A 57499-nucleotide genomic window follows, 5' to 3' on the forward strand; every position below is an offset into this window, starting at 1 on the left:
AATTAATAATTAAATGGGGTCGCAAAATTAAAAATAAGGGTAATGCTTGTATCACAGTTTAAATGTGCAACAGCTTATCCCTACATACCTTCTTTTATCCTTCTCTGATAAAGAGTTATAAAACTTCTTCATTTTAGACTCAATTGAACTCGAATAAAACGTGGGTTTAAAGGTAAAATAGTGTACGGTAATAAAAAAACTGTTGCAAGTTGCTCTGGTGTTTTGGTAAACTCAGCGATCTAGCCTTGTTCTTGATTATATATAATAATTCATCAAGTTATTGATTTTTTATTCCAAAGCATGATTGCCCCAAATTATCGTGACTATGATTAGATTGCGGTCTGGCCATTGAGTTCTTTCGAGAGCAACGGCTACATATTTTTTAGTTGAGAATGTTAATTTTGAACGGTTTCTCCGTTGCGCTCTATTAAATCTTTGCTCTCTAAATTCAGACTTTAAAGCCACTTTGATTATAGGAAACCACAGGAACTTGGCCGAAAGCTGGGGGAGCTTAAGAAATCGCTGGAGACTTCGGAAGCGACTATTGTATTGAATCGGTTGTGGAAAGATGTTAGCCAATCTTGATAATCTGACTTGTCGATGGCTTTGAAGCGTCAGAACTAAGAGTTCTAAGGTGAGTGCTTGACTCTCGCTCAAGTGGATTGGTAATAACTTTTGGTATAATGTCTTTAGTATTTTTTGTGGGGTGGCTCCCAAGGCCACTCGCTTTTTTACGACTTCTCCATTATCTCAAACAATTGCCCCGTCTGGGTTTTCCCTCGGTTGTCACCCTCTCAGCCTGAATTCTTACCTAACGGATAAGTTGCGATCGCTATCCTCAAGATATAATCGCGATCGCAACTTCACGCTCACCCTTTACCTTCCAATCCCCACATATTGGAAACCAGCCGCTTCTAAAGCCTTCTTGTCTAAGAAATTGCGGCCATCAATCATCACCGGATGATTCATCAACTTTGCCATTTTCTCGTAATCTAAATTACGAAACTGTTCCCAGTCAGTCACCAACACCAAAGCATCGCAACCGTCTGCCAACCTTTCCGGGTCAGTTTCTACCAAAACTCCCGACAAACCGTGACGCATCCCCGTTTGAGAAACAATCGGATCGTAAGCTTTAACTTTCGCTCCCAATCGGTTCAAACTCTCGATTAAATTCAGCGCGGGAGCATCTCGCAAATCGTCAGTATCCGGCTTGAAAGTCAAACCCAAAAGTCCGACGGTTTTACCTTTGAGAATCTTCAAAACGTGCTGCAACTTTTCAATAGCAATCAACCGCTGGCGTTCGTTAACTTCCACGGCCGCTTTTAGCAAATGCGCCTCGTAACCGTAATCCTCAGCCGTGTGAACTAAAGCCGAGACATCTTTGGGGAAACAAGAACCGCCCCAACCAATGCCAGCTTGGAGAAACTTGTTGCCAATCCGTGAATCTAAGCCGATACCTCGGGCAACTTGACTAACATCTGCACCGACGCGATCGCAAATATTAGCAACTTCATTAATAAAGCTAATCTTCGTAGCTAAAAAAGCATTAGCTGCGTACTTAATCATCTCCGCTGAACTGATATCAGTCATCACCACAGGAACCTCCGGCAAAGACGGATTTTCTGCAAACTTGCGATCGACAATCGGCCGATATAACTGTAGCATCATATCCATAGCCCGCTGAGAGTTGCTGCCAAGAACAATGCGATCGGGATTAAAAGTATCGAAAACAGCACAGCCCTCCCGCAAAAACTCCGGGTTGCTAACCACATCAAATTGAACACCTGTTTTTGCTGCGACTTCCTCACCAGTAGCGCCCTCACCGCTTTGAGGTTTTTGACGTTCTGCTAAACCGTCTAGTACAATTCTTCGCACCCAATCCCCCGAACCGATGGGCACTGTCGATTTGTTTACGATTACTTTGTAATCGCCGTCGAGGTGAGCTCCAATGCCACGAGCAACCGCTTCCACGTAGCGAGTATCGCTTTCCCCAGTAGGCAATGGAGGCGTCCCCACGGCAATAAACAAAATATCCCCGTGAGCCACTCCTGCTGCTAAATCCGAAGTAAATTCTAGATTGCCAGACGCAGATGCAGAAGACATTAATTCAGACAGTCCAGGTTCAAAAATAGGCGACTGTCCCGACTTCATTAATTTAACTTTTTCTTCGTTGTTGTCTACGCAAATCACGTGGTGGCCGATGTGGGCCAAACAAGTGCCGGTGACTAAGCCAACATATCCTGTACCGATGACGCAAACGTGCATAGAAATCTCCTCAAAGCTAGTAAATAAATCAGGTAGAAATTGGGAATCGAGAATTGGGAATTGGGAATTGGGAATTGGGAATAAGGAAGATTTTTTCCATCCCTCACTCTCCCAGTCTCTACTTGTGGTTTCCCTCGATGCGATCGCGAAAATCCTTTATAGTCAACTCTAAACCTTGATCCAGCGGCACAGTTGGCTCCCACTCCAACCAATTTTTAGCACGAGTAATATCCGGTTGTCGCTGTTTGGGATCGTCTTCCGGCAGCGGTTTAAAGATAATTTCTGCCCCTGGATTAATCGTGTTTTGAATTTTTTGTGCCAGTTCCAATATAGTGTATTCGCCGGGATTCCCCAAATTCATCGGCCCGATTTGGTCGCTATTCATCAAACGAATAAATCCTTCTACCAAATCAGAAACGTAGCAGAAACTCCGTGTTTGGGAACCGTCGCCGTATACTGTCAGCGGTTGATTCCGCAAAGCTTGAGCAATAAAATTGCTGACTACTCTGCCGTCATTTTCCAACATCCGGGGGCCGTAGGTATTGAAGATTCGCACAACTCGAATGTCTACTCCATTTTGACGGTGGTAATCAAAAGATAAGGTTTCAGCTACTCGCTTCCCTTCGTCATAACAACTGCGAATTCCTATACAATTAACGTTGCCGCGATAATCTTCTGTTTGCGGGTGGACATCAGGATCTCCGTACACTTCGGAAGTGGAAGCGAGAAAAAATCTTGCTTTTACCCGTTTTGCCAATCCCAACATATTCATCGTGCCGATGACGTTTGTTTTAATTGTCTTGACAGGGTTGTACTGATAGTGTATCGGGGAAGCGGGACAGGCCAGATGGTAAATCTGATCTACCTCTAACCGAATCGGTTCCGTGATGTCGTGGCGGATCAGCTCAAAATACGGGTTGTCCAGCCATTTGAGGATATTGCGTTTAGTCCCGGTGTAAAAATTATCCAGGCAGACTACCTCGTGTCCTTGGGCCATTAAGCGATCGATTAGGTGGGAACCGAGGAAACCCGCACCGCCTGTGACTAAAATTCTCATTGTGGAAACTGCCGTTCTGTTTAGGGGTAGGACTGGAGTACAAAAATTCAGTCGCTCGAATGAAACTTACTAATAGAATAACAAAATTGCGATCGACAATGTAAATACTTATGCGTCACTTTTATAAAATCTTTAATTAACTTAGCATTTTCAAATAGTTTGAACAAAGTGCTATAATTCGCAAATGTCGGTAGCAATTTTTATTTAAGCTTTAATATTTCCGAAAAAACACTCTTGACATTAGTTCTGTTATTTGTTAATGATTATTGGTTATTTGATGACTTCGGTCTGAGGTTGGGCGATGCCCTAGGGGATAGCTGCGCTTCACGGGCTTATTTGAAAAAACCCGGGTCGATTTATCTGAAAAGCAATATGAGAGAAATTATGTCGATCTAAAAAATTAGGTAATAATTTCAGGAAAACTGTAGTTTTACTCGAACCGTTAGGGCCGCCAATAATGTAAATATTTGGCTAATAGTAATATTAATTTTACAGCTTGTCTCTTAGTCACCCTCTGCTGGGACGAGAGTTTGTGTAGGATTGGTTTCAACCGCCGAATACTCAAAGGGATAACTAACTATTGCTTCCCTCCCAATGACATCTCAACCCAGCGGCGGAATAGTTCAACAGTAATACAGTAGCAACCATCACTTTCTCGAACCACATCGTGGCGTTCGAGAGTTTTTAGTGCTTCCTGTAAAATTGTCTCATCCATCCCTGTTTCTTGACTCAGCCTGTCGAGATTCATTCCTTCTAAGTGAGGTGCTAAGGCTTTTAAAATCTCCTGTTGTCCCGATGCGCCTTGCGCTGCTTGACCCCAAACTCCTGTAAAATAGTAGCGACCTCGGCTGAAGAATTCCGGGTCATTAATGACAGTTGCTACGTCTTCTAGTGTAAACATTGGATCGCGGGGGCGTCCGATTTCAAATACTTGGTCGTTGTAGAGGCGGACTAACAGAAATCCTACCAATTGCGTGAGGTAGGGTTGACCGTGAGTTAGTTCATAAATGCGATCGAGGGCTTCTGGTTTGTAGTCGAGGAGAAAATCATCATCGGGATTCGCTAAAACTTGGCGAGTTGCACCAAGACTCAGGAAACCTACTCGGATGGGGATAATGCTAGCAAAAAAAGGATTGAAATAATCCTGGGTCATTTCATCCAAGGTGTGCAATCCGGCAAAAGCAAAGGCTACTTTAGAACTCATTTGCACCATCCCTCGCAAAAAACCGATAAAATCTTGATTGATGTTCCCAGCGTCTATCAATTCTTCTATTTTTTCAAACTCGTCTAAAGCAACGATCAATCCACTTTCTATATTTGCTATTACTTGTTCGATGTAGCGTCCAAAAGTGAGATAGGGTAAATCGAGTAATTCGCGATCGGCAGGAGGTGCAATTTTGACTGTTTTGGCAATGGCATCGGTGATGAATATTAGCAGTTCGCCGACTCCTTGAGAGCAATCTCCTACGCGCAGCAAATTGACATAAGCTACCTGTACTTTTGAGCATAAGCAGTTGCTAGCATTCAACAAAATCGAAGTTTTTCCCATCCGCCGATGACCGTAGAGAGCCACAGATTGAACCGGATTGCCTTTTACCCACAACTCCTCTAGCTGTCTGATGATGTCTTCGCGGCCCACAAATAGATTGCCTTGGACTGGATCGCCAATTATATAGGGGATCATGACTGGTTCAGTAATCGAAATATCTCCGATTTTCCCGGTCACTTGCAGTAATATTTGTTGCCATTTTTTGGCAGGTTGAATAATTAAATTTCGTTCAGATTGTGGTATAATATCTGGACGATCGAGGATAGTTTCAAGCTCACCTAATGCTCGGTTGAGGGCAAGGGAACGGGCAGAACGAGATACGCTATTCTCGACGACTTGAACATCGGCAATTACCCGCCGTAGAGAAGCAATTGCTTCCCAAGTAGTCTCACGCAGCAGAGGTGGATTTGGGGAAGCAGGCAGCTTCAGGGAAGCAATCTCGGCTAGTTCTGCTGTTTGGTGAAAATCTGTGAGAATCTGCGCTAAGGTAAACATCTCGTCTCCATAAAGCAGATCTCGCACTACAGCGAAAGCTTCTGTAGCTTTGTCTGGTTTTTGCTCGTGGAGATACCAGAAACCAGCAGCAGAGGCACGGGCAGGAGTATTTAAATGAATTTCTGTTTGAAAACGAGCTTGAATTTGTTGTCGCCAAGGTAGGAGGAAAAAAACTTCTACTGCTTCTGACTTGATTACTTGACTTAGAGAAGCTGAGGCAAAACGCACCAACTTCCAATCATAAGGATCTTCTGATAATTGAGCGAGGCGATAGATGAGTTGGTCTTTTGGTGTGTCTGCCAGTACACGATTTACAGCTTTAACAACAGGGATAAACTGAAGGGTAAATAGTAGTAGTTGGTTAATGTTGTGCAATCCTGTTTCCCAATCCCGCCTCAGCCAATTAGCTATTTGAGAAGACAGGTAGGGAAGGGGAAGTGGGGTAATGTGAGGAAATTGTCTATTTAGCTGTTGACGCTGGAGTAAGGTAAACGGTACAGCGAAAAGCCAATTTTCAGGACGTGCGAACGCCACGCCGGACGCCACGCCGAACGCCACGCCCAACGCCACGCCGGACGCCACGCCGGACGCCACGCCCCACGCCACGCCGGACGCCACGCCGAACGCCACGCCGAACGCCACGCCCAACGCCACGTCGAACGCCACGTCCCACGCCACGCCGGACGCCACGCCCGACACCACGCCCAACCACACGCCCGACGCCACGCCCCACGCCACGCCCAAGGCCACGCCCGACGCCACGCCCAAGGCCACGCCCGACGCCACGCCCAACCCCACGCCCAACCCCACGCCCAACCCCACGCCGGACGCCACGCCCGACGCCACGCCCAACCCCACGCCCAACCCCACGCCCAACCCCACGCCGGACGCCACGCCCAACGCCACACCGGACGCCATGCCGGACGCCACGCCCCACGCCACGCCCAACGCCACGCCCAACGCCACGCCGGACCAATGGATAGAAATGCCTATTTCCTCCAAAAATCTACTCAAGCCTACGAGGATAACAATGATTAACATCAAGGCTTGTAGAATTAACTGACACTGGACGGAATTTTGACGCAACCACTCCCACTTTTCTCGCCAGGTTTTGGGGTCTTGTAAATTAGATTCACCCCCAAAAGTAGACTCATACCACCGCAAAGCTTGAGGAAAGAAAAACACCCAATATAACAATCGCAGGTAATCTAAAGGATTCCACAAAGAAAGAGGGCGCTTCAGTTTGGGAGCTAAATCTAACCGAGGAACCGGGCGATCGTTTTGACTCATAAATAGGTGGGGATGAATAAACAGGACTTACGCACGGGTGGTGAGAAACCGGATTTTTTACCGAATCTGCGATTCTCTAACGAAATATTTTCGTAAAAAACCCGGTTTCTGGGCCCCGATGTGTAAGTCCTAGTTGATATAACCAGCATAAGTTTGATAGCACAACTGCATCAATTTCTGAGGATAGCCGCCACTTTCAGCAATTAACTCCGCAATTTCTTCCTCAGTAAAATTCACGGGCTGAGCAACAGGTGTTAACCAGGAAGCCTGGAGGCGACTAACAATAAATTCGCGGCTGGTTTTTTCATCCCATTGCTTCAGAGTTTCCTCATGTCCTTTGAAAGGAGATGTCATATTTGTTCCAGGAAATAGGATATCAAGAGAGGTGCGCGCGGTGATAACTAGACGCAAAGGTGGGTTATATCCCTCAGTCAAACCCCGCAATAAGCTGCGTGTTGGATTAGTAAACCCATCCCATCTCATATTCTCAACTTCATCTAAAAGTAACAGCAGCGGGTTCGATTCTAAAGCCCGTGACAGATTACCTCCTTTCGCTTTCTCGATACCTGCTTTGTGGCATAAATCGCCATAAAAGTCATCTTCATCGCAAACAATTTGCAAATCGATGTAAATGGGTTGGCGTGCATAACGCAGTTGATTTGGTGCTTCTCGGTAAATAGCTTGCAGCAGAGAACTTTTGCCGATCGCGCTTTCGCCAATTACGGCTACATTACTGCCACTATTCAGCGTCTCGAACACCCGCCGAATTTCCCTTTCTCTGCCAAACAAAAATTTCGGATCGTCTATCTTGCCATGCTGGGGAATAAAGGGATTATTGTGGTTGATATTTAGCTGTTCTAATTCTGCTATTGGATTGTCATTTGGTAATAATTTTTGGGGCGATGGCGTTCCATTGGGTTCTAGAATTTCTTGCCAATTCAATCCTAAAGCCTTGCAAATTGCCACAAAATACTGGGGTTTGACACCCTTCTGGGTGAAAAATTTATGAACTGTTTGAATATCGATACCTATCTTTAAATTTTTTTCTTCCCCCATCACAACACGATCGGCTAAGTCTTGGCGACTCCAGCCTTTGTCTGTGAGAGCGGTTTTTGCTTTTTCAATTCCTGCGTCAGATGCTGCGATCGATCGCTCTGCCATAGCTAAGTTACGAACGTTTTAACTATTGTAGCAAGCGATCGTCAACCAAACGCATCCTAAACGCATACCAAACTCATACTAAGTGAAACCTATACACAGGCTGACTTTCAAGCTTTTACCCTTTAAGATTAAAACATATCCAATAAGAAAGTAGCAATCATGAAAGCTAAACCAAATATGACACCTGCTAAACCCAAATTTACTAAAATGACTCGTAAAAACACTCCTCCTCAATCTCCCTCTCCTTTCCAGTACGTCTTCGCCACTGTTATCTTTTTTACCTTACTTTCTGGAGGAGTCTCTTTACGAATTAGTACCGAAGATCGGCCATCTCCCCAACAAGCTCGCATTTTTGAGACTTGCAATAGCACTTGGAATATGGGTGTGGGTGCAATTTTCGGACTTTTAAGTAGTAAGGTAGTTCAAAATAATGATGATGATGATAAGGAGTAATCTCTGATAGTTTATTTGCAAAAGGGCGATCGCCCTTCATGTTTAAAAGTGCGATCGCTCTTTCAAAAACCCTAACTCCTGCTCAGACATTTGACGTGCTACACTCAGAGTATCGTCACAGCCACAAACAGAATGCAAACCATTACCATCACAATTCCAGACGATCGCCTGCACAAGCTCCAAGAAATCGCCAACCGCCTCGGCGTTTCCCTAGAAGCATTACTGCTTGCGGGTGCTGAAAACTTGCTCGCACCACCAGAAACATCCTTCCAAAATGCTATGGAATACGTCCTCAAAAAGAATGCGGAACTTTACCAAAAGCTCGCGTAATGCGCTATCTAACTTTAACAGAAGTCTTAGAACTTTATCGGCGCATTATCGAGCAGTCTGGCGGAGCATTTGGCATCGCTAATTTAGGAGCCTTAGAGTCAGCTTTAGCTCAGCCGCGCATGACGTTTGGCGGGGAGGAACTTTACCCAACTATCGTGGAAAAAGCTTCAGCCCTTGGATTTGCTTTGATTAAAAATCATCCTTTCTTAGATGGTAACTAACGCATCGGTCACGCAGCAATGGAAGTCTTTCTAGTTTTGAATGGCTTTGAGATTTCTGCACCTGTGGAAGAGCAAGAACAAATTATATTACAAGTCACATCAAGCGCGATCGGCCGCGATGAATTTACTGAGTGGCTGCGCTGTCATATTGTTCCTAATTCTATTTGAGAAATTATGACGGAGAACCTCACGTTATATTTGAGCCAGACTTAGGAGAGGCAAATGAATCTAGCCGATGAAATTACAATCAATCAAATTCAACAAGAATTAATTAGCCAAGAAGATGCAAAAAACTGGTTTTTAAGATTCCCAACCGAATACCAGCAGGAAATATTGCAGCGGCTATCCTACATGACCCTCCAAGCAGGGGCGCGAGAAGAAGATGTTTCCCTAGCAATTGCTAAATCAAAACTTCGCCCAACTTACACCCCTTGTGTGTTACTGAGTAGAGGGCGATTAAAAGAACAAATGGCAAAGCTTTTGAAACTGCCGCCCTCAGAATCTATCAAAACCTTTTTCCTGTTAAGGAGTGTATTGGCAATTGCCGATGCGCGCAGGTACTGCAAATCTTGTCAAGATGGCTGTAGCCACTGGTGGCATCGCGATTTGAGCGATCACAAAGTTGTAGATGAAATTCGGCGCGAGTTGCAACAAAGCATTCTTGTTTAAGTTGTAGTAATCTGTGATGCGATCGAGCGCTCGCCACTCACGCTGCAGCCATATTCTGGGCTTCCACAGGGACGGGCTCTCCGGCCAATCCCACAATAAAACTGACTCTTTGTGGAACAGGCATCTTGCCTGTTCTAGATGACTGCAAACAACTACAAAAAACAGACTCTTTGTGGAACAGGCATCTTGCCTGTTCCTGACAAAAGGCCACACAGATTACGAATCTCGATCGAGCTTCAGCACAGCCATAAAAGCCTCCTGCGGCACATCCACAGTACCCACAGACTTCATCCGCTTCTTACCCTTCGCTTGCTTTTGCAGCAACTTCTTCTTCCGCGAAATATCACCGCCGTAACACTTCGCCAACACATCCTTCCGCAAAGCCGGAATGTGTTCCGAAGCAATCACCTTAGCGCCAATTGTCGCTTGAATCGGCACCTTAAACTGGTGGCGAGGAATCAACTCCTTGAGTTTTTCCGTCAACCCGCGACCCACATTATAAGCCTTATCCCGGTGTACGATCATCGCCAAAGCATCAACCGGATCGCCATTAATTAAAATGTCCATTTTCACCAACGGATTTTCGCGATAACCGATGAGGTGATACTCCATGCTCGCATAACCGCGCGATCGCGATTTCATCTGGTCAAAAAAGTCCGTCACCACCTCCGCCAAAGGCAACTCATAAACCAGCGTAGTTCGGCCTTGACTCAAATACTTCATATCCATAAAAATGCCCCGCCGACTTTGAGATAGTTCCATCAGCGCGCCCACATAAGTTTCTGGCGACAGCATTTCTACCCGCACATAAGGTTCCTCAATTTTCTCGCGATACTGAGGATCTGGCAAGTGGCTGGGATTGTCAATTGTTAACACTTCTCCTTTAATTGTTGTGATTTGATAAACCACAGAAGGAGCCGTAACAATCAAATCCAAATTGTATTCTCTCTCCAGTCTTTCTTGCACAATTTCCATGTGCAGCAAACCCAAGAAACCGCAGCGGAAACCAAATCCCATCGCACTCGAAGTTTCTGGTTCGTAAGAAAGCGCCGCATCGTTGAGCTCGAGTTTTTCTAAAGCTTCCCGCAAATCTGGAAATTGGTCAGCATCGATCGGGAACAAGCCGCAAAAAACCATCGGCTTTGCCTCTGTATAACCCGGCCAAGGCTCCGGTGCCGGCTTTTTGACCAAAGTAATCGTATCGCCAACGCGAGCATCAGCTACTGCCTTAATTGCAGCGCCCAGATAACCAACTTCCCCCGCGTGCAGTTCGTCTACTTGAACTTGAGTCGGTGAAAGGATGCCCAATTCATCGATGACATATTCCTTACCCGAAACCATCAACAAAACTCGATCGCCCTTTTTGACACTTCCGTCCATCACCCGGAAATACACAATTACCCCGCGATAAGGATCGTAATAACTATCAAAAATTAGCGCCCGCAGCGGTTTGTCAACAGTATCCTGCGGCGGCGGCACCAATTCGACGATCGACTCCAAAATCTCATCTATACCAATTCCTTCCTTAGCCGAAGCCTCAATCGCCCCGCTACAGTCCAGACCGATAATTTCTTCAATTTCCCCTTTTACCCGTTCCGGTTCTGCCCCCGGCAGGTCAATTTTATTTAAAACTGGAATAATTTCCAAATTATTTCCCAAGGCAAGGTAGACATTTGCCAGGGTTTGTGCTTCCACGCCTTGAGATGCGTCTACCACCAGCAGCGCCCCTTCGCAAGCAGCGAGCGATCGCGACACCTCGTAAGAAAAGTCCACGTGTCCGGGAGTGTCGATCAGATTCAGCACGTACTCCTGACCGTCCTTGGCAGTATAATTCATCCGAGCCGCTTGCAGCTTGATCGTAATGCCGCGTTCGCGTTCGAGATCCATATTGTCTAAAAACTGCTCCTTCATCTCCCGTGCCTGCACAGTCCCAGTCGCCTGCAACAGGCGATCTGCCAAGGTCGATTTTCCGTGGTCGATGTGAGCAATAATCGAAAAATTACGAATGCGAGATACAGGGACGTTAGTCATGTTTTTTATCGAAGAGCTAATCGGCAAAGGATACTTTTTGTTGTATGATTACACAAGCAAGAGTAGAGTGCTTACTTCAACCTCTTACTGGGGATTGAGATGAAACCACAACTGAGGCAAACCTCAAGAGTATCAGTTATTACCCATCAAGTGTCCGACCGAGCCCGGATACCCAAAAGGAAAAAACTTTTCTCTGTCTCATTGTACAGAAAGCTGTTAAGCGGTTGAGGAAAGGTGGGGTGCAAATCAGGGACTGCAAATATCTAGTCCAGTCGCTTGTCATCAAAAGAATTGAAACCTAAGAATTAAAACTAGGATTTTTTAACTATGAGCCAGTCAAGTATACCCTCCCACAGTTCGTCAGAAAAAGTGGAACTATCTATCCATATAGATTCTGAACTGCTAGACCAAATTAAGCACTTGACGAATGACCCCAGCAAAGTCATTGAAACAGCAATCAAGCAGTGGCTCAGAGGCGAGCGCCGCGAAGACGAGCTGGCTCTGAGTTTACGCCGCAACCCCCCAGTCCCGCCGCGTGGTGAATGGAACGACTGAGGTACTCTCGCCCCAGACGGCGCGCGCAAATCTGCAGGCTGTGAAATTTAGAGCGCGCGGGCGATCTCCTGCAGATTTCGTGGCTAAAGCTACAGGTGGTGGGCGAGTGAACTCGGCTAAATCACAACCTCGGAACTATTCCAGGTGAGTGAAAAAATGCGTGAGCCATTCCCGGACTAGAGTTGTTCGCAGCCTCATATTTTGGCGTAATTTTCACACTTGATAGTTAATCGGTGCAGATTCCTAATTTCTCAATCTTAATTTTTATCTTTAAATTACCCAAAAAGGCTGAGAACGAATAGTTTTGAGTTTTGAGTTGAGTTCAGAATTAACGAATTAACATTTTATGAACTCATTAATCACTCAAGAGTCAATAGTATAAGCCTAAAATAATTGCCAATTGTGAGTTTTGATCAATTAATGTCTTAATTAAGAAGCCAACAACTTTTTAAGTGATTAATAACTCACAAATTAACAGTAGAAGCCAAAAACAATGGGGACTCTTGAGTTCTTTATTAAAAACTCAAGAATCCAAAAGCCGAACTACTTTCATCCCCTACTCTGATGGACTCTAACACAGATTTCCGGCGATCGAGCCTCGCCTCTACAGTTTTTTTTCAAGAGTTAGGAGCAGAATTAGTATTTACCCAAGACGCCTCTGGTCGATATCTATCTTTTTACTGGCAAAAAGCCGAGCAGTACAACCTCACAGCAGAACAACTTGTCGATCGCCCCCTCAGCGAAACCCTGCAACCCATCGCCCCAGCGCCTTATCTCGATATCCTGCGGCGGGCGCTCGAAACCCTCGTACCGCAACGGTTCAGCTATCCATTTTGCCACGCCGGACAATATTTTCTCTTCGATTTGACACTCACTCCGGCGATCGACTCAAACGGCAAAGCTACAAAAGTCTTAGTTATGGGAAGGCTGCTGTCTGACAAACCCACAGACAGACGGCCCGACTCCCCAGAATTCATGCTCTATCGAGCTTTGCCATCCCCCTTGGACGCCCGCCAACAAATGTCGCTTCCAGCGAGCCGTATCCCCGGTCGATCGCTCCCTCCGTACTCGGAAATCGATCGTAAAGTCATCTCCCAAATCGCTCAAAACCTGCACAAGACCCTCGATTTAGCCACCATTTGGCAGCAAACTGTTAACAGCTTGGGTCAAGTTTTAAACGCGAGTCGCTGCATCATCTGTTCCTACAAAAAAGACAGCGAAAATCTCGAAACCTCCCCCTTCCTTGCCTCCGAAAATCAGCAAAAATCGACCGCCGCAGCAGCCGAATTACAACAGTCAATAGCTAGCTACCCTTCGCCCCCGCTTTCCCCAACTCAAATCGAAAATCTCCAATCGAAAACTTTTAAAGTAGTAGCTGAATACCGCCAAGAAGCTTACTCTTCTATGCTGGGATTAGAATTGCGCGCAGCCGAACAGCCAGGGTGGATTCAAACTTTAGCCACCTTAAAACCAGTAGCAGTCGATTACGCCTCCCCCGCCACCGATCCCTTCCACCGCCATTCCGTGCTCGTAGCAGCTACCTCCTATGAAGACCAACCCAATGCACTGATATGTTTGCACCGCTGTGGCAGTTCCCCGAAATGGAGTCCAGTCGAACTCGAATTCGCCCGCGAGTTAGTCGCTCAAGTCGGCAGTGCGATCGCCCACGCTACACTTTACCAAGAATTAGAACAGGCCCGCGCCGAAGCCGTGGCTCTTTCCCAACTTAAAAGTCAATTTCTTGCTAATACTTCTCACGAACTCCGCACCCCCCTCAACGGCATCCTCGGCTTTCTAAAACTGCTTATGGACGGCATGGCAGATGACCCCGAAGAAGCGCACCAATTTATCGAAGAAGCTTACCGCTCAGCAGTACATTTGTTCAATGTGATTAACGATATTTTGGATGTCGCTAAAATCGAAGCTGGCAAAATGGAGTTAGACCTCGCTCCCGTCAAACTCGGTGAACTGTTGCAACAAGTTGAGAATTTTACACGGGTTCAAGTCGAGCAAAAGCGATTGCAATTTCAAATCCAAAAACCCCCTGTGGAGGACGAGATTATTGTGTACGGCAACTACCAACGCCTGCTTCAGGTAATCTTGAACCTCACGGGCAATGCGATTAAATTTACCGGGGAAGGAGGAATTCGCATCAGTGCCGAGGTTATTAAGAAAAAGGTGACTGTTCACAACCAGCAGTTCCCCGGAATGGTGAAAATCCGAGTTGCTGATACTGGCATTGGGGTTTCTCTCGACAAGCAGGATAAATTATTTGAGTCGTTTTTTCAGGTAGACGGCGCTCGTACCAGGCAATACGGCGGCACCGGTTTGGGATTGGCTATTTCTCAAAAACTGGTAGAAGCAATGGGGGGTACAGTAAATTTTTACAGTATGGGGGAAGGACTCGGAGCTACTGTTACTTTTACTGTGCCGCTTTATCAAGAACCACTATTTAAAAATTAATCATTCCTTATTCAGCAAGCCCTACATAGAGGATTGCATTTATCACGGCATAAATCGATACTGTGCGAGGACACCGGGCGCAAGCTTCTGGAAACAGGTCTGCTATTAGTTCCCACTGTTCCCACGTCAAGTTGTTAGGATATGCTGCACGTCATTTGCTCACAAAGTGCTGTTATCTACAAATCTCAGCTTAAGCTTTGTGAGCTTTCTTACAATAGCCCCCCACTTTTAAAACATCCTCTAACTTATTCAGCAAGCCCTATCTATGTTCTGACGCGGTTGTTACCGTCAGATCCCACACCCCCTCACCAACAAATGTCGGGCCGAACATCCAGCCCGGCCCGCATTCTCCAAAAGCCCCAAAACGATTCACTTCAACCAGGCAGGATGAGCCATCAAAGCTGCAAAAGGCTGCACTCCCCGCAACTGATTCGACAGCGGCAAATGACCCCTCGGCGCGCTCAAATCCCAAATAAACTCTTGCGGATACCGCGTCCAATTATTCCCTTTCTTCCAGCCAATTAGCGGCCACAACTTATCCCAATTCTTCCCCGAACCGAGCCAAATTTCCCGCTGCACCGAAAAGCCAAATTTGCCTTCGGAATGAACTTTCCACAGCGTATTAATTGTTTGCAAATCCGCCACGGGCAAACTCTCAACTTGCGTAAAATACAGCCACTTTCTCACGGAAGCTGTATCACCCGCCAATTCACAAAGCTTGTCTAAAGTCAAGCGATCGGCTTCTTGAAATTCCTGTAACGCCAATAATTGTTGCAGCGGAGTGTAATCAATGTTAGAGTCCGATCGCAGCGGCACAACCCCAGTCGGAAAATTCGCTTGCAAAAACTCCGTCGCTCTCGGAGAATTAGCACTGTAAAGAATTTGGTAAGCCTTACCCATTACCGCAGTCGGTGCCTCTGACTTGCGCTCTAATAAAAATTCCATCAATACATCCCAACCGGAATCTGCTATTTGTTGTTGCAGCAGTTGCAGTTGAGCTTTTTCCGAACCCGACCTCAACTGAGAGCGGAGTTCGGCTGTATCGGCCGCCGAGTCTAGAGGAGAAGTAGAAATCGAGTCAGTCATGAGAAACTATCAGCTATCAGCTATCAGCTATCAGCTATTAGCTGAAGCCCTGGTTTTCCCCCATTGTACAATGGTACTGACTCGGATTCACTTCTCTGTACTCGGATGCCTGCGCGCCACGCTGCCTAGTTTAGCCGATCGATCGCCCGTACACTTTTCGCCAATGGCAGCAATTGCAAATAAGTCTACCATCTGAACTTTACAATCGATGCCATGTCAAAGAGTTTTTCTTGAACCTAGTCGTCCACGATCGAAACCCATGCAGAGAACGAAGGCGGAAAAAAGTTTATATCATATTCCGAGTCTTCCCACTCTTTGACCCACAGCGGGACGGCGCCGGGGCGAGGAGTTTCAGAAAAGGTGCGTTCTTTGACTTCGATCGAGTGAAATAGCTGTTTTAAAGTATCTCCCCGATCCAAAGCTTCGCTAAGGATGTCGTCCAACTCAGGATCGACCCGTTTGACACGGTTTTTGTCCTCCTCCAGCCACAGAAGTTTCAAAGACTTCAGATCTCTCGGACTGAGGATGCTCTTGTAGTAAACGCGCTTCAGGGTCGCTACAGGCTCCAATGAGCGTTCGATCCGGCGAATTTGCTGAACTCGCAGGTAGTGCCATTCCGCTAAACGCTTGCTTTCCGAAGGCGGGAGGGTGCCCTTGCCCGCTGCGTGTTTGTAGTCGTATTTAATCAAACTGCAAGCCATATTTGCTAGCAGATGAATTAACTGTTTTTCTTTGGGTGTTGCCTGACGCCGTTCCTGGGTTCTTGTCAATACGCGCTGTCTGCGGGTAGTTTCGAGAGTATTTTCCATTGGGTTTTTACGAGATGAAATACGATTGTGCCAGATCCAAATCCCGAACATCAGAAGGTAAGGAAGTTGATAGGCGGGGAAACTCCACCGACAGACTCGCCTTACCTATTTATTTTCCCATCCACCGTTCTCTGAAACTGATCCCCACCCCTGGGATTAGGTAGACTGATCTTGGGATCGAGTTTTAACCGCCTCGATCAGAGGCGGTTGGGACAACAAGCACCACAACTACAACCACAACCGCATCAGAGCGAACCACACAATAGCGCCAATTATTTCCTGCCTTTACGCGTTTTTACCTCTTCTTGCTCCCCATCCTCATTCGTTCCAGTGTAGTTAAAGTCGGGACGACTCTCCCAAGCCGTCAAACGGCTGGCTGATGAATGTTGTGGGGCGATCGCTAAAGCGCTGGTGCTGCCTGCCTGGAAAAAGCCGAAGCCAGCCGAGGCAATTACCCCTAATACTAAGATGCTGTTTTTCATGTTCGATGACCCTGATTTCCGTAGATTGACACTTTTTGGCTAACCCGATCTGTCAGAAATGGGTTGATGCAATAGCCCACTTGTCTTCTGATAAATCTGCCTGCCATAATCAATTCAGACAGGCACACCTGCTTGTGATCGGAACCGCCGGAAGTGACGTGTTACTAATGTCCACGATCATCCATCAACCCGAATTTTTTGGGTAGTGGAGCGAAAGCCATCAGGGCGTCGATCCATCAGGGAGTTATGCCATCAGGGTGCTAATCCATCGGGTAGTTAAGCCATCAGGGCGCATCTTCTACAATTAGCCACCGACTTAACTTTTATAGTTGAGCGAGTGGTTAGCCTGGTACTGACAAAGCCTTTAAGAATTAAACTTTTTGTGGATGCATCCTGAAAAGTTTGTTCTGAGGAATCCCCAAACGCGAAAGCCCGGGGAAAGTCAGCAGCATGGAATTCCATGCAATCTAAGTCAACTAAAAAAACGCAGATTAACGATATCTCCCACTCAAGCAGTCCTCAGCCAAACGCTGGGGTTTTTTATTGGCAGCCATTGCTCAGTCTTTTCCTCCGGCATCCGGCAGGCGGAGCTAAAGGCAGAAGGCTGACGGCGCTGTGGTTAGGAGTTTCCCTGCCCACATCATACCACCGGGTGAATTTTAAAGTATTATTGTAAAAAAAAGTGAAAAAAACGGCGTTTGAGCGTTCTCAATCCGATCGACTGAAAATTTATCTAATTATGTGAACGAGTGTAAAAAATCAAGTGGCGCGCTACGATTGGGCAGATCGTAAGATTTGCGGTGAACGCTTGCAAAGATACGGTAAAGATTGACGAGAAGAAAGCTGAGCTAGTAGACAATAGAGAAAGAGGAAGAAAAATTTTCCACCATAGTAAGGCAAATTCAAAAAAAACCATGCAAATGCAACAGGCAAACTCCAAACCCTGATTGAATAAGTCATTCCCCAATCTAAAATCTAAAATCTAAAATGCTATAAGCGGGCCATAATTGCAATTTGTAACCTTTCGATCGCACAGCATAGGGGTGTAAAATCTTGATGAATTCCCAGATTACAGCAGAAGTCAACTCAACGTACCAATATCAAGTCGGAGGATATTTGCCTGCCGCTGCGCCCACCTATGTCAGGCGCTCGGCAGACAGCGAGCTCTACGAAGGACTCAAAGCCGGAGACTTCTGCTACGTGTTGAGTTCGCCACAAATGGGAAAGTCCAGCCTGCTAGTGCAAACGGCCAAAAGGTTGCAAGCCGAAGGTACAGTTTTTGCCGCCATCAACTTGAGAAGCATCAGCAGCCCAGATATCTCCCCCCAAAAGTGGTATGGCGGCATCATGTACCGCATGGCCAGCAGTTTACACATCACAAACAGGTTTGATGCCATCAAGTGGTGGAACGATCGCGAACTGCTATCGCCGGTGCAGCGATTGGAGATATTTATCGAAAAAGTTTTGCTCAAGTCACTTCAGCAAAATCTGGTAATTTTCATCGATGACATTGACAGCATCAGCAGCCTAAATTTCAGTACCAGCGATTTTTTTGCTTTGATCCGGGCTTGTTACTCCAAGCGGGCAGAGCAACCGGAATACGGTCGCCTGACTTTTGCTGTTATGGGAGTAGCAGCCCCCTCAGAATTGATCCGAGATCCCAGATGTAACCCTTTTAATATTGGACGGCAGATTCATTTAAGTCGATTCCAACTGCACGAAAGTTTGCCGCTAGCAAAAGGATTAGCCCTGAAAGCTTTTCGCCCCCAAAAAGTGCTCCAAGAAATATTAGCTTGGACGGGCGGTCAACCGTTTCTAACTCAAAAACTTTGCCACTTGGTACTTGAATACGGGCCTTTTATTGGCAGAAATTCCGAAGCTAAGCAAGTTGAAAAACTGGTCAAACACAGAATTATTAAAAATTGGGAAGAAGAAGACGAACCCCAACATTTGACAGCAATACGCGATCGCATTTTCCATAGCCACTGCGACCTCACGCGGCTGTTAACGCTGTACCAGCAAGCTTTGCAACCGATCAAGGCAACAAAACCGGGGGAATCGCAGGGAATACCAGCAGAATACTCTCCCGAAAAAATCGAATTGCAACTGTCAGGACTGGTGGTTAAATCTCAGGGTAAATTAATAGTTGCCAACCTAATTTATCAGTCAGTTTTTAATCGATTCTGGGTAGAAAAAGAGCTGGGAAAATTGGCTCCGTACCGCTTGGCGCTAGCAGCATGGCTGGCTTCAGACCGCGAAGATGAATCGCTGTTATTGACAGGGGAAAGTTTGCAGTCAGCTTTGGATTGGGCGGCTAACAAACAATTAAGCCAAGAACACTATTGGTTCTTGAATCCCGATCGAACTTTTGAGGAAAAACCGAAAGTGGTTGTCGCACAAGTTGCAGACAGCAGCGTAGACACAGATGCAGACAGCCGCATCCTCACCCCGCCCTCAGATAGTGTTCCAACAGGCAGCAACGAACAGAGATTGTACGATCACATCGTCTCCTGCGTGGAAACAGAATCCCCCGCACAGGTGATCGAGCGGTTCCGAAAGCTATTTATCGACGGCATGGGCTATCCCGATCGAGAGATTGAAGCAACTTTGTACAGTATAGTCTCCGTCAAGCGATTGGATCAGCACTTTAAATATATCCTCCACCGCTGCTGCTACATCCCGATCAACCGCTGGCAATTGCAATCACACAACCAGTTCGCGATCGCCAAGTTGGTAGCTTTATTTAAGCAGAGTTCTCCCAGATTCGGGACGGAATTTTACATAGTCAAGCGCTTGCAAGAACAAATAGCTTTCTTTACTAAAAGTGAAGAATTCCAGACCCTAGAGCGCTTAGTAAAAGCCTTAGATAGAGAGGCGGAACCGCAGACACAAGATACAGATTATCCTTTGGGCGAATTGATATGTCGGTATCCTTATTTGTACGGGTATTCTCTGCTGAGCAAGGGCAGCATTGAGGAAGACCAACAAACCATTCAAAAACTGGCATTTCAAAGACAGCGACAATTTGAAACACATTTGTCTCAATATCTAAATTATATGGTTGAGCCGAGAAATACAGAAATAGGAATTGTGCAGCGAGCGGCTAATCCCACACTTTTGAATGATGCAGAACTGCACTTAGCGGTCAGGGAATTTGCGGGAAAAGTAGCAGGCGATCGCAGCTACAAAGAAGCGGCTCAATTTTTCCTAAGAGATTCCCGAAAAACTCCATCTTACGCCTCATTTAAAGTGGATTTATATGAATATTTAATATCGTCCGTAGAACCAGAATACGGCGGGCGTCAATTTAATGACCGTTTGTACAAGCAAATCAAAAATACATTGCGAGAAAATGACTCGGTGAAATTCAATAATTCATTGTTAGTTCGGACTTGCCACCAGTTGTTCAACTTCTTAGTAGTTGAAAATTCCCAACATCTCAGCCACTACGTTTTTTACGACTTGGTGTACAACCTCGGCGCCAGCCGGACAATGGGTTTACTACTCAAACTCGTTCTACTTTCGGGCAAAGTTAAACCAGAGTTGGAAAACCGATTTTCTATTTTGTTTAATCACTATGAAGGTAAAGCTTCTAATGAAATTATGTGGTTTGTCAAATCCTTGGAAAATTTCAATGTGGCTTTGGTTGTTAATTTTGGTAAGACGGATTTGTCTTTGGTTAAACAGCAGCTTATTTTGGCTTGAGAATAACAAAATCGCTCGGACAGGGTTATATAATAGTATTAATTAAAAAAAAATCCAGGACAAACAAATGAAAGCCTTTGAAGTCACAGGAACGATCGACGAAAAAGGTCAATTAATTCTCGATCGACCTTTAACACTAGACACTCCGGGCCCCGTGCGAATTATCGTCCTTCTTCCCGAACCTACAGATGAAGCTGAAGAAGACCCCGACGATACTCCAGTTGAAGAAGTAAAAGCTAGTCTCAGAAGAGCGTTGCAGGAAGCTAAAACCGGACAGCGAATACCTCTTTCTCAAATGTGGGAGGGCATCGATGTCGAATGAATCCGAGCTCGTTCAAATCGATTTAACGCCTGAGTATAAGCGAAATTTGCGTGAATTATCCAAAAAATATCGCCAAATCCGGCTAGATACTCAGCCAGTAATTGAACAAATACAGGCTGGCAATTTTATTGGCGATCGCATTCCCGGAATGGGCGAAGATTATATCATCTTAAAAGTCCGGGTGAAAAACAGCAACATCCAAAAAGGAAAAAGTGCAGGGTATCCCATGATTTATCAAGTCGAATCGCCCGTCAGCGTACTGTTGTTAACCATTTACTCAAAATCAGATCGAACAGATATTAGTCTCAACGAAATCCGCAACATCATCGCCGAGTTTGATGAAAACGAATAGCGGTGTATTATTATTAATTTTATGATTAGCTATCTCAAAGGCACAGTCGCCGATATCGCCAAAGGCAGCAACCGCGTCATATTGACTCTCGAAGTCAATCAAATTGGCTATGAAATCCAAATTTTGCCCCGCGTGACCGGTCAATTGCCAGCATCCGGCGAAGTCGCCCAAATTTTTACCCACCAGCAAGTTAAGGAAGACCAAATCGTATTGTACGGTTTTGGCAGCGCTGCAGAACGCGATTTGTTTCGGCAGTTGACGAGTGTCAGCGGTGTGGGTGCTCAACTGGCGATCGCACTTCTCGATACTTTAGGATTGCAAGATTTAGTCCAGGCGATCGTCGGCGGTAACACCCGCATCCTCGCCAAAACACCGGGCGTCGGTACAAAAACCGCAGAACGTCTCGCCCTGGAACTCAAAAGCAAACTCTCGGAATGGAGACAGCAAGCAGGTTTGACAACTTCAGTCGCCGCCGGAGTCCCCCCAGCTATTCAAGAAGAAGTCGAGATGATCCTGCTGGCGATGGGATACACTGCGGCTGAAGTCTTGCAAGCGCTGCAAACCCTCAGTCAAGACAGCACTTTGTCCACCAAAGGTGATGCGGATGATTGGATACGTGAGGCGATCGCCTATTTGAGCCGATAATCCCTTACAACATCCAAAAACCGGGAATAAAAACCAAAATTCGGTCGGGCCAACAAACCCATCCCTGGCAAAAATTTTATCGTTATTATGCTTCCCCTGTGATAACATTGGAGATTGTGACAATCGTACAAAAAAAACTAAAATCAATTCATGGCTCTTACACAACAGCGCAAACAAGAAATCATGGGCGACTTCCAAACCCATGAAACCGATACCGGTTCAGCAGATCTCCAAGTCGCCATGCTGACCGATCGCATCACCAAACTCAGCGCCCACCTGAAAATCAACCAAAAAGACTTCGCCTCCCGGCGCGGTTTGATGATGATGATCAGCCGCCGCAAGCGCCTGCTGGCATACATCCAAAAGCAAAATGTCGATCGCTACAAAGCATTGATTGCCCGTCTAGGCATTCGCGGCTAAACACCCAAGCCAAAATTTGCGACAATATTCTTTAATCTTGGACAAACACCAAGACTTATTGAAAAATGTTCGAGATTTCAGGTCAGAGATAAAATATGTCCTCCGAACCACCCCGCAAGCGCTTGCCCTTTGAACCGGCAACAAATCGTAAAAAAACGCCTAAAAAGGCCCCAGAACCCCAAGCAAGCATAGCCTTAGAGTCGGATTCTGCCGACAAGCAGCCGAAAGCTAACAAAACCGGAAAACAGGCGCAATCCATCCCAGAAGTAGTCAGCCAACGCATGATATCCCGTATAGCGGTATTCTGTGGCATACCGACAATCCTGGGAATTTCCACATTTTTTGTCAGCTATTTGGTAGTCAGCAAGGGCTTGTTTGATCTGCCCAACACAGCAGTATTGCTGGTAAGCATGGGCTGTTTTGGTCTAGGCGTTCTGGGATTAAGCTACGGAGTCCTCTCAGCTTCCTGGGATGAAGAAGTTTCAGGAAGCACTCTGGGGTGGGAAGAATTTAATACCAATTTTGGACGGATGCGAGAAGCGTGGCGCGCCGCGAAGCCAAAAAGTTAGTCATTAGTCATTAGTTATTAGTTATAAGTCATTAGCTAAAAACTAAGCTGTTAACCATCTAGAGTTTGTATTTGGGGAGGGAATAAGAACCCGCCCCACAAAAATGCTAATAATACTGATATAAATAGATTCTCGATCGCCATTGCATCTATTTTTCTCAGTGCATCAGAGTCATCCTCCGTAGTTTAGCCCAACAGAAAAGGCAAAAAAAATATGATTATTGTAATGAAAGCCGGCACTCCAGAAGCCGAGATCGATCGCATCGACGAAGAGCTCCGCACTAGCTGGGGTTTAATACCAGAAAAAATCGTCGGCCGTTACAAAACCGTCATGGGTTTGGTGGGCGACACCGTTGAGCTCGAACCGATGCAACTGCGCGAAATGAGCACGTGGATTGAAGAAGTGCTGCGCGTGGAAAAACCCTACAAACGCGCTTCTCTGGAGTACCGCCAAGGAGAACCCAGCGAAGTAGCGGTTGCTACTCCTTTAGGAACTGTAATGATCGGCTTGCACCACCCGATCGCGATCGTAGCAGGCCCTTGCTCGGTCGAAAACGAAGAAATGATTGTCGAAACGGCAATGCGCGTCAAAGCTGCTGGAGCTCATTTTCTCCGTGGTGGCGCGTACAAACCGAGAACTTCCCCCTACGCTTTCCAAGGCCACGGCGAGAGTGCTTTGGGATTGCTAGCTGCGGCGCGGGAAGCTAGCGGTTTGGGAATTATCACAGAAGTTATGGATGCGGCCGATTTAAGTGCGATCGTGGAAGTAGCGGACGTGATCCAAGTCGGGGCGAGAAATATGCAGAATTTCTCACTGTTGAAGAAAGTCGGAGCTCAAGACAAACCTGTTTTGCTGAAGCGCGGCATTTCCGCCACCATTGAAGAATGGTTGATGGCTGCTGAGTATATCATGGCTTCTGGCAATCCGAACGTGATTTTGTGCGAGCGCGGAATTCGCGGGTATGACAGGCAATATACGCGCAATACGCTAGATTTGTCGGCGGTTCCAGTGTTGCGGACTCTGACTCACTTACCGATTATGGTTGACCCCAGTCACGGCACCGGTTGGGCGCAGTTTGTACCGTCAATGGCGTTTGCTTCGATCGCCTCTGGTACTGATTCGCTGATGATTGAAGTGCACCCGAATCCCAAAAAAGCTTTGTCTGACGGGCCGCAATCTTTAACACCGGATCAGTTCGACAAGTTGATGGAAGAATTGGCGGTGATTGGTAAAGTCATGGGACGTTGGCCGCAGCCCGTGCCAGTTTTGGCGTAGAAACAGGCGAAACGCCTAACCTAAAATGCGATCGCGGTTAAATCCCCGACTTTTTTAAGAAGTCGGGGATTTTGTTATTCGGTTTTTGGAATAGAGACCCAGGGGCGATCGTACTTCTAGGAATCTTGGGAAATTTTGTATAATTGATATTTGAATTAATTAGCGAGAGGGCTGGGAGTCATGGTAGGCATCGGAACCAAACTCACTTTAGCAGAATTTCTAGCTTTGCCCGACGGAGATATATATTGTGAGTTTGTAGATGGTGAAGCAGTTCCTAAAGTGTCTCCAAAATTTTTTCATTCCAGTTTACAGGGAGCTTTGTGTCGCCTGATTCGTGTATGGTGTAAAGGACGCGGGCGAGTGCTTCCAGAATGGGCAATTTTGTTAAAACGTCAGGATAAAGATTGGGCATCTGTTCCCGATTTAACGTACATTTCTTATGAACGTCTGCCGAAAAGTTGGCGGCGAAATGAAGCTTGTCCCGCAATTCCTGAACTGGTGATTGAGATTATATCGCCCGATCAAAGTATGAAGGAATTTGAAGAGAAGGCGAAAGATTATTTGGCGGCGGGCGTTCCGCGAGTTTGGGTGATTGATCCAGAGGCTATTTTAATTAGAAGTTTTTTGACGGATGGTTCTAGTCAAGTTTATACGGATAATACACTAATTTTGGATGAGTTGCTGCCTGGTTTGGAGTTGACGACTAGACAGATTTTTGAAGAAGCGGAATTGATTGATTGATTGAGGGCGATCGTACTCTGTGCAAGAAATCAGTCGTAGGGTGCGTGGCCACGGGAAAACTTTAACTCGCGGCGGTGGGACTATTGATTGTCACGCACCGCACGCGGGCAAAGCATTGAATAATACGCTGTCACCGGAAACGATATCACTTAAACTTCCAGACGGATTTTGACTGTTTTGCCAAAAGCTTTTCTGAAGGCTGATTCAACATCGGGAAGTTTTTGAATTGCCATTAGCAAAAGTGGTGTTGAGGAAACTTTAATCCGGGCTTCGTCATCATGGATAGCAATCAGTTTTCCGTGCTGTCGCATCAGTTCTTTAGCGCTGCGTGCTGATATGTGAAGTAGCACGGTTTTCCATGTTAGGTCTAGTATTCCTTGCATTGCTTCTTCTATTTGTTTGAGGGTGTCGTTTTTTTTAGGTAAAACGCCTGGTAGTTCCAGTTGTGTTGGGTAAGCCTGATTTTTCAAGGTCATGGTTCTTCCTCTCATCTAGCGTTGGTGATTGACTGTGGGACAAGTCAGTTAGTTGGTTTTTGGCTGCCCACATCTTCATAATGCCTGATGCGTCTGGGTTTCACCGCTTGACTTTTGACTCACTTTTGACTCACTTCTGCTACTGCTGCAAAAATGAGTCAAAATTGAAGCTAACAAAAGCTAGTTAGAGGGTAAGCATGAGTATCAGAGCATCCGAAAAAGGACAGAAAAACTTTAAACAGGCAAGAAAGAATAAGGGCTGGAATCAAGATGATCATACTTTGCTTACTAAAGGTGGTGTTTATCGAGCAACCGTGCAGAGGTTGGAACACGGGCAGGCAATTCGGCAAGAAAACTTTGTCGCACTTTTCAAGGCTGTCGGCATAGAAAACTGGGAAGAAATGGTTGATAACAGCCCAACTCAGGCTTCATACATGGAGTTTTCGGTCTATAAACACGATGACTGGGTAGGTCGGGAGACACTAATTGATGAATTGAGCAAAAAGGTGCGCGGGTCTTGTCGCGTTTTACTTCTAGTTGGCATTACAGGAATCGGTAAAACTGCTTTGGCTGAACGTGTCGTAGAAGAATTGCGAGGAGATTGGAGCGAACACAGGGAGAATTTTGAAGATGAGAAAAAAGTTTCAGGTTTTGCCAGCGTCGCGCTGCAATGGCTGGAGAAGTGGGGGGAATCTGTCCCAAAGGACGATCGCAAACCCGAACAATTATTACGGCGGTTAGTTAAACGCCTGCGGGAAAACCGGTATTTAATCCTGATGGATTCTATTGAGTACCTATTGGCAGGAAATAAAGAGGATAATTGGGGTGATTTTGCTGATGAGTGGTGGGGTAAGTTTTTTGTCAGTTTTTTGGCAGAATCAGATTGTCAAAGTCGATTTATTCTTACATCTCAGGATTTGCCGAGTAACTTTGAGACAGCAGAGTGCGATCGCTACAAAAATCTCTGGCATTGCCAACTTTTGAAAGGATTAGAGATACCGGAGCAAATAGCCTTATTTCAAAAAGCTGAACTGGATGGCGATTTTGAATTACCATATACTCCCCTGCGAGTAATTGGGGAAGTTTATGACGGGCATCCTTTGGCTTTGCGGACAATCGCGGGAGAAATTAAAGAGTCTTATGGTAAAAAAGTCAGTGCTTACTGGAAAGAGAATAGCCGTTACATTGAAGAGGTGAAAGAAGCTATTGATGAAGCTCGCAACCAAGGAATAATTAAAGGCGATGAGGATAGGTGGCAGTTAGCATCATACACGAAAGTCTTGCGAAGAAAAGTTGAGGAACGGATTGAGAAAACCTTTGAACGGTTAAGAAATGATGTTTATGATGCCTATCTTTTGCTTTGCACTACCTCAATATATCGCTGCGACGTAAAAGAAAAGTGGTGGCTGATTAATTTAGAAGACGAGGGTTACAGTGAGAAGCAGCAACAGGATGCAATGCAAACTCTGCGCGATCGGTATTTAGTTGAAGATGGAGGAATTGACGATGAAGATAATAGGCTGGTGGGACAACATAATTTGATTCGCAGTGTGGCGATCGCTCACCGATTAATCCTTCCATAAACCTGAAAAAATTGGACAAATTTACTATGCAAAATAACCCAATCCCATCTGGTGAGTTGATTTTGGAAAAGTTAGGTATCAATCCTCATAATCTCCGGACCCAATTTCCAACTCGCGAGCAGCGGCTTCAGTACAGAGCAGTTGTACAGTGGCTAACAGATTATAAACCGAAGTCAGATGCGTCCAATATTGAGAAAGTCCGGGGATATTTGGAAGCGTTCTACCATCTCTGCGTAGTGGAAGACTGGGAAAGAGCTAGTGAAATCCTTTTTACTTCTTTAGATACACAAACACATCAAAATTTACACAATCAATTGGGTAATTGGGGATACTATTTACAACAAATTGAAGTTTATAGCCGGATTTTACATAAGTTAACTGGTATAAATAATTCTACTTTTTTAAATGGTTTGGGCAATGCAAATCAAGCTTTAGGAAAGTATGAAATAGCGATTGAATACCATCACCAAGCCTTGATTATTGCACAGGAAACTCAAGACCGCCGTCTAGAAGGGATAGTTTTGGGAAATCTAGGAAATACTTATTTATCTCAAAGAAAGTTTTCTAAAACAATGAAGTGCTATCAGGATAGTTTAGCTATTGCACGGCAAATCCCAGACCGTCGTATGGAAGGCACGGCACTAACAAATTTGGGTGGTTTTTACCATATCCAGGGTAACTCTACTCAAGCAATACAGTATTTAAAGCAAGGCTTACTCATTGCACAAGAAATTTCAGACCGCCAAATTGAAGGAGCAGCATTAGGAAGTTTAGGTGTGGTTTACCGCTGTCGTAAAGATTATGTTAAAGCTATGCAATTCCAGCAGAAGAGCTTTAATCTTATGCAAGAGATTCAATACAGTAAAGGTGTGGAAAAATCTTTCAGAGATATGGGTGCAGTTTACCGCCGTCTTAAAGATTATACCAATGCGGTTGAGTGTCACGAGCAGCATTTATCACTAGCAAAAGAAATACAAGATCCCTTGGGTCAGAGACGGGCACTCGAAGATTTGGGATGGATTTATTACCTACAAGAGGATTACGATCGAGCCATTAATTTGTACCAGGCAAGTTTGAGCATTGTGCGACAAATAAAAAGCGACATTGAAGGAGAGTTTTTGGTCTTGTTTGGTCTGGGAACAACTTATGTAGCTTCAAAAGATTATGTCAAAGCAATTGAGTGCTATCAGCAGGCTTTACCAATTGTGCGACAGATGGGCAACCAGGGAGAAATAGCTGTATTATTGGGTATTGCAGAAGCTTATAAGGAACTAAAAAGCTATCCTAAAGCTATAGAGTATTATCAGCTAATATTAATTCTTCTAAGTGAAGTCAATAACAGTGAAGCCGAAATTTTTGCTCTGGTTAGTGTGGCAAATATTTACTCTCAGCAAGAAGATTACATAAAAGCAAAAAGTTGTTACGAGCAGATTATATTATTGGCACAAACAACAGGCGCTCGTGACATGGAAATGGTAGCATTGGCTCGTTTAGGCTCTACCAATTTAAAACTAGGATACAAACCACAAGCTATTGAGTTATACGAGCAGACATTACCAATTGCCAAGGAACTTGGGGAATATAAACGAGAGATACTAATACTGATTAAATTGGTTTTTTTGTATTTAGAACAGCAAAGATATTCCCATTTCTTTAAATCTTTAACTCGACTGGTCTTTAAACATTGGTTGGTTCTACCAATATTTATTGGATTATTATTTGCCTTAGCCTTAATAGGAATATTTTATGTTATTCTATCAGTAATAATTTGGGGATTGGCTGCACTTTTCCTCAGCGTAATTGTTACATTTATCTTGTGGCAAGTTTTCAAAACTCTTAAGAAGAGTCAGGATCAAGGTGCATGATACTCAACTTTTCAGTGCGCCCACTGACCTAATTTGTAATTAGCTTTAATTTTACCCCTGTTTTGATTATCCATCAATTACTATCCAGAACTCAAAGACATTCATTAAGTTGCTTCATATCCCCTTGCGGCTGCACTTGCTTGTGCAAACTAATTTTGTCGCCCACTTCATACCCAGAATTAAAACCCGCCGCGCTGCTGACTTGAGAATCTGTTCTCGTTCTAATTTTAACCCCTCGGCCCTCTAGATAATCGGCGATCGCCAGTTGATTTTTCTCAAACATCGATCGCACTACAATCCCTGGAGTCGCCGCCACATCCCCCGAACCCGGAATCCCCGACTCTTCCATCTCCTGTTTTTGTTCCAACAATCTTTGTCTCAACCTTGTCGCGCATCCAACCCGAAAAGCATTCAGATACGCCAACCCCCTGCCGTTTCCTTTGCGGTATTTAGCCCTTTTTTCAATCGCAGAACTCAAATACTCGTACAGATGTTTGCAAACAATCAGGTTTGTAGAAGTTCCCACCAAAAACATACTGCCATTATAAGTGTTTCGCATGGCAGTGCAACCGTTAGCGTCGGCAATTCCCGAAAGCAGCATCATTTTCCAAGTGACAAATTTGGATGTTGTTTCAACTGAGTCTTCGTCAATCTCTTCTTGGTGATTTGGCCCTAAATCCGCGAGGCTGAGATTGTACTGTGCCAGTAAAAGGGAAGCTTTTTCAGCCGCAGCAGTCGATTCGTTTTCATTGGATGAGGTGGCGAGGGCTAAAAGCTTTTTGATTCTTTCGACAATACTTGTGTCTGCCATTTTTCAATCGGTTCTAGGGTGAGACTACGCGGTGGCAAGGATTTGGGAAAATTCCCATTTTAGTATAGCGTGCTGCGAGATTTTTTGAGGATGATTTGATTTATAGAAGAGGATTTTTTTGAACCGCAGAGGGCGCAGAGGGCGCAGAGAGAGAGAAAGAAAGAAGTTCCCAACTGATGCGCGGATTGGTTACTATTCGAGGACTTCCAGGACTGCTTTGGGCAATAATTTATCTTTAAACCAGACTACTTTTGCTGGCACGTCATTTACATTGACTCCGGCTTTTTCTAAATTCAGCCGTTCGGAAATAGCTAAAATCAAGTTATCGCATTCAGACTTCTGTACTTGTGCAAATTTCTTTTGCAAATACTCCGGCCGCCAATAGCCAACTATTTCTAATAAAAACACTCGCCCGTCGGGATGCACTAACCGAAAGTCGGGAATCATCACGCTACCTGGAATCGGAATTAAATCTACTTCTCGCTCTAGTTGCCACTCGGTTTTTGTGGAGTTCCATCTTTCAGCAAATGCGGCTTCTAACATACTATCATAAGGCTTGCCAGGGGGATAGTGGCTGACTAAACCGCAGTCGGAATTTAGGGTGAATTTACCTGTTTTCAAAACGCCACTAAAAGGATCTTTTGTGTGCAGTGTCGAGTGCATACTCCATTTGGTGACGTGCAGCAGTGCGGGCAGCATTTTCGCCAGGGCTAAGCCGTAGCGGGTGCTGGGTTTAAATAAGCTTGTAGGGCCGTCTATTGTTAGTGTAAAACCGTGGTCTGCATCGCCTTCGATGTAAGTCATTAATTGAAATAGTTTCAGATAGCGAAATAAGAGTTTGTATTCTCCTGGATCGTTGCGGTGGGCGGTTAATTGGACTTGACTTGCTCGGTAAAATATGCCTTGAACTTGAGAAAGATTGTATTTGTGAAGCAAGTTTTCGGGTGTTGGTGGATTAAACTCAGTGAGGATTTTGTTTTCGTTTAAATCGGCGTATAAACCTGTAGTGATTTCGTGAGGCAAAACTTCTCTGTTTAACTCTTGGCTGAGTTCACTTGCTACTTTTTCCAGGGTTAATTGGGTGGATTGAGGGCTGGGAGTCGATCGCGCAGACAATGCAAAAACCCGCTGTCTCAACTCTGAGGGTTCTAGGGGACTGATGACTTCCAAGGTGGAGAAACCGCCTTTCAGCAGGTGCGCTAATCCCCGTTTCAGCCGATAATCTGGGCTGTCGCCTTCTAATTCTAGCAAGCGTCCGTCGAGTTCGCCTTGGGTTTTGCCGATCGCACTTTGGAAGCAGTCGATCATTTCGGTGGCTGCATCTAAGTTTTTAGCATCTATCTTGAGGCGGAGAGGAATAATTGATTCTCCGTTTTGGCGGTGACTTAATAAATCAGTGGGTAACATAAGCAGTGAAAAGTTTTACTCAATTCTTCGTTCAACAATCACCAGAACTCCCCTAAGTTTTCCCTCTTCTGTCAAGCTTTGGGTAGTCCGAATTCGCCGATCGGAACTGACAAGATGGATGGTTTCAACAGCCCTCATAAAGCCAGTTGCTTTGTCCCATACTTGAAAAATTATCAAATCATCTCCAACTTCTGTCGCTAGTGTATTGTAGTTGGAAAAAACCGAGTCTAGACCTTCAATTTGCACTTGCCCTTCGCCGACAACATAACCCACAAAATTTTGGGTTTCACTCTGACCATTGGCATAAGTTTGAAGGTTAGTTTGCCTCCACTCGTTGTCAACTATTTTCTGGGTTACTACTGCTGTAAAACGCCTGGTTTCTTTGCAGTCGCCATCGAGTATTGTCCAGTCTCCCTCCCAAACTCCTGTATGTTTGGGGAAAATTTTAAAGTTAGTTAGTTGTGCAGTTTCGCTCATTTTTAGGTAAGGTGAATTAGTTAATATTGAGATTATACACTAATTGGGCAATTTTCAATGTTCCTGGAAATTATCATTGTCTTCTCCCCATTTTGCGGGTGATTCGGCTGCTTTTTTAGTCACCTCCCGGTTGACTCAGTAAATCGATTTGAGATTTGAGATTTGAGATTTGAGATTTTAAATAGACCTAGGAGTGCTTTAATTATCTAACCATCCTTTCGCGAAGACTTCCCATCCCACAACTAAGTTATTTAAGCTTGCTACCAGGGAATTTCATCATTGTCTTCTCCCCATTTTGCGGGTGACTCGGCTGCTTTTTTGGTTGTCTCTCGGTTGACTCCGTAAATGGGTGTCGGTTTGACAGTTTCTAATTTCTGATATTCTGGCTTTGGCGGTTCTATTTGTGTTTGTGGTTGGGGTTTGTGAGGCTGCATTCCTCCTCGGCGGCGTTGAGAAGTTCTTTCTTCGCTGGTGTCTTCCGTAACGACTTCATACAGAATTGCTAACTTATTTGCATCGCTGCTTTTGCGGAGAACTCGACCCAATCGCTGAATGTATTCGCGTTCGCTGCCGGTGCCAGATAATATGATAGCAATTCTGGCGTCGGGAACGTCCACTCCTTCATTGAGGACGTGGGAGGCGACGAGGGTTTTGTATTCGCCGCTGCGAAAGCGATCGAGGATTTCGTGGCGTTCTTTGACGGGGGTTTGGTGGGTAATTGTGGGGATGAGAAATTCTTGGGAAATTCGGTAAACTGTGGCGTTGTCTCCGGTGAAAATTAGGGTGCGCTGGGGAGAGTGTTCTGCTAGTATTTGGGCTAAAATTCGCAGTTTTCCTTCGGTACAAAGGGCGATTTCTTTAGCTTGGCGGTGGGCTAGCATGGCGCGCCGTCCTAGGGGCGATCGCGCGCTTGCCATGATAAACTGTTTCCAACCATCGAGGCTGGATATTTTGATGTTAGACTGTTTTAAGAAGTCGTTGCGAATGTTGATTAATTCGCCGTAGCGGTCGGTTTCTTCTTTTGACAGTTTTACCATGATTTGAACAATTTTATGGTCGGCTAAAGCATCGCCTGCCAAATCTTCGGGTCTTTTGCTAAATACTGTGGGGCCGATGAGGAAATGTAAATCGCTGTGGCGGCCATCTGTGCGATCGGGTGTAGCTGTCAGTCCCAGTCGAAAAGGCGCGATCGCATATTCGGAAATTACTCGATAAAAGTCCGTTGGCAAATGGTGGCATTCGTCAAAAACCAGCAAACCATATTTATTGCCCAAAGTTTCTGCATGAATACTTGCACTGTCGTAGGTTGCCACTAAAATTGGCGTTTTGTCCCGCGAACCTCCGCCCAACAATCCGATTTCGATATCGGGAAAAGCTGCCTTTAAATTAGCATACCACTGGTGCATTAAATCGAGAGTTGGTACTACAATTAATGTACTGCGACCAGTGACTTGCATGGCTAATTGTGCCAGATAAGTTTTGCCGGAAGCAGTGGGGAGGACAACTACTCCTTGGCTTCCTGCTTCCTGCCAAGCTACGAGGGCCTGTTCTTGATGTGGGTAAGGCTGCATTTCCACGCTGGGTACGAGTTCGAGTAGTTCGTAGGCCCTAGCTTCGTCGGTAAAGTAAATGCACTCGGCTTGGAGGCATTCTACCAGCGGGCGGTAGTGAATTGCTCGAATGCGGTATTTTTCCACGCGATCGTCCCATGTCGCAAAGTCCACCCAGTCTCTGCCTTTGGGCGGCGGGTGCAGCAATAGAGTTCCGCGATCGAATGTTAAGGTAGGTGTGCGTGGCATTTGTTTAGATAGGGGGGCGAGTTATGCCTGTTAAATTATAAGTGACAGATCAAATATATTGACTCTTCTTGAAATTATCTGCGTTACTCTGTGTTAATCAGCCCTACATCTGCGGTCGATCTATCAATCAAAAAATTATGTAATTCAAGTCTAAAGTGAGGAAATTGCGATCGCACTGGATAAAAATTCAACAAATATTCTCCTAGCCGGATTGCCGGATTGCCAAATCTAAAATCTACAAGAGTATTGTCCCGCTGGGGATGGTTTTTAGGTTAGATTCGATCTACGTATGCCTGAGATTAGAGGTTATAGATGGAAATAGGCGTCCCCAAGGAAATCAAGGATTTAGAGTTTCGAGTCGGGCTTAGCCCCACAAGTGTCCGGGCTTGTTCGGACAAAGGCCACACAGTTTTCGTCGAAACGAATGCTGGTGCTGGGGCCGGTTTCGCGGACGAGGACTACGTTCAAGCAGGGGCTAAGATTGTCTTAAAGGCTTCCGATGTCTGGAAGCGCGAACTAATTGTTAAAGTTAAAGAACCGCTGCCTGCTGAGTATCCGCTGATGCAAAAAGAGCAGTTGCTGTTTACATATTTGCACTTGGCGGCCGATCGCACATTAACCGAGCATTTAATCAGCAGCGGAGTCCAGGCCATCGCCTACGAAACCGTCGAACTCCCGGACAGAAAATTGCCACTGCTGACGCCGATGAGCATTATTGCAGGGCGTTTGGCCGTGCAGTTCGGAGCTCGGTTTCTGGAACGGCAGCAAGGTGGCCGGGGCATACTTTTGGGTGGCGTACCAGGGGTAAGACCGGGTAAAGTAGTGATTTTGGGCGGCGGCATCGTTGGCACAGAAGCAGCGCGAATTGCTGTAGGAATGGGCGCCAGAGTGCAGATTTTAGACGTAAATGTCGATCGCCTAGCCTATTTAGAAACTCTGTTCGGTTCCAGAGTAGAATACCTCTACAGCAGTCCTTTGCAAATTGAAGCAGTTGTGCCCGATGCTGATTTGTTAATCGGTGCGGTTTTGGTCTTAGGTAAAAAAGCTCCGGTGCTGGTTTCTCGCGAATTTGTTGCCAAGATGCACCCCGGTTCTGTGATTGTTGACGTAGCCGTTGACCAAGGCGGCTGCGTGGAAACTTTGCGGGCGACTTCTCACACAAATCCTACTTATGTTGAGGAAGGAGTTGTGCATTACGGTGTGCCAAATATGCCCGGTGCCGTGCCTTGGACTGCGACTCAAGCTTTGAATAACAGCACTTTGCCTTATGTTTTGCAGTTGGCAAATCACGGGATTAAAGCTTTGGAAATGAATCCGAGTTTGGCGAAGGGATTGAACGTGCAGAATCACCGCTTGGTGCATCCGGCCGTGCGCGAGGTTTTCGCAGATTTGGCTGATTAGATTCCCATTTTTTCAGCAAATCCCGTAGGGTGCGTCAGATCAAAGCTTGGGGATTATTAATAACCGGACGCGATCTGATGCACCGTACTCAACTACACAGCGTTTTGCGATGTTTGGCTAACAGTAAATCCTCGAAACTAACGCATTTCTCAGCCCGAACAGTAATTTGTGCCAAATATTACTCGCAGCCCCGAAAAAAAATAAATTCCCCAAAACACTTGACAGATTCGCGGAGGTATGGCAGAGTAGTAATTCGTGACCGATGCGGAACTGGCGGAATTGGTAGACGCGCATGATTCAGGTTCATGTGGTGCAAGCCTTCCGGGTTCAAGTCCCGGGTTCCGCATTCCAAAGGCAGAAGGAAGTTTGGGGTTAACCCGATACAGGCAATAACCCCATTCGCTCTGCTGAATAAAACAATGCTGACAAGTATTCAAAACCCCCTAGTTAAAGAAATTCGCAAGCTCCACAGCTCGAAGGGACGCAGGGAACAACAATTATTTTTACTCGAAGGGACGCACTTGCTCGAAGAAGCTTGCGCGGCAAAATACCCGCTAGCAACGGTTTGCTGCACTCCCGAATGGCTGGATCAGCACGGGGAACTTTGGCAGCAAGTTGGTAATTTAGCCGATCGCACAGAATTAGTAAGTGCAAAAGTGTTAGAGTCGATCGCCACTACAGTCCAACCCGACGGCATTGTCGCCACCGCACCCCGCACCGCAACAGAGCCCGCAAAATTGTCAACTTTAGGAATAGCCCTAGAAACAATCCAAGATCCCGGCAACTTGGGGGCGATCGTCCGCACGGCTGCGGCTGCTAATGCTGACGGTTTGCTGCTGAGCGCAGACAGCGCCGATTTAGACCATCCCAAAGTGCTGCGCGCCTCGGCAGGAGCTTGGTTTAAGCTGCCAATGGCAGTCAGTCCAGATTTAACCGCCGAAGTCTCGGCCTATAAAAATCGAGGAATGCAAATTTTAGCAACCGTCGCCGGGGCCAGTTTAAGTTATTGGGAAGTAGATTTGCGAGTGCCGACTCTGATAGTTTTGGGGAACGAAGGCTCTGGTTTGTCGGAAGAATTGAGGAGTTTGGCCGATCGACAAATCCAAATTCCCCTGAGTCGTGGCGTAGAATCTTTAAATGTGTCGATCGCCGCAGCCCTCATCTTGTACGAAGCTCAACGGCAAAGAAGTCAATCGATTTTAGATTTTAGATTTTAGATTAAAGAATTGAAGCATTGATCCCACGGATAAATTCGGGGGCAAGTTTATCGGATACAGGTTTTTTATTTCTGGACGGATGAATCCGGGGGCTTGTATCCTGGATGCTTTCGGTCATTAGTTATTAGTCATTAGTTATGAGTCATTATCTGTTGGGGCGGGTTCATCAATATCTGTAACTTCATATTCAGGGCAGCCACGGGGGGCTGCCCCTACAAGATAATGAAACAGCCCTGCCCCTCTACCAATCTCCCCCTCTGAGGTGTGGCGGCTTTTGTTTATATTGATGCAAACTGTAAAGCCAGGAAAGCGGGTACTCTCGTATCAACTGTTCAGGCTGGCATGAAATAAATATGAAGAAGTGTAGCCAATTGCTCTCACAAATGTTAAGATTCTTAACATAACGTAGTATTGTGCACGCCCCAACCAAAACCTAACCTGAGACGGTGCTGACTGGGAGTAGTAGCTAGCTACCATAAAATTAAGCCTCTTTAAATGGAAGGAAAGCGCAAGTCCCCGCCCGCTTTCCTTCCCAGCTAAAGCTAGGGGTTTGCGACTACCGCAAACCTTTAGAGGCACAGATCCTCAGCGGGAAAAGCTCATGAAAACTCTTAAGTCCTCAGATACAGATTCTGTTCGCGCTTACTTGCGGGAAATCGGCCGCGTTCCCTTGTTGACCCATGAGCAAGAAATACTCTATGGGAAACAGGTACAGCGCTCAACCGCACTGCATCAGGAGAAAAATATTTTAGCCGAAGAGTTAGGCCGCGACCCGACGGCGGCTGAATGGGCACAGGCAGTTGGGCTGTCTGAGGCACAGTTGCAGCGGACGATCGAAAACGGGGAAAGGGCAAAGCGCCAAATGGTGGAAGCCAATCTCCGCCTGGTAGTGTCTGTTGCCAAGAAATATATCAAGCGCAACGTAGATTTACTGGATCTAATTCAGGAAGGCACGATCGGGATGCAGCGGGGAGTAGAAAAATTTGACCCCACTAAGGGCTACAGATTTTCTACTTATGCTTATTGGTGGATTCGTCAGGCAATTACTCGGGCGATCGCCGAAAAAGGCCGCACCATCCGCTTGCCGATCCACATCACCGAAAAGCTCAACAAAATTAAAAAGGCCCAGCGCCAACTTGCTCAACAGCTTGGTCGCGCGGCCACGGCTGCTGAATTGGCATCCGAGTTAGAATTGACTCCCAAACAGATTCGCGAATATCTCGATCGCGCCCGCCTGCCACTTTCCCTGGACTTGCGCGTGGGAGACAATCAAGATACAGAGTTGGGCGATTTGTTGGAAGATACGGGTACTACCCCGGAAGATTTTGCCCTGCAATCTTCCCTGCGGACTGACTTAGATAACCTGATGGCGGAACTGACTCAGCAACAGCGAGAAGTGATCGCCTTGCGGTTTGGTTTAGAAGACGGGCAAACCTTAACTTTGGCAAAAATAGGTGATCGTCTCAACATCAGTCGGGAACGAGTGCGGCAAATAGAACGGGAAGCTTTGACCAAACTCCGCAAGCGCAAGCAAGATATCAACGATTATCTAGCCAGCTAGCTAGATTGGGGATTGGCGATCGGGTCCCCCCCCACTTGCAATCCCCAATCTAAAATCGTAAAAACCGCCGCTTTTAATTCGGTTGTGCCCACTTGGTTGCTATGACTGTCCTGCTACATTAGTAATTACTTAGTAATAAAGATCAGCAGCGATCAGATAAGGGTTATTTAATTTAACCGCCCGCGTCTAACATAACAAGCTGTGTCTGAAACGGAGGTACTCGTGAGCAACTCATCTAACAAATCCCCAGAATTCTTTGAAGAAGACGGAGAAAATGCCAACTTATTATGGCAATACGTGCAGTCAATGGCTCCCGACACAGTTTCTCAGTTGTCTAAGCCGACTTCTCACGAAGTGTTTCAAGTAATGGAGCGAAATATTGTTGGACTATTGGGGAATTTGCCTTCGGAACACTTCGGGGTCACAGTGACTACCAGTCGCGAACATTTGGGTAGATTGCTCGCCTCAGCTATGATTAGCGGTTATTTTCTCAAAAATGCCGAACAGCGAATGACTTTTGAAAAGTCCATACAAGCCAGTGAGAGACATGGCTCGGAAGATTAGTAGATTGTTAACATTTAAGTGAGCCAAGTGTCAAGCCCCCCCTCGCAAGATGGGGGCTTAATATTTTAGATTTTAGATTTTAGATTTTAGATTTTAGATTTTAGATTTTAGATTTTAGGTTTTGATTGTTGATTATTGATTTGAGATAGTTGATTTGAGATAGTTGATTCAATAATAACTGAATAATTATTGATATTATTCTTAAATTCCCCATTCCCCATTCCCCATTCATAATTAATATGTCTGTTTCTCCTGTTGCCCACAAAGTTATCGGCGTTGCTGCAATCTGGAACGATCGCCAACAAATTTTGATTGACAAGCGCCGACAACATGGACTGCACGGGGGTTTCTGGGAGTTTCCGGGCGGAAAAATAGAGCCTGGGGAAACAATCGAAGCTTGCATAGCAAGGGAAATTATGGAGGAGTTGGGGATTGTCGTAGAAGTTGGCGATCGCTTGATTACAATTGACCACGACTACACTAAATTTACAGTTAGACTATACGTGCACCACTGCCGCCACGTCAGCGGGGAACCGCAAACGATCGAATGCGAGGAAATTCGCTGGGTGACACTCGATGAAATTGACCAATTTACTTTTCCCAAAGCAAACGAACAGATTATTGCTGCACTGCGTTCAAGTTGAACTGTATACCAGAAGTAGAAGCAAGAAGCCATCTTCCACAAGGGTTTTAGGAATTAAGAACATCCTAACCGTCGGGCGCGGTTGCTGTAATATCAAATTCGGTTGCTACTGACAACTGACAACTGACAACTGACAACTGACAACTGACAGCTAACTTTTATTTTTGGACAGGCAGAGTAAAGTGAAAACAACTGCCTCTATCGGGTACAGAGTCTACCCAAATTTGACCGTAGTGGGCGCGGATGATGCCTTGACACAGAGACAGTCCAATGCCGTAACCGTCTGTTGATTTATCTCGCTGCAAGCGAAAGCTGTCTTCAAAAATGCTCGCGCAATCTTCTTCAGGAATTCCCGGCCCGCTGTTGCAAATGCTGACTTGAACTTTGTAAGCGGTGCGGTGGAGAATGGAAAGATTAACAGTTCCTCGGTCTGGGGTGTACTTGCTGGCGTTGTCAAGCAGGTTGACTATGACTTGTTTGATGCGATCGGGATCGGCATAAACCAAGGGCAAATCTGCGGGAATGTCTGTTTCTAAGTTCAGACTTTTCGCCTGAAATTTGTCTTGAAACTGCAAGATTACATCTTGACAAATCGCCCCCAGTTCGATTCTTTTTGGTTCAATGTGGAGTTGAGCATTTGTACCCCGGGCTGCTTGCAGGATATCTGTAATCATACGATCGACAATTTGGATTTGGCGGCGGGCTTGTTTCATCAAATGAGCCGCCAGACTCGGTGTCAAACGCGACTTTTCCCCCTCTTTCACCTTCTGACTTGACTCCAAAGTCTCCAAAGCCAAAGATGCTGCCGTTAAGGGATTACGCAAGTCGTGAGCTAGCATCGCAATAATCCGGTCTTTCAACTGCAACTGCTCTTGCAGGTGTTCTTTTTCCTGTTTGAGGCGAAAAACTTCATCAGAAAGCTGCACAAGTTCGGCGGCGCAAGCAACGGAATAGAGTGGTTTTGGGTTAGTCAGGCTTTCAGCAAGTGCTGGGGCCGACTGTTGCTGAGCTGCGTATTCCTCTACAGAACGCTTCCAGCGGGGCCACCAGTGTTCTAGTTGGGCGATTAAATTGCTGCCGGCGAGAGTTTGTCGCGGATCGGGATGAATTTTGAGCAGCGAGGGAGTGGCTACAAGTTTAAAGTGTTCGGCTAAATCGGGCTGTTCTCCTACGTCGATGATTTGAAGCTCAAAGTCGCAGTCTGCTTTCAAATCCTTTAGGGACTTGCGGATGTGTCTGGTCTGTTCCCGGGAAGAGGAACGCTTGTCTACAAACAGCAAAAGCTGTAAAAGCGGTGCGGAATGTACCGGCTGTTCGGGAGAACAGTCAGTGCCGCTGGTGCCGGGTGTGGGATGGACGCTGTTGAGCTTTTCGATCGGGTGAAAATAATTGAGCATTGCCGAGCCGAGTTATTTCACTTCTACTTTAATTTAATACTTACTTTAGATTTATGCTATTGTCCGATAATTTCATTACAGGCGGGCAGATGATATTTTTGAGATGGAAGAAAAATGAGTCGCTGCGGGTGGTGGTTCAAGTGGCGGCCGCCTTTTTTGTGCTGTGCCTGTTGCTGACGCTGCACCGCTACTACAGCTTTTACGCTACTTACGACCAAGGCATTTTCAATCAACTTTTTTGGAACGGCACTCGGGGTCACTTGTTTGAGAGTTCCCTCTCTTCAGCTTTGTCCACTAATGTAGTTCACCAAAATCAGCTCCCGGAAGTATCTTACTATCGGTTGGGGCAGCATTTCACCCCGGCGCTGATGTTGTGGCTGCCAATTTACTCGCTGTTTCCCTCGCCCGTCACTTTGACTGTGTTGCAGGTGACTTTAATTACGGCGGCTGGAGGAGTGCTCTATGCTCTCGCCCGACACTATCTGGAACCAAGGCTGTCGGCGACAATTGTTGTGAGCTATTACTGCGCTAACGCGGTCATCGGCCCGACTTTGGGCAATTTTCACGATATTTGTCAAATGCCGCTGTATGTCTTTGGCTTGCTGCTGGCGATGGAGAAGCGCTGGTGGCCGCTGTTTGGGATTCTGGCAACTTTAATTTTGGCCGTGCGAGAAGATGGGGGAGTTGTTTTATTTGGCGTCGGAGTTTACCTGATTTTGAGCCGGCGCTACCCTCGGACTGGTTTGGCTGTCTGCATACTCAGTTTTGGTTATATGATCGTCCTGACCAATCTGATTATGCCTTTGTTTTCTGCTGATATATCCCAGCGGTTTATGATGGAGCGCTTTGGTCAATATGCTGATGGAGATGAAGCTTCTACTCTAGAAATTATTTGGGGAATGGTGAGCAATCCGTGGCGGTTGGTGGCTCAGTTATTTACGCCGTTTTTTGGTAAGATTAGATACCTGCTTGGCCAGTGGTTGCCATTAGCTTTGGTTCCTGCTTTCGCGCCTGCGTCTTGGATGATAGCTGGATTTCCGCTGCTGAAGCTATTTTTAGCGAAAGGAGAGTCGGTGCTGGCGATTAATATTCGCTATGCGATGACTGTGGTTCCAGGGCTTTTTTATGGGGCGATTCTGTGGTGGGCCCAGCGTCAAAAGGAAGAAGATAGAATGGTGAAAGAGGAAAGAATGTTTTTGCGTTTTCCTTCTGCTTTATTTCCTCTGCCTTCTTCTTCAAATTTTCGCCGCTTTTGGGGGTTTTGCATCTGTTTGTCGCTATTTTTTACCTTCACTTCTAACCCAAATCGGACTTTTTCTTTGATTTTGCCCGATGCGATCGATCCTTGGGTGCAGGTTCCTCTCGTCAGACAATGGCAGCACGTTTTGCAAGTGCGGCCGCTATTGGCTCAAATTCCTGCGGATGCTAGCGTGGCAGCGACGAATACTATTGTGCCGATTTTGTCAAGTAGGCGGGAAATTCTCAGGTTTCCGATGTTTGAACTCCGCAATGATGCGGGGAAGGCAGTGAAGATGCAATATGTAATTGCCGATTTGTGGCAGTTACAGCAGTATCAGGCTGCGTTTCGCGGGGAACGGGGACAGTTGCGGGAGATCGTACCGGCGATCGATCGAATGTCCAAATCTGGAGAGTACGGAATTGTTGGCTTTGAAGACGGCGCGATTTTGATGCGTCAGGGTGCTGTTTCTAATTCTGCATCTGCTGCTGCTTGGACCCGTTTTCGGCGCGAATTGGAGCCGATTTTGAAGAAACGGTAAGCGGGTAGTTACGATCGCCATTGCTTCCCTCAGTGGCTCAAATCTTGAGGAAACCTGTTTTTTTCAGGTAATGGCGATCGAGCAGTTTCATGCAAAAACTAGGTTTAGGCATGATTTTCTGTCTTTGTTGCTGCCAAAAGTCAGGCATTGGGCATCAACTTACGCTCAACTTAAATTTAAGGGTGATAATTATACAATAAATCTGTTAATCCTAAACATTAAGTTATATAAATTATTTGGAGGGAGAAAGATGAAAATTTTGGTTTTGGCATGGGAGTTTCCTCCCAGAATTGTAGGCGGTATAGCCCGCCACGTATCGGAACTATATCCAGAATTGGTGAAGCTGGGACACGAAATCCACTTAATTACTGTAGAGTTCGGCCACGCACCGATGTACGAAGTGGTGGAAGGAATACGTGTGCATCGGGTGGTGGTGGGGCACGCTAGGGACTTTTTTCACTGGGTGGCGAACCTCAACCAAAGCATGGGCCACCAAGGCGGGAAACTGATGCTTGAGGAAGGCCCCTTTGATATCATCCACGCTCACGATTGGTTAGTGGGAGATGCGGCGATCGCCCTCAAGCATACCTTTAAAGTACCGCTAATTGCCACCATCCATGCCACCGAATATGGGCGCTTCAACGGTATCCACAATGACGGGCAGCGCTACATTAACGCCAAGGAAAACGACCTCGCTTACAACGCTTGGCGAGTAATTGTTTGTAGTGATTATATGCGGCGGGAAGCCGAACGGGTACTATCGACTCCGTGGAACAAAATAGAGGTAATTCACAACGGAATCCGATCGGATAAAAAGCCCCGGTGGCACGAATTTGACGCGATGGATTTCCGCCGAAGGTTTGCTGCTGATGATGAGAAAATTGTCTATTATGTAGGAAGAATTAGCTATGAAAAAGGCATTGGTGTATTTTTAAATGCGGCACCTAAAGTAATTTGGGAAATGGGGGGTAAAGCGAAAATTGTAATTGTTGGTGGCGGCAATACAGACCATCTCAAACATTTAGCTTGGCATTTAGGAATTTGGAATAAGTGTTATTTTACTGGGTTCATGTTTGAGGAACATCTTGACAAATTTCAGACGGTGGCTGACTGTGCGGTTTTTCCCAGTCTTTACGAACCTTTTGGTATTGTAGCGTTAGAAAGCTTTGCTGCAAGAGTGCCTGTGGTGGTTTCGGATGCGGGCGGACTTCCAGAGGTGGTGCTGCACACTAAAACAGGCGTTGTTACTGAGGCAAACAATCGGGATTCTTTGGCCTGGGGAATTTTGGAGGTGTTGAAAAATCCGGGTTACGCGCAGTGGTTGGTTGACAATGCTTATGAGGATTTGGAACGCCGGTTTAGTTGGCCGAAGTTGGCGATGGAAACCCAGTGGGTTTATGAACGGGTGGTGGAGGAAAGGGCTGAGGTTGATTGGTAAAAATGCTCTTTTTTGACAGTTGACGGTTGACGGTTGACGGTTGACAGTTGACACTGAGTCGAATATCAACTTTTTTGGTGCAAATCTTAAGAATTTGTAACACAATGATAGAGAAACTCGAACTTACTTTGAGTGCACTCGGAAGATTTAAAGGGAATTAGCATCTTGAATATTTTTAGGGACATCGATCCCCAACCCAGACGCAGCTTACTGACTTTATTCACCGCAGGCCTGCTATTCTGGTCGAGTTTGGCTTCGCTACTGCCAACTTTGCCGCTGTATGTTCAATTTGTGGGTGGCACAAAACAGCAAATTGGCTTTGTGATGGGTGCATTTGCGATCGGACTTTTGCTATCGAGGCCGCAGTTGGGTAAAATAGCCGACAGCAGGGGTCGAAAACAAGTTTTGCTTCTAGGTGCGTTAGTCGCTGCGATCGCCCCTTTTGGCTACCTGTTAGCTCAATCTATCCCCTTACTGTTACTTATTCGGATTTTTCACGGCATTAGTATCGCCGCTTTTACTACAGCTTACAGCGCTTTGGTAACAGATTTGTCGCCGCCAGGAAAGCGGGGCGAATTAATCGGTTACATGAGCTTGGTGAATCCTATTGGTTTAGCAGTTGGGCCGGCTATTGGCGGATTTGTGCAAGCTTGGGTTGGTTATACTCCTTTGTTTGCGATGTCGGCGGCTTTCGCTGCAATGGCTATATTTTTTACCTGCAAAGTTGCGGAACCTAATTTTGCAGATTTAACACTCTCGGACTCGCTATCTGAGGACAAAAATAGCCAAAAATACTGGCAAATGCTTTGGAATCCTAGAGTGCGGATTCCGGCTTTAGTGTTATTGGTGGTTGGTTTAGTATTTGGAACTTTGAGCACTTTTATGCCTTTGTTTATCCAAGAAACTAAGGCTAATTTGAATCCTGGATTATTTTATTCTACGGCGGCTATCGCCAGTTTCGGGATACGAGTGGTCACGGGACGGGCTTCGGACAAATACGGTCGCGGCTTGTTTATTTCTGGCGGCTTAATCTGTTATGCCGTATCTATGTTATTGTTGTATTTTGCTAACAACAGCAGTGCTTTTTTAATCGCAGCTTTGGTTGAAGGTTGCGCGGGCGGTACGGTTTTGCCGATGATGGTAACACTGATGTCTGACAGGTGCGAACCTCATGAAAGGGGCCGCTTGTTTTCGCTTTGTATTGGCGGATTTGATTTGGGAATTGCGATTGCTGGCCCGACTTTAGGCTTTGTTGCTGAACAAGTTGGCTACAGAAATATGTTTGGTTTTGCTGCTGGCCTTGCTGGCTTGGCTTTGCTGGTTTTTATTACTCAGTCTAGCAAGGGCTTGTCTAATTCGATGAAATTTGCGATCGGTCGAGGCAAAGATATTTATGCTTTGAATCAGTAAACGTACCAAATTAAAAAAGTTATGAGTTTTAAGTGGTGAGTCGAATTAATTTCTTAATTCACAACTCAAAACTCAAAATTCATAACTTTTAGTAGTGGGCTTGGAGGGATTCGAACCCCCGACCTCATGGTTCGTAGCCATGCACTCTATCCAACTAAGCTACAAGCCCCTGTAGAGTTCAGATTTAATCTAAAATTGATTAAGTTCTTTTCTCACAGAATCTAACAGTAACACCATTACCAAAATAATGCAAGACCTTTCGCAAACTTTTTCTAAATTGCCCGATGTGGCACAGCTAACTCACCTCGACAACAGCGGGGAAGCCCAAATGGTGGACGTTTCGGCGAAGGTGCCGACTGTGCGGCAAGCTGTGGCTGCAGGCCGGGTGCGGATGTTGCCGGAGACTTTTGCCGCGATTGAGGCGGGGAATGCGCCGAAGGGTGATGTGTTGGGCACTGCAAGGCTGGCTGGAATTATGGCGGCGAAACAGACTGCACATTTGATTCCTCTGTGTCACCCTCTGCCGCTGAGTAGCGTGGAGGTGCAGGTGATGCCGGATGCTGGGTTGCCGGGGTATCAAATTCGGGCGACGGTGAAAATTAAGGCGGAAACAGGGGTGGAAATGGAGGCGCTGACGGCGGTTTCGGTGGCGGCGCTGACTTTGTATGATATGGCGAAAGGATTGGAAAAGTCGATCGCCATTGAATCGATTCGCCTGGTGAGTAAAAGTGGCGGCAAGTCTGGAGACTATGAAAATGTAGAGGCATAAGTTTCCTGCCGAAAGAGGGATGCAGCATTCAAAAAGCTGCACTTATGATTAAAATAGGCACAGAACTACTAATATCAAGTGAAAAACTATGCCTCCTCGTTGGCCCCGCAAACCCGATCGCAATGATCCAGAGTACCGCCGCTTAGATGACCGGATGAATTTTGCTATCCACGTCGGTCTTTTTTCTGCTACCAATTCTGGTTTGTGGTTTGTTCACAATTTGCAAAAGGCTGATTGGCCTTGGGCAATTTCGGTAACGGGTGGATGGGCTCTAGTAGTTTTGGCCCACGCGATTTACCATTTTGCGATCGCCGATTATTCGCCCCTCACCAAAGATTCTGGCTGAAGGCAGTTGGCGACGATTTGTTAAGTCTTTTGATTGATAACAAATAACTTTCGGCTTTTTTGATATGGCTAATACTACACAGGCGATCGAATCCTTAGCAGCCGAAATCGGCGAAAATGTCTACATTGACATTGCCAAGTGGCATTTGTATCTCAATGATGCTCACCTGCATACCGTTGTTGCCCAACAGCTTTATTCCATGCTGGAAGATGGCAATTTAGATGCTGACAAAGTTGGACAAGTTTTGCAAGGAATTCCAGTCAAGTTGGGTGGCGGCAAGCGGGAAGTGCCACTGGCTGATTTAATTCCGATGCAGTGTCAAGTTCAATTGATGGATGTTCTTGAGGAATTTCAACGGAAAATGTAAAGTAAAGGGCGGGTTTTGTACGCAGATTGTGGGCGTTGTGTCTGGTATTTCGCCCTTAACCCGCCCCGACAATTTTATTTGCGAAAACGCCCCCGAATACGATCGACAAACATATCAACTTCCGGCAACTTCATCTGACTGACAAACACGGCAAAAACCCCTAACCCTACAAAACTTGCCACACTCAACTGCACTAATTGAATTACCAAACCTTCAGTACCCAAAACTCTTTGACAGCCTTGCAGAGTAGCCAAGGTAACGAAAGCAGTTAGACAACTGCCAGAAGTTAACCCCAGAAAAGGTAAACCCCACTGCCCCCAAGGCAGACCACCCAGCTTTTTATCTAAAAAGTACAAAAGCATAATCATCGAAAGAAGATTCACTCCCACCGTCGCCAAAACTAATCCGGGCGCGCCAAAGGCTCCTACCAACAAATAATCCAAAAGAGCGTTTAAAAAGATATTGATAATACTGATGCGAAAAGGCGTTTCTCCGTCTCCCAAAGCGTAAAATACCCGTACCACAACGTCGCGTCCTAAGTACACAAACATTCCAATACTGTAAGCCATCAATATCGGCGTGACAAACAGCGAGGCCTCTCGATCAAAAGCATAGCGTTCGTAAACAACGCGGACGATCGGCCCAGCAAGTGTTACCATTAAAGCGCTCAGCGGCAGCATCGTCATGGCTGTCAAAATTAAAGATTGACGAATTCGATCTTTTAATTCCGGCCAATCTCTCGGATCGGTGAGGCGAGAAAATATGGGTAGAAATGGCACTAAAATTACATTAGAAATGATCCCTAAAGGCGTCATAACTAACAAGCCACTGTAACCCAACGCAGAGGCAGCTTGAGGGATGTAGGATGCGAAAAATAGGTCAGTATAGACATTAATTTGCAGCATTCCTGATGATAAGGTCGCAGGAACCATCACCTTAATTACTTCTTGCACTCCCGGCCGTTTAAAATTAAACCGCAAGCGCAACGTTCCCAAGCCGGCGCGCCACTGCGCCACCAGTTGCACCAGCCACTGCAAAACTGCGCCCGCTAAAGTTCCCCAAGCTAACACTAAGCCGCCAATTAGTGCGTATTCTGGTTGAATAATTTTGTCTCCGAGTTGCAGTGCGAGAATCCCTAAACCGCCGACAAGTGCAACGCTAGAAAATAAAGGACTAATCGAAGGCAACCAGTACATATCGGCAGCGTTGAGAGTGCCGAAACCAATGCCGATTAAGCCTGAAAGTAACGCCATCGGCGCCATAATCCGAAATTGCTGGACGGCAATTGCTTTGATTTGTAAACCTTCTGCTGTCCTATTTAATCCCGGTGCCACCAAATCGATCGCTGGATCTGCAAAAATAATTAAAGCGACTGTTACCAACAGCAATATGCCCCCGACTAAGGTGGTGATAGTCTCGACTAAGGGTGCTGCTTCTTTTTTATCCCGGCGAGCTAAAACACTGACTATGGCGCTGTGAAATGGCCCATTAATCCCTCCCAGCAAAATAAATAAGAAACCAGGGATGACGTAGGCGTAGTTGTAGGCATCGACGGCGACACCGACTCCAAAGGCTGCGGCGATCGCAATTTGGCGCACCAATCCAAAGACTTTGCTAATTAGAGTGGCGACTGCGACAATGCCGGCAATCCCTGCGAGGGAACGAGAGGGCTTCTGTAATTGGGACACAAAGGGTTACAAACGCTAGTGCTAAAAGGATTCACTTATTTTAATCGCGAATCGGGAGAATCATATCATGAACTCATAAAACTTCTAGGGGGAATTGCGCTGATACCAATTTTATCGATATTACTGACTTGCGGCAATTTAATAATCGATCGGGACTATGCGTCCTAACTACAAACCGCCCTTTCGTGCTATGATGCGTCAATCTAAAATCTACAATATACAATCTACCCTCTAAAAATGATGAAACAAATGAGTTGAGAAAAGCAGATAAATAACATATAGTTGATAACTTATGATCGATTGTGTTAGCTCCCAGACTTATTTAAGAAGTGCGAACCCAGGTATTCGGTTATAGGTAAAATCTACAATCTACAATCGAGAATCTAAAATCTAAAATCTAAAATCGAATGACTGGCTTAATTTACCAATATCCTCCTCTTTTACCCGGAATTCTCATCAAACGTTACAAGCGATTTTTTGCAGAAATAGAACTAGATTCGGGAGAAATAATCACCGCGCACTGTCCGAATACTGGCCCGATGACTGGTGTTTACATTCCGGGCAATCCAGTGCTAGTATCTCCCAGCGACAATCCCAAACGCAAATTAGCTTATACTTGGGAATTAATTAAAGTTTGCGACACTGTGCCAACTTGGGTGGGAGTTAATACTGGGCTGCCAAATCGAGTAGTTAAATTAGCTTTGGAATTGAAATTGTTTCCAGAGTTGGGCAATTACAGTTTAATTCAACCGGAGGTTGTTTACGGCACTGATAAAAAAAGTAGAGTGGATTTTTGGCTAACGGGTCAGGAAAAACCGATTTTTCTGGAAGTGAAAAATACAACTTGGGTAAAAGAGGAGTTAGCTTTATTTCCCGATACAGTGACGGAGAGGGGACAAAAGCATTTGAGAGAATTGATAGAAGTGGTGCGGCAGGGTTCGAGGGCTGTAATGCTGTATTTTATTAATCGCGGGGATTGTACGGATTTTGCTCCGGGGGATAGTGCCGATCGCCTTTACGGAGAATTGTTCAGACAGGCGATTAGTGAAGGTGTAGAGATTTTGCCCTGTCGCTTTGATGTGACACCGGAAGGCATTCGCTATTTGGGGTTAGCAAAACTGGATCTACTAACCCCTAAATGATTGATTAGTTTAAATTGCCTGCATTTCTCGATCGATCTCGACACTAGCCACGCCCGGTACGCTCTTTAGTCCTTCTAGCTTCGATTGAGAAACTTCTCCAGTAATGATGCCAGTAACAGCTAGCACCTGCTCCACTTTCATTCCCGCCGATTCTAAGGCAGTGACAACCGATTGAATTACCGATATGTTTTGGTCGTCAACAGTCACTATGATGCGCTGTACTTGTTCGTCAGACATATTTAGCATCCTTTGGAGCAAATCCATTGCGGTATTGTAAATTGTCTTCTGTTAAATCCCCGCAGGCTTAAAGTGCTGCGGGGATTTGGATATTCTTCATTACGGAGCTTCTACTAAGCCACTTCCGACACGAGTACATGGTAATGGTAGTGCCATAGCATAGGCAGTCAGCAATTGCCAAAGTTCAGCACCTCGTTTACCAGTCGATTCGGCATACAGGGCCGCGATGCCAGCTACGTGAGGTGTAGCCATGCTAGTGCCATTGTAAGCAGCATAACGCCCTTTATTCATAGGCACTGATGAGTATACTTTCACTCCTGGAGCGGCGATATCGACTTTAGTTCCTTGAATTAGCTCAGAGGTAGCCGAGAAGTCAGCCACTTGGACGCAGTTATCGATCGCTGCAACAGCCATAATCGACGGGCTATTGGCTGGTTGTCCGACGGTTCCTCCGGTTCGTCCGTTATTGCCTGCGGCTGCCACGATCAGACACCCATTTTGCAGTGCTCGGCGGCCGACAGTTTCGTAAGCAGTAGACGGTGTTCGAGTGGTGTTTCCTAAAGACATCGAGATCACTTGACACCCATTGGCGATCGCCCATTCCATCCCAGCCAGAATCCAGGCACCAGCGCCACTACCGGCATTGCTCAACACTTTACCGACATAAATGGTCGATTTGTGAGCGACCCCATATCTGCGACCGTTCTGATCCTTGAACCCGCAGGCTGTCCCGATGCAGTGGGTACCATGACTGTTGCCATCTTGTACGTCCTCCCCTGGTACGAAGGACTGCGATACGATCGATCGGCCTGCGAAGTCGGGATGTTGGAGATCCATCCCCGTATCCAGCACAGCAACTTTCATTCCACTACCAGTCAACAGAGACTTCATCACCTTCGTCGCCTTCAGGCCCCAAGTAAACTCGGTATCATCAGCAAAACATTCTTGTTTCTGGATGTCTGCTACCTCTGTATTAGTGGCTTTGTCGTACAGGTTATCCACCGCATCGCGATAGCCCCGCAGGTAGTCTGCCGACAACCCATCGCCAATCGCGTAGAAGGTGCTCTCCGGCTCGATCGCCAGAATAGCCGAATCCTCTCCCGCTGATGTCATGATGCTGCTTAAACCCCCTTCGTCTAAGGAAACAACGGCAACGCCGAGAGTAGGAAACACCGCTCCCCCTGCTGCTGCAATTTGGCTCAAGTCTAGAGCAGAGTCGGGGAAATCGGCAGCATTTGCCAGTCCTCTGATACCAGTTTGGTCGCTCAGGAGGTCTAATCCTTCTGTCACTGCATCTTCGCGGAAAGTAATAATGTAACGCCCTGTTGTTTCATCGGCTTGGGCAGTTTCTGGGATGGGAAAACTCGGTTGTTCAGACATAAAATACCTCTAATTCAGTGTTAGATAATGCGTTGAGTTGGCAAAGAGATTTATGGAATTCCCAGGCTGTGACTTGTCAAGAAACAGCCCTGTATTTCATCCATGCTTCTAAGGGTTGAATACGAAATAGTCAGCATAGAGCCGAATCAGGCTGTGTTCCCACTCGATGTTGACCCAAATCTTGACTACACCATTTTGTGGGGAAACGTTATGGAGAGTATATCGAGCCTCACCGATCTTCTTTCCAGCCGTGGTATTTGGAGAAACACCTTCGCCGAGCGCAACGAAGACGAGAGAGTTGGGTGTGATTAAGCCCCAATTGAGAGGCAAGATGTGCTGTCCTTTCTTGAATCCCCAGTCATGGCGATAAGCGTAGCCATTACCAAACAATATTGCGGGCGAAGCTCCATCTTGAGGCGCGCCCAGTTGACGAACCTCTTCAAGGTTAGCCTCTTGGCTTTCCTGAATTGTGGGAAGCTCTAGCTGAGAATTCGATACAAAAATTTCTGTGGTAGAAGACATAGTTTGTTTCCTTGTTATTTAACATTAAGGGCAAGTTGTTTCTCGCTATATGCCGAAGCTGAATAACTGCTTTCTATCTCATAATCATCCAAATTTATTTGGCAAGCAATACGACGATCCGCGTATATGATTATGAAGATATTGCAACAACTTACGTAACTGTTACGATTCCTATTAGACTTCTCCAGAAAAGGCAGTCTTGAACAGGCAGGATGCCTGTTCCACAATGATTATTGGAGAGGTATACTTGGATAGATTTGTCAAGTTAAATTTAGAATAAAAATTTAACTTGACAACGCCACTGAGATTTATGCTGTCAAATTCAGCGTAAAATTGTCGTAACTGTTAATATCAAGCAACCGGAAGCCTACATTAGTTGCCTGCGTGCTGCTTGTCCACTCACACCAGTCAAATGCTTGTGGAGGGACAGGTCTTACGTAAGGCCCTGACCAATTTGCTCCGTTATCAGCCTCGGCATAGTAGCAGTAGTAGCGATTCAGACTACGCAAACTACCCCCATATACCACTTTGCATTCGCCAGGATTGAGCCGCCACCAACCTTTTTTTGCCCAATTTCCACCATCTGGGCAGTTGGGACGATAGTACATAATAGCTACCCAAACACCAGATGTATATTTGTTGCAAATTGTGAGCATATTCCACCTCTTACAATAAGTAATTGCCAATGAATACGGTTCTATGTCCCTGTGTTGGAACGGGTAAATTCAGGTAAAACTTCTTTGTTTTCCACAGAGAACATCGATAATGCACGTAGTGTGTGAAGAAATGTTTGATTTTCTATGCCCGGTTTAGCATCAGATTGACCTTCGCGAGCTACCGAATCTTGTTTCATTGCACCGACATCAACAAAATCGACTGTTGCATCTTCTTGGCTTTTTTGAGGTAAAACTTCTTTGTTTTCCACAGAGAACATCGATGATGCGCGTAGCGTGTGAAGCAAGGTTTCATTTTCGATGCCTGGTTTAGCATCAGATTGACCTTCGCGAGCTGCCGAATCCTGTTTCTGAACACCGACATCGACAAAATCGACCGTTGCATCTACATTATTGGTTTCCATTTTTACCTCCGTAGTGGATTTTTGTTGGGCATAGTTTACAGACTCCGTATAGCGTTTTATCTCATATTCCTCAAAATAAACTTTGAGAGCAATACGACGATCCGCGTATAGAATTATGAAGATATTGCAACAACTTACGCAACCGTTAAGTTGTTCTAATTAAACGTAAGACGCGATCGCACTTTAGATTCCCGACTTCTTAAAGAAGTCGGGATCTGGGTATTCTGTTTTTTTAGGAGGGCTTACTTATCAAATGAGGTGCGTTCGGTAACGCACCCTACGACAGAAGATGCTTTAATTAGTCAACTGGATACACTTGAATGATGAGATGATGTCATTCGGGATGTTGGCAGACTCAACCCAGCGGTAGTAGCCGGGACCAAGCACCCAGCTTGCTCCCTCGTAGTGCGAATGCTGGAAGAACTGCCATACTCCAGAGGCAATAACAATGGAAGAGATTCTATCATTCCACCAGTCGCCAACATAGTACCAATTGAGATTAGTGCGTGCGTTCGCCCCTCCAAAGTCAATATGGTCGTAAATAACGATTTCGGGGAGGCGACTAGCGGTTATGGCACTCACTGACGCGGAACGTTTGACTCCCTTGACCAGTTGCATATCACCAATCTTAGACTCCAGATCGACAATGCACCCGTTAAGAGTGGTCAGGTTATGAGGTAGAACAAGCTTTTCCATAGTATCCATGGCAAAATCCTTAATTTAGGTTTGAGTTGTTGTCAATTAGACACCTCCGCCAAACAGCAACTACAGTTAGGCTGTTGGCTTTGTGTATGCTCTAATTCTCTTCAACATAAACTTGGGGAACAATACGACGATCTGCGTATAGGATTATGAAGATATTGCAACAAATTTCCCGTTAAACAACCCCAATTTTTCCATAGCCACCATCACAGCAGCAGTCCGAGTTTGTACGCTTAGTTTCCCGTAAAGATGCTCCAGATGTTTTCGCACTGTTCCTTCACTGCAACCGAGCACTTTAGCGATTCCTGCATTGCTTTTATCTTTGGCAATCCAGAATAAAACCTCCGCCTCGCGTTTGGTGAGTCCTAGCGATTCCAGGGTCGAAATAGAGAATGATTGCAGTTCTTCTTCCTCCAACAGCAAGAGATGTTGCTGGTTGATGGGATCTGGAATCAGACGGACGATCAACTGTATTCCTGCTTGCTGAATGTACAATGGTAAACAGCTAGATGGAATATCGCCGGTGAAGGTGAGTCGCGATATCTGTTGCTTGAACCAATGTTGTAAGAGTTCTGGCAATGAGTGCGGGGCGCGGGATAAAAAATACTGATTCAACAGTTGTTCGGCGCGTTGAGTCATGAATTGCACCTGCCCTGCAATCTCCACAACTATCGCCCCTACCCGATCCAAGATTTGCTTGACTAATACCTTAATGAAATTATCTGACTCTGTGTTAGTGCGATCGCCTAAAGCTTCGAGAGTATAATTTTGGTAGCAATTTTCGTAACTTTTGGCCTCAGCTTTTGCTGCTGGGAATTTATCAATACCTTCAGATGTCAAAATAACTGCGCGCTGACGCTTTGGTGTCTGTGAATTCATGGGAATTATCTCCATTGGCATACAGGGTGAAAATGGCGAAACCAGATACTCATGCGGTGCAGGTATCTAGCTCATTTCACTCTTGTTAAGGTCTACAAATGTAGAAATGCACTCTGATATTTTTTGACAGTCCCTGATATAAGTTGCTTTTCTTAATTAATTACTAACAATAACAGTCACTAGCTGTTAGTTACCAGTCGCATAATCGAGTGACTTGCATAATTTTTAATTTTGTGTTAATGGCAGTATTGGCTATTGTAGAGATTGGCGATCGGCGAAAAAGAAAGTGACAGTCAATCGATTTGAGATTTGAGATTTAAGATTGAAGAAAATGTTGAGTTGATAAATTACCTGTCAATATCAGGCGATGTTTCGCTTACAATACACTTGTAGCATCTAATAAAAAAGAGCGATCGCACTATGGGAATGACTCTGACCGAAAAAATATTAGCCAAAGCATCAGGGCGCACTAAAGTCGAGCCCGGAGAAAATATCTGGGTAGAAACAGACGTGTTGATGACCCACGATGTCTGCGGGCCCGGCACCATCGGCGTTTTCAAACGCGAATTCGGTGAGAATGCGAAAGTCTGGAACCCTGACAAAATCGTCCTCATTCCCGACCACTACATTTTCACCAACGACGAACGCGCTAACCGCAACGTCGATATTCTCCGCGATTTTGCCCAAGAACAAGGGATAAAATACTTTTACGACATCACGGATCGATCGGACTTCAAAGCAAATCCCGACTACAAAGGAGTTTGCCACATCGCCTTAGCACAAGAAGGCCACACCAGACCGGGCGAAGTGCTCTTCGGCACAGATTCCCACACCTGCAATGCCGGCGCTTTCGGACAATTTGCCACCGGTATCGGCAATACAGACGCGGCTTTTATCATGGGAACCGGCAAACTGTTAATCAAAGTTCCGGCAACCATGCGCTTTGTGTTCAACGGTGAACTGCCGGATTATTTGTTAGCAAAAGACCTGATTTTGCAGATTATTGGTGATATTAGCGTGGCCGGTGCTAACTACCGGACAATGGAATTTGCGGGCGATACAGTTGAGCGTTTGACGATGGAAGAACGGATGACGCTGTGCAATATGGTGATTGAAGCTGGTGGTAAAAACGGCACGGTTGCGCCCGACAAAACTACGTTTGATTACGTTACTTCGCGGACTGACAAACCTTTCGATTCATTTTACAGCGATGGGGATGCTAAATTTTATAGCGATCGCACCTACGATGTCAGCAAATTAGAACCAGTCGTCGCCAAACCGCACTCTCCCGACAACCGCGACTTAGCCCGCAACTGCCGCGATGTCAAGATCGATCGAGTTTACATCGGTTCCTGCACCGGCGGCAAAACCTCCGACTTTCTGAATGCGGCCCGCATTCTGAAAGGAAATCAAGTCAAAGTTCCGACTTATTTAGTACCAGCAACTCAGAAAGTTTACGAAGATTTGTTTCTCACAAAATACGATGGTCAAACGCTTTCGGAAATCTTCTTAGCTGCCGGTTGCATCGAACCCGCGGCGCCTTCTTGCGCCGCTTGTTTGGGTGGCCCGAAAGATACTTTCGGGCGGATGAATGAACCTGAAATTTGCGTGTCTACAACTAACCGCAATTTCCCCGGCCGCATGGGGAATAAAGAAGCGCAAGTTTATCTAGCTTCGCCTTATACGGCGGCGGCGTCTGCCCTGACTGGGTATGTCACCGATCCGCGCGAATTCCTGTGTTAGATAGTTGCTTTTACCAGTTGTAGGGTGCGTCAGACTTTCACTCTAGAATTAATCGAGGGTTTCGGATATGACGCACCTTATATTATGTTCGATAGATTAGTCTCGATCGGGGCGGGGCGGGTTTATTGTATTGTCGATTCTAGGCGATTATTGTCGCCCAAGCCGCCCCTACAAGACATGGAATTAGATTGTAACCGATCGATTCATCTTAAATTAAATGAACAAGCTAGGTGAGATTTGAAAATAATCGCCGAGTGCCTTAGCTTGTGCTTTGCTAATGGATCGCTTGCCGTTCACAACTTCAGATACTACGCCGCTAGATCCAATGATACCTACCAAGTCTGCTTGGCGGGTGTCGCTGGATTCCATGATATGTTGCAAAATCTCATGAGGTTCGGATTTGTCTATGGGATAGTTTTCTGTCTCGTAAACTTTTATCAAAGTGACTAATAACTTGTATAAAACTTTCTCCTCTGGAGTGAGGTTTTTAGCAAATGTTAGCCTTTCTGCAACTGCCAGGAGGCGATCGTATTCTTCTTCAGTTTCGATCGCCTTGGGAGCAATTTCTGCGAGCAAGTTGCTGTAAGTCGTTCGGTCAAAAGTAAGGGTCATTTTTCCATTTTTCTTTGTCGTATTCAGAGTGGCTTAGGAAATATTTGTAGAAAACAGTTTGGTTCTCATAGTTAATCCCAACAATCAGGCGATAGTCGTTGCCTTTGATATTAAAGACGGTAAAGTTTCCTACGGCTTCGGCATCCCGATAAATTTTGCGAACATCCTCCAAATTCTGCCATTCCGCTTTGTTGACAGTTTCTTTCCAAATCTCAATTTGGTTTTTGACATCCAGGTATTTAGCAGCATCATTACGGAGGTTGCGGAGCGAAATTAGGTGCATTTGTTTTGACTTTTTTGGTGGTTTTGTCTTGCATCTCTTTCCCTTCCCTAACGTGGCTTATTCCATCACTTTATACAGGACTTACTCACAGATTTTATCTATACCAATCCTGGCAGGAGTCGTAAACTTTTTACCCCACCCCAACCCTCCCATTGGTAAGGGGAGGGAGTGAAAAAATCACAAATGATTTAGGATTGCTATATAGAGCGATCGCTGTCCACCAGAACTCTACAGGTGATCTCAAAGTTCGGTTATGCAGGGTAATACCAAATCCGGGTTAGGCATCCCCTTTATTGTCATTGCGAGGGAAGCAAAGCAATCGCCGAGACGCAAGCGATTGCTTCGCTTCCCTCGCAATGACGGAATATTTATAACAGGGGTGGTAAACTCGGATTTGGTATAAGTCCTGTTTGTATACTTATACTCTCATTTTGAGAGGAAAGTGTCAAGGGTCGATCGGGTAAACATTTTTTAAGCCACGTAGGTGAGTTGTGTTTGTGCAGTACGCACTGTGCACCCTACTTGAATTGACAGGAGATTTACTTTGAAAACACTATTTTTGGCTTGGCAAAGCCCGCGCAGCGGTTCTTGGTTTCCGATTGGTCGATTGACATTTAACGGTAAAGAATACCAGTTCAATTATACAAATGGTGTTTTAGAGGCGAAACTTAAGTGCGGGTTTCTGCCTTTGCCATCTTTCCCGGATTTCAATAATGTTTACACTTCACAGAAACTGTTTTCGTTGTTTTCTAATCGAGTGATGGCGCGATCGCGCCCTGACTACCAGGAATTTGTACAGTGGTTGAATATCCCTGAACACGAACATGACCCAATTGCTTTATTGGCGCGCAGCGGAGGCAAACGGGCAACTGATAAATTTGAGGTGTTCCCTTGTCCCGAACCAGATGAAAATGGACGTTACTTTATCCATTTTTTTGCAGATGGACTGCGATACCTTTCAAAGTCGGCAATTGAACGG

At 45.8% G+C, this 57499-nt stretch carries 56 protein-coding genes, 2 tRNA genes and 1 pseudogene (1 of these 59 cut by a window edge); 33 read left to right on the top strand and 26 right to left on the bottom strand.

All coding sequences use genetic code 11. The annotated features are described in order from the left end of the window. Positions 1–294 precede the first annotated feature (294 nt). From QUA90_RS08320 to QUA90_RS08340, 5 genes and pseudogenes are all read right to left on the bottom strand, one after another. A pseudogene (locus QUA90_RS08320) lies at positions 295–696 on the bottom strand (IS4 family transposase); the annotation flags it as partial. A gap of 180 nt (positions 697–876) precedes the next feature. Continuing rightward, positions 877–2265, bottom strand: coding sequence for a UDP-glucose/GDP-mannose dehydrogenase family protein (locus tag QUA90_RS08325; RefSeq protein WP_333082221.1), 1389 nt, complete (start codon positions 2263–2265; stop codon positions 877–879). 118 nt (positions 2266–2383) lie between these two features. Continuing rightward, on the bottom strand, positions 2384–3322 hold the full coding sequence (locus QUA90_RS08330) for a UDP-glucuronic acid decarboxylase family protein (protein WP_333444879.1): 939 nt from the start codon (positions 3320–3322) through the stop codon (positions 2384–2386). A gap of 577 nt (positions 3323–3899) precedes the next feature. Beyond that, positions 3900–6656: an ATP-binding protein gene (locus tag QUA90_RS08335; RefSeq protein ID WP_333444881.1), complete on the bottom strand. Its 2757-nt coding sequence runs from the start codon at positions 6654–6656 to the stop codon at positions 3900–3902. A gap of 129 nt (positions 6657–6785) precedes the next feature. Further along, positions 6786–7817: an nSTAND1 domain-containing NTPase gene (locus QUA90_RS08340; protein ID WP_333444883.1), complete on the bottom strand. Its 1032-nt coding sequence runs from the start codon at positions 7815–7817 to the stop codon at positions 6786–6788. A 159-nt stretch (positions 7818–7976) separates the two neighbouring features. On the opposite strand from QUA90_RS08340, the gene QUA90_RS08345 reads away from it, so the two are divergent. The 5 genes from QUA90_RS08345 (at position 7977) to QUA90_RS08365 (ending at position 9490) form a co-directional block, all read left to right on the top strand. After that, positions 7977–8270, top strand: a complete 294-nt coding sequence (locus QUA90_RS08345) for a hypothetical protein (RefSeq protein ID WP_333444884.1) — start codon at positions 7977–7979, stop codon at positions 8268–8270. A 132-nt stretch (positions 8271–8402) separates the two neighbouring features. Next, positions 8403–8600 carry a DNA-binding protein gene (locus QUA90_RS08350; protein ID WP_333444886.1) on the top strand — a complete coding sequence of 66 codons (198 nt, stop codon included), beginning with the start codon at positions 8403–8405 and terminating at the stop codon, positions 8598–8600. Further along, positions 8600–8821 carry a Fic family protein gene (locus QUA90_RS08355; RefSeq protein ID WP_333444888.1) on the top strand — a complete coding sequence of 74 codons (222 nt, stop codon included), beginning with the start codon at positions 8600–8602 and terminating at the stop codon, positions 8819–8821. The genes QUA90_RS08350 and QUA90_RS08355 overlap by 1 nt, the downstream gene beginning before the upstream one ends. A gap of 18 nt (positions 8822–8839) precedes the next feature. After that, complete coding sequence (locus QUA90_RS08360) at positions 8840–8989, top strand: hypothetical protein (protein ID WP_333444890.1); 150 nt, start codon at positions 8840–8842, stop codon at positions 8987–8989. Positions 8990–9043: 54 nt separating this feature from the next. Then, entirely contained in the window at positions 9044–9490 is a 447-nt protein-coding gene (locus QUA90_RS08365; RefSeq protein ID WP_333444892.1) for a DUF5958 family protein, read from the top strand. Positions 9491–9706: 216 nt separating this feature from the next. On the opposite strand, the gene lepA is transcribed toward QUA90_RS08365, so the two are convergent. After that, positions 9707–11521: a translation elongation factor 4 gene (gene lepA / locus QUA90_RS08370; protein WP_006632512.1), complete on the bottom strand. Its 1815-nt coding sequence runs from the start codon at positions 11519–11521 to the stop codon at positions 9707–9709. 327 nt (positions 11522–11848) lie between these two features. Here lepA and QUA90_RS08375 point away from each other — a divergent pair, with 327 nt between their 5' ends. Continuing rightward, positions 11849–12076: a type II toxin-antitoxin system CcdA family antitoxin gene (locus tag QUA90_RS08375; RefSeq protein ID WP_015176471.1), complete on the top strand. Its 228-nt coding sequence runs from the start codon at positions 11849–11851 to the stop codon at positions 12074–12076. A gap of 564 nt (positions 12077–12640) precedes the next feature. After that, positions 12641–14539 carry an ATP-binding protein gene (locus QUA90_RS08380; protein WP_333324032.1) on the top strand — a complete coding sequence of 633 codons (1899 nt, stop codon included), beginning with the start codon at positions 12641–12643 and terminating at the stop codon, positions 14537–14539. 369 nt (positions 14540–14908) lie between these two features. On the opposite strand, the gene QUA90_RS08385 is transcribed toward QUA90_RS08380, so the two are convergent. Continuing rightward, positions 14909–15625 carry a GUN4 N-terminal ARM-like repeat domain-containing protein gene (locus QUA90_RS08385; RefSeq protein ID WP_333324034.1) on the bottom strand — a complete coding sequence of 239 codons (717 nt, stop codon included), beginning with the start codon at positions 15623–15625 and terminating at the stop codon, positions 14909–14911. Here QUA90_RS08385 and QUA90_RS08390 point away from each other — a divergent pair. Continuing rightward, entirely contained in the window at positions 15624–15821 is a 198-nt protein-coding gene (locus tag QUA90_RS08390) for a hypothetical protein (RefSeq protein WP_333083152.1), read from the top strand. The two genes, QUA90_RS08385 and QUA90_RS08390, sit on opposite strands and share 2 nt — an antisense overlap. A gap of 40 nt (positions 15822–15861) precedes the next feature. Here the strand turns inward: QUA90_RS08390 and QUA90_RS08395 are convergent, their stop codons facing one another. After that, the gene (locus QUA90_RS08395; RefSeq protein WP_333175374.1) at positions 15862–16434 is read right to left on the bottom strand and encodes a hypothetical protein; all 573 of its coding nucleotides are present in this window, start codon (positions 16432–16434) and stop codon (positions 15862–15864) included. Positions 16435–16706: 272 nt separating this feature from the next. Then, a complete protein-coding gene (locus QUA90_RS08400) occupies positions 16707–16916 on the bottom strand; it encodes a hypothetical protein (RefSeq protein WP_333324037.1) in 210 nt (69 codons plus the stop codon). 1056 nt (positions 16917–17972) lie between these two features. Between QUA90_RS08400 and QUA90_RS08405 the strand changes: the two genes are divergently transcribed. The 8 genes from QUA90_RS08405 to QUA90_RS08440 all read left to right on the top strand — a co-directional run bounded on the left by QUA90_RS08405 (position 17973) and on the right by QUA90_RS08440 (position 24945). Next, complete coding sequence (locus QUA90_RS08405) at positions 17973–20621, top strand: AAA-like domain-containing protein (RefSeq protein ID WP_333444894.1); 2649 nt, start codon at positions 17973–17975, stop codon at positions 20619–20621. A 67-nt stretch (positions 20622–20688) separates the two neighbouring features. Next, positions 20689–20943 (top strand): type II toxin-antitoxin system RelN family antitoxin, encoded by a 255-nt coding sequence (locus QUA90_RS08410; RefSeq protein ID WP_333444896.1) that lies wholly within the window; start codon positions 20689–20691, stop codon positions 20941–20943. Continuing rightward, positions 20933–21295: a type II toxin-antitoxin system RelE/ParE family toxin gene (locus QUA90_RS08415; RefSeq protein ID WP_333324041.1), complete on the top strand. Its 363-nt coding sequence runs from the start codon at positions 20933–20935 to the stop codon at positions 21293–21295. Before QUA90_RS08410 ends, QUA90_RS08415 begins: the two co-directional genes overlap by 11 nt. 21 nt (positions 21296–21316) lie before the next feature. Further along, positions 21317–21940: a Holliday junction branch migration protein RuvA gene (gene ruvA / locus QUA90_RS08420; RefSeq protein WP_333263885.1), complete on the top strand. Its 624-nt coding sequence runs from the start codon at positions 21317–21319 to the stop codon at positions 21938–21940. Positions 21941–22090: 150 nt separating this feature from the next. After that, the gene (rpsO, locus tag QUA90_RS08425) at positions 22091–22360 is read left to right on the top strand and encodes a 30S ribosomal protein S15 (RefSeq protein WP_333205659.1); all 270 of its coding nucleotides are present in this window, start codon (positions 22091–22093) and stop codon (positions 22358–22360) included. Between the two features lie 95 nt (positions 22361–22455). Beyond that, positions 22456–22929: a PAM68 family protein gene (locus QUA90_RS08430; RefSeq protein ID WP_333444898.1), complete on the top strand. Its 474-nt coding sequence runs from the start codon at positions 22456–22458 to the stop codon at positions 22927–22929. 213 nt (positions 22930–23142) lie between these two features. After that, positions 23143–24204, top strand: a complete 1062-nt coding sequence (gene aroF, locus QUA90_RS08435) for a 3-deoxy-7-phosphoheptulonate synthase (protein WP_333296377.1) — start codon at positions 23143–23145, stop codon at positions 24202–24204. 180 nt (positions 24205–24384) lie between these two features. Next, complete coding sequence (locus QUA90_RS08440) at positions 24385–24945, top strand: Uma2 family endonuclease (protein ID WP_333444900.1); 561 nt, start codon at positions 24385–24387, stop codon at positions 24943–24945. Positions 24946–25094: 149 nt separating this feature from the next. Here QUA90_RS08440 and QUA90_RS08445 read toward each other — a convergent pair whose 3' ends face one another. After that, positions 25095–25421 carry a hypothetical protein gene (locus tag QUA90_RS08445; protein ID WP_333444902.1) on the bottom strand — a complete coding sequence of 109 codons (327 nt, stop codon included), beginning with the start codon at positions 25419–25421 and terminating at the stop codon, positions 25095–25097. 197 nt (positions 25422–25618) lie between these two features. Between QUA90_RS08445 and QUA90_RS08450 the strand changes: the two genes are divergently transcribed. After that, positions 25619–27004, top strand: a complete 1386-nt coding sequence (locus QUA90_RS08450) for an ATP-binding protein (RefSeq protein ID WP_333444904.1) — start codon at positions 25619–25621, stop codon at positions 27002–27004. Positions 27005–27015: 11 nt separating this feature from the next. Next, positions 27016–28869, top strand: coding sequence for a tetratricopeptide repeat protein (locus QUA90_RS08455; RefSeq protein ID WP_333444906.1), 1854 nt, complete (start codon positions 27016–27018; stop codon positions 28867–28869). A gap of 91 nt (positions 28870–28960) precedes the next feature. Here the strand turns inward: QUA90_RS08455 and QUA90_RS08460 are convergent, their stop codons facing one another. The 4 genes from QUA90_RS08460 to QUA90_RS08475 all read right to left on the bottom strand — a co-directional run bounded on the left by QUA90_RS08460 (position 28961) and on the right by QUA90_RS08475 (position 33363). Further along, on the bottom strand, positions 28961–29680 hold the full coding sequence (locus QUA90_RS08460) for a DUF2786 domain-containing protein (RefSeq protein ID WP_333444908.1): 720 nt from the start codon (positions 29678–29680) through the stop codon (positions 28961–28963). A gap of 192 nt (positions 29681–29872) precedes the next feature. Further along, a complete protein-coding gene (locus QUA90_RS08465; protein ID WP_333444910.1) occupies positions 29873–31087 on the bottom strand; it encodes a DUF790 family protein in 1215 nt (404 codons plus the stop codon). Positions 31088–31102: 15 nt separating this feature from the next. Next, the gene (locus QUA90_RS08470) at positions 31103–31564 is read right to left on the bottom strand and encodes a DUF3598 family protein (protein WP_333444912.1); all 462 of its coding nucleotides are present in this window, start codon (positions 31562–31564) and stop codon (positions 31103–31105) included. 260 nt (positions 31565–31824) lie between these two features. Continuing rightward, positions 31825–33363 (bottom strand): DEAD/DEAH box helicase family protein, encoded by a 1539-nt coding sequence (locus tag QUA90_RS08475; RefSeq protein ID WP_333444914.1) that lies wholly within the window; start codon positions 33361–33363, stop codon positions 31825–31827. Positions 33364–33675: 312 nt separating this feature from the next. Between QUA90_RS08475 and ald the strand changes: the two genes are divergently transcribed. The 6 genes from ald to mutT all read left to right on the top strand — a co-directional run bounded on the left by ald (position 33676) and on the right by mutT (position 38750). Continuing rightward, positions 33676–34764, top strand: a complete 1089-nt coding sequence (gene ald / locus QUA90_RS08480; RefSeq protein WP_333444916.1) for an alanine dehydrogenase — start codon at positions 33676–33678, stop codon at positions 34762–34764. A gap of 264 nt (positions 34765–35028) precedes the next feature. Then, positions 35029–35110 (top strand) — tRNA-Leu (locus QUA90_RS08485). Positions 35111–35183: 73 nt separating this feature from the next. Continuing rightward, positions 35184–35981, top strand: coding sequence for an RNA methyltransferase (locus QUA90_RS08490; RefSeq protein ID WP_333444918.1), 798 nt, complete (start codon positions 35184–35186; stop codon positions 35979–35981). A gap of 601 nt (positions 35982–36582) precedes the next feature. Next, entirely contained in the window at positions 36583–37542 is a 960-nt protein-coding gene (locus QUA90_RS08495; protein WP_333444920.1) for an RNA polymerase sigma factor, RpoD/SigA family, read from the top strand. Positions 37543–37764: 222 nt separating this feature from the next. Further along, positions 37765–38106, top strand: coding sequence for a DUF760 domain-containing protein (locus QUA90_RS08500; protein WP_194009546.1), 342 nt, complete (start codon positions 37765–37767; stop codon positions 38104–38106). Between the two features lie 239 nt (positions 38107–38345). Continuing rightward, a complete protein-coding gene (mutT, locus tag QUA90_RS08505) occupies positions 38346–38750 on the top strand; it encodes an 8-oxo-dGTP diphosphatase MutT (protein ID WP_333444922.1) in 405 nt (134 codons plus the stop codon). 157 nt (positions 38751–38907) lie between these two features. On the opposite strand, the gene QUA90_RS08510 is transcribed toward mutT, so the two are convergent. Then, on the bottom strand, positions 38908–40146 hold the full coding sequence (locus QUA90_RS08510; protein WP_333444924.1) for a histidine kinase: 1239 nt from the start codon (positions 40144–40146) through the stop codon (positions 38908–38910). A gap of 53 nt (positions 40147–40199) precedes the next feature. Between QUA90_RS08510 and QUA90_RS08515 the strand changes: the two genes are divergently transcribed. From QUA90_RS08515 to QUA90_RS08525, 3 genes are all read left to right on the top strand, one after another. Beyond that, a complete protein-coding gene (locus QUA90_RS08515) occupies positions 40200–41924 on the top strand; it encodes a DUF2079 domain-containing protein (protein ID WP_333444926.1) in 1725 nt (574 codons plus the stop codon). Positions 41925–42174: 250 nt separating this feature from the next. Then, positions 42175–43362: a glycosyltransferase family 4 protein gene (locus tag QUA90_RS08520; RefSeq protein ID WP_333444928.1), complete on the top strand. Its 1188-nt coding sequence runs from the start codon at positions 42175–42177 to the stop codon at positions 43360–43362. Positions 43363–43527: 165 nt separating this feature from the next. Then, positions 43528–44772, top strand: a complete 1245-nt coding sequence (locus tag QUA90_RS08525; RefSeq protein ID WP_333388952.1) for an MFS transporter — start codon at positions 43528–43530, stop codon at positions 44770–44772. A 95-nt stretch (positions 44773–44867) separates the two neighbouring features. On the opposite strand, the gene QUA90_RS08530 is transcribed toward QUA90_RS08525, so the two are convergent. Further along, a tRNA-Arg gene (locus QUA90_RS08530) sits at positions 44868–44941 on the bottom strand. A gap of 78 nt (positions 44942–45019) precedes the next feature. Between QUA90_RS08530 and moaC the strand changes: the two genes are divergently transcribed. From moaC to QUA90_RS08545, 3 genes are all read left to right on the top strand, one after another. Further along, positions 45020–45541: a cyclic pyranopterin monophosphate synthase MoaC gene (gene moaC / locus QUA90_RS08535; protein WP_333077685.1), complete on the top strand. Its 522-nt coding sequence runs from the start codon at positions 45020–45022 to the stop codon at positions 45539–45541. 88 nt (positions 45542–45629) lie between these two features. Further along, complete coding sequence (locus QUA90_RS08540; RefSeq protein ID WP_006633890.1) at positions 45630–45887, top strand: 2TM domain-containing protein; 258 nt, start codon at positions 45630–45632, stop codon at positions 45885–45887. A 64-nt stretch (positions 45888–45951) separates the two neighbouring features. Then, positions 45952–46254, top strand: a complete 303-nt coding sequence (locus QUA90_RS08545) for a DUF3181 family protein (protein ID WP_006633891.1) — start codon at positions 45952–45954, stop codon at positions 46252–46254. A 74-nt stretch (positions 46255–46328) separates the two neighbouring features. On the opposite strand, the gene murJ is transcribed toward QUA90_RS08545, so the two are convergent. Then, the gene (gene murJ / locus QUA90_RS08550) at positions 46329–47942 is read right to left on the bottom strand and encodes a murein biosynthesis integral membrane protein MurJ (protein ID WP_333444930.1); all 1614 of its coding nucleotides are present in this window, start codon (positions 47940–47942) and stop codon (positions 46329–46331) included. Positions 47943–48349: 407 nt separating this feature from the next. Here murJ and sfsA point away from each other — a divergent pair, with 407 nt between their 5' ends. Next, the gene (gene sfsA / locus QUA90_RS08555; protein WP_333388954.1) at positions 48350–49084 is read left to right on the top strand and encodes a DNA/RNA nuclease SfsA; all 735 of its coding nucleotides are present in this window, start codon (positions 48350–48352) and stop codon (positions 49082–49084) included. Positions 49085–49093: 9 nt separating this feature from the next. On the opposite strand, the gene QUA90_RS08560 is transcribed toward sfsA, so the two are convergent. The 7 genes from QUA90_RS08560 to QUA90_RS08590 all read right to left on the bottom strand — a co-directional run bounded on the left by QUA90_RS08560 (position 49094) and on the right by QUA90_RS08590 (position 53882). Beyond that, positions 49094–49321 carry a hypothetical protein gene (locus QUA90_RS08560; protein ID WP_333388955.1) on the bottom strand — a complete coding sequence of 76 codons (228 nt, stop codon included), beginning with the start codon at positions 49319–49321 and terminating at the stop codon, positions 49094–49096. A gap of 99 nt (positions 49322–49420) precedes the next feature. Further along, positions 49421–50701 (bottom strand): S8 family serine peptidase, encoded by a 1281-nt coding sequence (locus tag QUA90_RS08565; RefSeq protein ID WP_333444932.1) that lies wholly within the window; start codon positions 50699–50701, stop codon positions 49421–49423. Positions 50702–50809: 108 nt separating this feature from the next. Continuing rightward, positions 50810–51223, bottom strand: a complete 414-nt coding sequence (locus QUA90_RS08570) for a hypothetical protein (protein ID WP_333309302.1) — start codon at positions 51221–51223, stop codon at positions 50810–50812. A gap of 308 nt (positions 51224–51531) precedes the next feature. Further along, positions 51532–51879 carry a DUF1036 domain-containing protein gene (locus QUA90_RS08575; protein ID WP_333097360.1) on the bottom strand — a complete coding sequence of 116 codons (348 nt, stop codon included), beginning with the start codon at positions 51877–51879 and terminating at the stop codon, positions 51532–51534. Positions 51880–51920: 41 nt separating this feature from the next. Beyond that, a complete protein-coding gene (locus tag QUA90_RS08580; RefSeq protein WP_333309304.1) occupies positions 51921–52301 on the bottom strand; it encodes a hypothetical protein in 381 nt (126 codons plus the stop codon). A 294-nt stretch (positions 52302–52595) separates the two neighbouring features. After that, positions 52596–53006, bottom strand: a complete 411-nt coding sequence (locus QUA90_RS08585) for a beta/gamma crystallin-related protein (RefSeq protein WP_333210210.1) — start codon at positions 53004–53006, stop codon at positions 52596–52598. 144 nt (positions 53007–53150) lie between these two features. Continuing rightward, complete coding sequence (locus QUA90_RS08590; protein ID WP_333444935.1) at positions 53151–53882, bottom strand: LuxR C-terminal-related transcriptional regulator; 732 nt, start codon at positions 53880–53882, stop codon at positions 53151–53153. 420 nt (positions 53883–54302) lie between these two features. Here QUA90_RS08590 and QUA90_RS08595 point away from each other — a divergent pair, with 420 nt between their 5' ends. Beyond that, positions 54303–55625, top strand: coding sequence for a 3-isopropylmalate dehydratase large subunit (locus QUA90_RS08595; protein ID WP_333444937.1), 1323 nt, complete (start codon positions 54303–54305; stop codon positions 55623–55625). 213 nt (positions 55626–55838) lie between these two features. Here the strand turns inward: QUA90_RS08595 and QUA90_RS08600 are convergent, their stop codons facing one another. Beyond that, on the bottom strand, positions 55839–56237 hold the full coding sequence (locus QUA90_RS08600; protein WP_333324094.1) for a transcriptional regulator: 399 nt from the start codon (positions 56235–56237) through the stop codon (positions 55839–55841). Beyond that, positions 56221–56520, bottom strand: a complete 300-nt coding sequence (locus QUA90_RS08605) for a type II toxin-antitoxin system HigB family toxin (RefSeq protein WP_333324097.1) — start codon at positions 56518–56520, stop codon at positions 56221–56223. The genes QUA90_RS08600 and QUA90_RS08605 overlap by 17 nt, the downstream gene beginning before the upstream one ends. A 544-nt stretch (positions 56521–57064) precedes the next feature. Between QUA90_RS08605 and QUA90_RS08610 the strand changes: the two genes are divergently transcribed. After that, on the top strand, positions 57065–57499 hold the 5' portion of the coding sequence (locus QUA90_RS08610) for a DNA-binding protein (protein WP_333324099.1). The gene runs 327 nt beyond the window's last position; 435 of the gene's 762 nt are visible here — the first part of the coding sequence; its start codon is at positions 57065–57067; its stop codon lies beyond the right edge, outside the window.

The sequence above is a fragment of the Microcoleus sp. D3_18_C4 genome, assembly GCF_036702355.1.
GTDB lineage: Bacteria > Cyanobacteriota > Cyanobacteriia > Cyanobacteriales > Microcoleaceae > Microcoleus.

What these genes read in the sequence shown, in the direction of transcription:
- QUA90_RS08365 (WP_333444892.1), top strand. Translation starts at nt 9,044, where the DNA reads ATGAATCTAGCCGATGAAATTACAATCAATCAAATTCAACAAGAATTA.
- QUA90_RS08360 (WP_333444890.1), top strand. Translation starts at nt 8,840, where the DNA reads ATGGAAGTCTTTCTAGTTTTGAATGGCTTTGAGATTTCTGCACCTGTG.
- QUA90_RS08475 (WP_333444914.1), bottom strand. Translation starts at nt 33,363, where the DNA reads ATGCCACGCACACCTACCTTAACATTCGATCGCGGAACTCTATTGCTG.
- ruvA (WP_333263885.1), top strand. Translation starts at nt 21,317, where the DNA reads ATGATTAGCTATCTCAAAGGCACAGTCGCCGATATCGCCAAAGGCAGC.
- QUA90_RS08575 (WP_333097360.1), bottom strand. Translation starts at nt 51,879, where the DNA reads ATGCTCACAATTTGCAACAAATATACATCTGGTGTTTGGGTAGCTATT.
- QUA90_RS08340 (WP_333444883.1), bottom strand. Translation starts at nt 7,817, where the DNA reads ATGGCAGAGCGATCGATCGCAGCATCTGACGCAGGAATTGAAAAAGCA.
- QUA90_RS08565 (WP_333444932.1), bottom strand. Translation starts at nt 50,701, where the DNA reads ATGTCTGAACAACCGAGTTTTCCCATCCCAGAAACTGCCCAAGCCGAT.
- lepA (WP_006632512.1), bottom strand. Translation starts at nt 11,521, where the DNA reads ATGACTAACGTCCCTGTATCTCGCATTCGTAATTTTTCGATTATTGCT.
- QUA90_RS08460 (WP_333444908.1), bottom strand. Translation starts at nt 29,680, where the DNA reads ATGGCAGACACAAGTATTGTCGAAAGAATCAAAAAGCTTTTAGCCCTC.
- QUA90_RS08490 (WP_333444918.1), top strand. Translation starts at nt 35,184, where the DNA reads ATGCTGACAAGTATTCAAAACCCCCTAGTTAAAGAAATTCGCAAGCTC.
- QUA90_RS08390 (WP_333083152.1), top strand. Translation starts at nt 15,624, where the DNA reads ATGAGAAACTATCAGCTATCAGCTATCAGCTATCAGCTATTAGCTGAA.
- QUA90_RS08430 (WP_333444898.1), top strand. Translation starts at nt 22,456, where the DNA reads ATGTCCTCCGAACCACCCCGCAAGCGCTTGCCCTTTGAACCGGCAACA.
- rpsO (WP_333205659.1), top strand. Translation starts at nt 22,091, where the DNA reads ATGGCTCTTACACAACAGCGCAAACAAGAAATCATGGGCGACTTCCAA.
- QUA90_RS08495 (WP_333444920.1), top strand. Translation starts at nt 36,583, where the DNA reads ATGAAAACTCTTAAGTCCTCAGATACAGATTCTGTTCGCGCTTACTTG.
- QUA90_RS08325 (WP_333082221.1), bottom strand. Translation starts at nt 2,265, where the DNA reads ATGCACGTTTGCGTCATCGGTACAGGATATGTTGGCTTAGTCACCGGC.
- QUA90_RS08600 (WP_333324094.1), bottom strand. Translation starts at nt 56,237, where the DNA reads ATGACCCTTACTTTTGACCGAACGACTTACAGCAACTTGCTCGCAGAA.
- QUA90_RS08345 (WP_333444884.1), top strand. Translation starts at nt 7,977, where the DNA reads ATGAAAGCTAAACCAAATATGACACCTGCTAAACCCAAATTTACTAAA.
- QUA90_RS08415 (WP_333324041.1), top strand. Translation starts at nt 20,933, where the DNA reads ATGTCGAATGAATCCGAGCTCGTTCAAATCGATTTAACGCCTGAGTAT.
- QUA90_RS08510 (WP_333444924.1), bottom strand. Translation starts at nt 40,146, where the DNA reads ATGCTCAATTATTTTCACCCGATCGAAAAGCTCAACAGCGTCCATCCC.
- QUA90_RS08595 (WP_333444937.1), top strand. Translation starts at nt 54,303, where the DNA reads ATGGGAATGACTCTGACCGAAAAAATATTAGCCAAAGCATCAGGGCGC.
- QUA90_RS08585 (WP_333210210.1), bottom strand. Translation starts at nt 53,006, where the DNA reads ATGGATACTATGGAAAAGCTTGTTCTACCTCATAACCTGACCACTCTT.
- QUA90_RS08570 (WP_333309302.1), bottom strand. Translation starts at nt 51,223, where the DNA reads ATGTCTTCTACCACAGAAATTTTTGTATCGAATTCTCAGCTAGAGCTT.
- QUA90_RS08385 (WP_333324034.1), bottom strand. Translation starts at nt 15,625, where the DNA reads ATGACTGACTCGATTTCTACTTCTCCTCTAGACTCGGCGGCCGATACA.
- QUA90_RS08350 (WP_333444886.1), top strand. Translation starts at nt 8,403, where the DNA reads ATGCAAACCATTACCATCACAATTCCAGACGATCGCCTGCACAAGCTC.
- QUA90_RS08410 (WP_333444896.1), top strand. Translation starts at nt 20,689, where the DNA reads ATGAAAGCCTTTGAAGTCACAGGAACGATCGACGAAAAAGGTCAATTA.
- QUA90_RS08335 (WP_333444881.1), bottom strand. Translation starts at nt 6,656, where the DNA reads ATGAGTCAAAACGATCGCCCGGTTCCTCGGTTAGATTTAGCTCCCAAA.
- QUA90_RS08590 (WP_333444935.1), bottom strand. Translation starts at nt 53,882, where the DNA reads ATGAATTCACAGACACCAAAGCGTCAGCGCGCAGTTATTTTGACATCT.
- sfsA (WP_333388954.1), top strand. Translation starts at nt 48,350, where the DNA reads ATGACTGGCTTAATTTACCAATATCCTCCTCTTTTACCCGGAATTCTC.
- QUA90_RS08520 (WP_333444928.1), top strand. Translation starts at nt 42,175, where the DNA reads ATGAAAATTTTGGTTTTGGCATGGGAGTTTCCTCCCAGAATTGTAGGC.
- QUA90_RS08400 (WP_333324037.1), bottom strand. Translation starts at nt 16,916, where the DNA reads ATGAAAAACAGCATCTTAGTATTAGGGGTAATTGCCTCGGCTGGCTTC.
- ald (WP_333444916.1), top strand. Translation starts at nt 33,676, where the DNA reads ATGGAAATAGGCGTCCCCAAGGAAATCAAGGATTTAGAGTTTCGAGTC.
- QUA90_RS08605 (WP_333324097.1), bottom strand. Translation starts at nt 56,520, where the DNA reads ATGCACCTAATTTCGCTCCGCAACCTCCGTAATGATGCTGCTAAATAC.
- QUA90_RS08330 (WP_333444879.1), bottom strand. Translation starts at nt 3,322, where the DNA reads ATGAGAATTTTAGTCACAGGCGGTGCGGGTTTCCTCGGTTCCCACCTA.
- QUA90_RS08380 (WP_333324032.1), top strand. Translation starts at nt 12,641, where the DNA reads ATGGACTCTAACACAGATTTCCGGCGATCGAGCCTCGCCTCTACAGTT.
- QUA90_RS08560 (WP_333388955.1), bottom strand. Translation starts at nt 49,321, where the DNA reads ATGTCTGACGAACAAGTACAGCGCATCATAGTGACTGTTGACGACCAA.
- QUA90_RS08450 (WP_333444904.1), top strand. Translation starts at nt 25,619, where the DNA reads ATGAGTATCAGAGCATCCGAAAAAGGACAGAAAAACTTTAAACAGGCA.
- mutT (WP_333444922.1), top strand. Translation starts at nt 38,346, where the DNA reads ATGTCTGTTTCTCCTGTTGCCCACAAAGTTATCGGCGTTGCTGCAATC.
- QUA90_RS08540 (WP_006633890.1), top strand. Translation starts at nt 45,630, where the DNA reads ATGCCTCCTCGTTGGCCCCGCAAACCCGATCGCAATGATCCAGAGTAC.
- QUA90_RS08545 (WP_006633891.1), top strand. Translation starts at nt 45,952, where the DNA reads ATGGCTAATACTACACAGGCGATCGAATCCTTAGCAGCCGAAATCGGC.
- QUA90_RS08515 (WP_333444926.1), top strand. Translation starts at nt 40,200, where the DNA reads ATGCTATTGTCCGATAATTTCATTACAGGCGGGCAGATGATATTTTTG.
- QUA90_RS08405 (WP_333444894.1), top strand. Translation starts at nt 17,973, where the DNA reads ATGAATTCCCAGATTACAGCAGAAGTCAACTCAACGTACCAATATCAA.
- QUA90_RS08355 (WP_333444888.1), top strand. Translation starts at nt 8,600, where the DNA reads ATGCGCTATCTAACTTTAACAGAAGTCTTAGAACTTTATCGGCGCATT.
- QUA90_RS08465 (WP_333444910.1), bottom strand. Translation starts at nt 31,087, where the DNA reads ATGTTACCCACTGATTTATTAAGTCACCGCCAAAACGGAGAATCAATT.
- QUA90_RS08470 (WP_333444912.1), bottom strand. Translation starts at nt 31,564, where the DNA reads ATGAGCGAAACTGCACAACTAACTAACTTTAAAATTTTCCCCAAACAT.
- QUA90_RS08580 (WP_333309304.1), bottom strand. Translation starts at nt 52,301, where the DNA reads ATGGAAACCAATAATGTAGATGCAACGGTCGATTTTGTCGATGTCGGT.
- QUA90_RS08445 (WP_333444902.1), bottom strand. Translation starts at nt 25,421, where the DNA reads ATGACCTTGAAAAATCAGGCTTACCCAACACAACTGGAACTACCAGGC.
- moaC (WP_333077685.1), top strand. Translation starts at nt 45,020, where the DNA reads ATGCAAGACCTTTCGCAAACTTTTTCTAAATTGCCCGATGTGGCACAG.
- QUA90_RS08375 (WP_015176471.1), top strand. Translation starts at nt 11,849, where the DNA reads ATGAGCCAGTCAAGTATACCCTCCCACAGTTCGTCAGAAAAAGTGGAA.
- QUA90_RS08440 (WP_333444900.1), top strand. Translation starts at nt 24,385, where the DNA reads ATGGTAGGCATCGGAACCAAACTCACTTTAGCAGAATTTCTAGCTTTG.
- QUA90_RS08395 (WP_333175374.1), bottom strand. Translation starts at nt 16,434, where the DNA reads ATGGAAAATACTCTCGAAACTACCCGCAGACAGCGCGTATTGACAAGA.
- aroF (WP_333296377.1), top strand. Translation starts at nt 23,143, where the DNA reads ATGATTATTGTAATGAAAGCCGGCACTCCAGAAGCCGAGATCGATCGC.